Annotated in this window: 61 protein-coding genes (2 of these 61 cut by a window edge); 38 read left to right on the top strand and 23 right to left on the bottom strand. The window is 68.2% G+C overall.

Going from position 1 to position 53,687, the window contains the following annotated elements; genetic code table 11:
- Positions 1-37, top strand: partial view of a sigma-54-dependent transcriptional regulator gene (locus tag AAW00_RS01635; protein ID WP_047002610.1) — the end only. It extends 1,382 nt beyond the left edge of the window; only the last 37 of its 1,419 coding nucleotides appear in the window; the start codon falls outside the window, past its left edge; its stop codon occupies positions 35-37.
- Positions 38-122: 85 nt separating this feature from the next.
- Complete coding sequence (locus AAW00_RS01630) at positions 123-743, top strand: hypothetical protein (RefSeq protein WP_156169892.1); 621 nt, start codon at positions 123-125, stop codon at positions 741-743.
- On the opposite strand, the gene folP is transcribed toward AAW00_RS01630, so the two are convergent.
- The gene (gene folP / locus AAW00_RS01625) at positions 740-1,852 is read right to left on the bottom strand and encodes a dihydropteroate synthase (RefSeq protein WP_047002608.1); all 1,113 of its coding nucleotides are present in this window, start codon (positions 1,850-1,852) and stop codon (positions 740-742) included. The genes AAW00_RS01630 and folP overlap by 4 nt on opposite strands.
- A gap of 7 nt (positions 1,853-1,859) precedes the next feature.
- Positions 1,860-3,011, bottom strand: a complete 1,152-nt coding sequence (locus AAW00_RS01620; protein WP_047002607.1) for a site-specific DNA-methyltransferase — start codon at positions 3,009-3,011, stop codon at positions 1,860-1,862.
- Between the two features lie 384 nt (positions 3,012-3,395).
- Here AAW00_RS01620 and AAW00_RS01615 point away from each other — a divergent pair, with 384 nt between their 5' ends.
- Positions 3,396-3,704, top strand: coding sequence for a hypothetical protein (locus AAW00_RS01615; RefSeq protein ID WP_047002606.1), 309 nt, complete (start codon positions 3,396-3,398; stop codon positions 3,702-3,704).
- 1 nt (position 3,705) lies between these two features.
- On the opposite strand, the gene AAW00_RS01610 is transcribed toward AAW00_RS01615, so the two are convergent.
- Both AAW00_RS01610 and AAW00_RS01605 read right to left on the bottom strand, forming a co-directional pair.
- Positions 3,706-4,620, bottom strand: a complete 915-nt coding sequence (locus tag AAW00_RS01610; RefSeq protein ID WP_047002605.1) for an oxidoreductase — start codon at positions 4,618-4,620, stop codon at positions 3,706-3,708.
- Entirely contained in the window at positions 4,617-5,255 is a 639-nt protein-coding gene (locus tag AAW00_RS01605; protein ID WP_047002604.1) for a ribonuclease HII, read from the bottom strand. Before AAW00_RS01605 ends, AAW00_RS01610 begins: the two co-directional genes overlap by 4 nt.
- 70 nt (positions 5,256-5,325) lie before the next feature.
- On the opposite strand from AAW00_RS01605, the gene AAW00_RS01600 reads away from it, so the two are divergent.
- The 6 genes from AAW00_RS01600 to AAW00_RS01575 all read left to right on the top strand — a co-directional run bounded on the left by AAW00_RS01600 (position 5,326) and on the right by AAW00_RS01575 (position 10,098).
- Positions 5,326-6,468, top strand: coding sequence for a PQQ-dependent sugar dehydrogenase (locus tag AAW00_RS01600; protein ID WP_241461604.1), 1,143 nt, complete (start codon positions 5,326-5,328; stop codon positions 6,466-6,468).
- A gap of 44 nt (positions 6,469-6,512) precedes the next feature.
- Positions 6,513-7,031, top strand: a complete 519-nt coding sequence (locus tag AAW00_RS01595) for a GNAT family N-acetyltransferase (protein ID WP_047002602.1) — start codon at positions 6,513-6,515, stop codon at positions 7,029-7,031.
- 26 nt (positions 7,032-7,057) lie between these two features.
- Positions 7,058-7,606 carry a DUF1285 domain-containing protein gene (locus tag AAW00_RS01590; protein ID WP_047002601.1) on the top strand — a complete coding sequence of 183 codons (549 nt, stop codon included), beginning with the start codon at positions 7,058-7,060 and terminating at the stop codon, positions 7,604-7,606.
- Positions 7,603-8,205, top strand: a complete 603-nt coding sequence (locus tag AAW00_RS01585) for a CoA pyrophosphatase (protein WP_047002600.1) — start codon at positions 7,603-7,605, stop codon at positions 8,203-8,205. Before AAW00_RS01590 ends, AAW00_RS01585 begins: the two co-directional genes overlap by 4 nt.
- A 1-nt stretch (position 8,206) precedes the next feature.
- Positions 8,207-9,388 carry a CCA tRNA nucleotidyltransferase gene (locus tag AAW00_RS01580; protein ID WP_156169968.1) on the top strand — a complete coding sequence of 394 codons (1,182 nt, stop codon included), beginning with the start codon at positions 8,207-8,209 and terminating at the stop codon, positions 9,386-9,388.
- Positions 9,389-9,600: 212 nt separating this feature from the next.
- Positions 9,601-10,098, top strand: a complete 498-nt coding sequence (locus AAW00_RS01575; RefSeq protein WP_156169891.1) for a hypothetical protein — start codon at positions 9,601-9,603, stop codon at positions 10,096-10,098.
- Between the two features lie 64 nt (positions 10,099-10,162).
- Here AAW00_RS01575 and parC read toward each other — a convergent pair whose 3' ends face one another.
- Entirely contained in the window at positions 10,163-12,460 is a 2,298-nt protein-coding gene (gene parC, locus AAW00_RS01570; protein WP_047002597.1) for a DNA topoisomerase IV subunit A, read from the bottom strand.
- 104 nt (positions 12,461-12,564) lie between these two features.
- Here parC and AAW00_RS01565 point away from each other — a divergent pair, with 104 nt between their 5' ends.
- The gene (locus AAW00_RS01565) at positions 12,565-13,107 is read left to right on the top strand and encodes a type 1 glutamine amidotransferase domain-containing protein (protein ID WP_047002596.1); all 543 of its coding nucleotides are present in this window, start codon (positions 12,565-12,567) and stop codon (positions 13,105-13,107) included.
- 225 nt (positions 13,108-13,332) lie between these two features.
- Positions 13,333-14,175, top strand: a complete 843-nt coding sequence (locus AAW00_RS01560; protein WP_052761714.1) for a DUF4349 domain-containing protein — start codon at positions 13,333-13,335, stop codon at positions 14,173-14,175.
- Here the strand turns inward: AAW00_RS01560 and AAW00_RS01555 are convergent.
- From AAW00_RS01555 to AAW00_RS01545, 3 genes are all read right to left on the bottom strand, one after another.
- On the bottom strand, positions 14,172-14,501 hold the full coding sequence (locus AAW00_RS01555) for a 2Fe-2S iron-sulfur cluster-binding protein (protein ID WP_047002594.1): 330 nt from the start codon (positions 14,499-14,501) through the stop codon (positions 14,172-14,174). The two genes, AAW00_RS01560 and AAW00_RS01555, sit on opposite strands and share 4 nt — an antisense overlap.
- A complete protein-coding gene (locus AAW00_RS01550; RefSeq protein WP_047002593.1) occupies positions 14,498-15,568 on the bottom strand; it encodes a cysteine desulfurase family protein in 1,071 nt (356 codons plus the stop codon). The genes AAW00_RS01555 and AAW00_RS01550 overlap by 4 nt, the downstream gene beginning before the upstream one ends.
- Positions 15,569-15,752: 184 nt before the next feature.
- Positions 15,753-16,799, bottom strand: coding sequence for a cysteine desulfurase family protein (locus AAW00_RS01545; protein ID WP_047002592.1), 1,047 nt, complete (start codon positions 16,797-16,799; stop codon positions 15,753-15,755).
- A 113-nt stretch (positions 16,800-16,912) separates the two neighbouring features.
- On the opposite strand from AAW00_RS01545, the gene AAW00_RS01540 reads away from it, so the two are divergent.
- On the top strand, positions 16,913-17,569 hold the full coding sequence (locus AAW00_RS01540; RefSeq protein WP_047002591.1) for an alpha/beta hydrolase: 657 nt from the start codon (positions 16,913-16,915) through the stop codon (positions 17,567-17,569).
- Positions 17,570-17,696: 127 nt separating this feature from the next.
- Entirely contained in the window at positions 17,697-18,389 is a 693-nt protein-coding gene (locus tag AAW00_RS15490) for an energy transducer TonB (RefSeq protein WP_047002590.1), read from the top strand.
- 70 nt (positions 18,390-18,459) lie between these two features.
- Here the strand turns inward: AAW00_RS15490 and AAW00_RS01530 are convergent, their stop codons facing one another.
- Positions 18,460-18,663, bottom strand: a complete 204-nt coding sequence (locus AAW00_RS01530) for a hypothetical protein (RefSeq protein WP_047002589.1) — start codon at positions 18,661-18,663, stop codon at positions 18,460-18,462.
- A 62-nt stretch (positions 18,664-18,725) separates the two neighbouring features.
- On the opposite strand from AAW00_RS01530, the gene AAW00_RS01525 reads away from it, so the two are divergent.
- Together AAW00_RS01525 and AAW00_RS01520 are read left to right on the top strand one after the other, a co-directional pair.
- Positions 18,726-20,567, top strand: coding sequence for a DUF885 domain-containing protein (locus AAW00_RS01525; protein ID WP_047002588.1), 1,842 nt, complete (start codon positions 18,726-18,728; stop codon positions 20,565-20,567).
- Between the two features lie 61 nt (positions 20,568-20,628).
- A complete protein-coding gene (locus AAW00_RS01520; RefSeq protein ID WP_063359787.1) occupies positions 20,629-21,699 on the top strand; it encodes a polysaccharide deacetylase family protein in 1,071 nt (356 codons plus the stop codon).
- On the opposite strand, the gene AAW00_RS01515 is transcribed toward AAW00_RS01520, so the two are convergent.
- From AAW00_RS01515 to AAW00_RS01500, 4 genes are all read right to left on the bottom strand, one after another.
- Positions 21,638-22,399 (bottom strand): class I SAM-dependent methyltransferase, encoded by a 762-nt coding sequence (locus AAW00_RS01515; RefSeq protein ID WP_047002587.1) that lies wholly within the window; start codon positions 22,397-22,399, stop codon positions 21,638-21,640. The two genes, AAW00_RS01520 and AAW00_RS01515, sit on opposite strands and share 62 nt — an antisense overlap.
- A 40-nt stretch (positions 22,400-22,439) precedes the next feature.
- Entirely contained in the window at positions 22,440-23,267 is an 828-nt protein-coding gene (locus AAW00_RS01510) for a glutaminyl-peptide cyclotransferase (RefSeq protein WP_082124874.1), read from the bottom strand.
- A 49-nt stretch (positions 23,268-23,316) separates the two neighbouring features.
- A complete protein-coding gene (locus tag AAW00_RS01505) occupies positions 23,317-23,847 on the bottom strand; it encodes a DUF937 domain-containing protein (protein ID WP_047002586.1) in 531 nt (176 codons plus the stop codon).
- Positions 23,848-23,967: 120 nt separating this feature from the next.
- Positions 23,968-25,584 (bottom strand): phosphoenolpyruvate carboxykinase, encoded by a 1,617-nt coding sequence (locus tag AAW00_RS01500; protein WP_156169890.1) that lies wholly within the window; start codon positions 25,582-25,584, stop codon positions 23,968-23,970.
- A 244-nt stretch (positions 25,585-25,828) separates the two neighbouring features.
- Between AAW00_RS01500 and AAW00_RS01495 the strand changes: the two genes are divergently transcribed.
- The 8 genes from AAW00_RS01495 to AAW00_RS01460 are packed head-to-tail and all read left to right on the top strand — an operon-like array spanning position 25,829 to position 31,543.
- Entirely contained in the window at positions 25,829-26,596 is a 768-nt protein-coding gene (locus tag AAW00_RS01495) for a response regulator transcription factor (protein WP_063265975.1), read from the top strand.
- Positions 26,589-28,148 (top strand): ATP-binding protein, encoded by a 1,560-nt coding sequence (locus tag AAW00_RS01490; protein ID WP_047002584.1) that lies wholly within the window; start codon positions 26,589-26,591, stop codon positions 28,146-28,148. Before AAW00_RS01495 ends, AAW00_RS01490 begins: the two co-directional genes overlap by 8 nt.
- Before the next feature lie 20 nt (positions 28,149-28,168).
- Positions 28,169-28,576: an HPr kinase/phosphorylase gene (locus AAW00_RS01485; RefSeq protein WP_047003431.1), complete on the top strand. Its 408-nt coding sequence runs from the start codon at positions 28,169-28,171 to the stop codon at positions 28,574-28,576.
- Positions 28,577-28,622: 46 nt separating this feature from the next.
- On the top strand, positions 28,623-29,528 hold the full coding sequence (rapZ, locus tag AAW00_RS01480; RefSeq protein WP_047002583.1) for an RNase adapter RapZ: 906 nt from the start codon (positions 28,623-28,625) through the stop codon (positions 29,526-29,528).
- A 55-nt stretch (positions 29,529-29,583) separates the two neighbouring features.
- Positions 29,584-29,988: a PTS sugar transporter subunit IIA gene (locus AAW00_RS01475; protein WP_047002582.1), complete on the top strand. Its 405-nt coding sequence runs from the start codon at positions 29,584-29,586 to the stop codon at positions 29,986-29,988.
- Positions 29,989-30,004: 16 nt separating this feature from the next.
- A complete protein-coding gene (locus AAW00_RS01470) occupies positions 30,005-30,280 on the top strand; it encodes an HPr family phosphocarrier protein (protein ID WP_047002581.1) in 276 nt (91 codons plus the stop codon).
- Complete coding sequence (locus tag AAW00_RS01465) at positions 30,277-31,104, top strand: TrmH family RNA methyltransferase (protein ID WP_047002580.1); 828 nt, start codon at positions 30,277-30,279, stop codon at positions 31,102-31,104. The genes AAW00_RS01470 and AAW00_RS01465 overlap by 4 nt, the downstream gene beginning before the upstream one ends.
- Positions 31,097-31,543: a hydrogenase gene (locus AAW00_RS01460; RefSeq protein WP_156169889.1), complete on the top strand. Its 447-nt coding sequence runs from the start codon at positions 31,097-31,099 to the stop codon at positions 31,541-31,543. The genes AAW00_RS01465 and AAW00_RS01460 overlap by 8 nt, the downstream gene beginning before the upstream one ends.
- A gap of 7 nt (positions 31,544-31,550) precedes the next feature.
- On the opposite strand, the gene AAW00_RS01455 is transcribed toward AAW00_RS01460, so the two are convergent.
- Positions 31,551-32,273 carry a hypothetical protein gene (locus AAW00_RS01455; RefSeq protein WP_052761713.1) on the bottom strand — a complete coding sequence of 241 codons (723 nt, stop codon included), beginning with the start codon at positions 32,271-32,273 and terminating at the stop codon, positions 31,551-31,553.
- Positions 32,270-33,652, bottom strand: coding sequence for a DNA recombination protein RmuC (locus AAW00_RS01445; RefSeq protein ID WP_047002576.1), 1,383 nt, complete (start codon positions 33,650-33,652; stop codon positions 32,270-32,272). Before AAW00_RS01445 ends, AAW00_RS01455 begins: the two co-directional genes overlap by 4 nt.
- Positions 33,653-33,836: 184 nt before the next feature.
- Here AAW00_RS01445 and AAW00_RS01440 point away from each other — a divergent pair, with 184 nt between their 5' ends.
- Both AAW00_RS01440 and AAW00_RS14795 read left to right on the top strand, forming a co-directional pair.
- A complete protein-coding gene (locus tag AAW00_RS01440; RefSeq protein ID WP_047002575.1) occupies positions 33,837-35,498 on the top strand; it encodes a formate--tetrahydrofolate ligase in 1,662 nt (553 codons plus the stop codon).
- A 40-nt stretch (positions 35,499-35,538) separates the two neighbouring features.
- Positions 35,539-35,778, top strand: coding sequence for a hypothetical protein (locus tag AAW00_RS14795; protein WP_047002574.1), 240 nt, complete (start codon positions 35,539-35,541; stop codon positions 35,776-35,778).
- Here the strand turns inward: AAW00_RS14795 and AAW00_RS01430 are convergent.
- Complete coding sequence (locus AAW00_RS01430) at positions 35,775-36,194, bottom strand: DUF1622 domain-containing protein (protein ID WP_241461603.1); 420 nt, start codon at positions 36,192-36,194, stop codon at positions 35,775-35,777. The genes AAW00_RS14795 and AAW00_RS01430 overlap by 4 nt on opposite strands.
- A 66-nt stretch (positions 36,195-36,260) precedes the next feature.
- On the opposite strand from AAW00_RS01430, the gene AAW00_RS01425 reads away from it, so the two are divergent.
- The gene (locus tag AAW00_RS01425; RefSeq protein ID WP_047002573.1) at positions 36,261-36,659 is read left to right on the top strand and encodes a four-helix bundle copper-binding protein; all 399 of its coding nucleotides are present in this window, start codon (positions 36,261-36,263) and stop codon (positions 36,657-36,659) included.
- Positions 36,660-36,707: 48 nt separating this feature from the next.
- On the opposite strand, the gene def is transcribed toward AAW00_RS01425, so the two are convergent.
- Together def and recR are read right to left on the bottom strand one after the other, a co-directional pair.
- Complete coding sequence (def, locus tag AAW00_RS01420) at positions 36,708-37,274, bottom strand: peptide deformylase (protein ID WP_047002572.1); 567 nt, start codon at positions 37,272-37,274, stop codon at positions 36,708-36,710.
- A 47-nt stretch (positions 37,275-37,321) separates the two neighbouring features.
- Positions 37,322-37,918, bottom strand: a complete 597-nt coding sequence (gene recR, locus AAW00_RS01415; protein WP_047002571.1) for a recombination mediator RecR — start codon at positions 37,916-37,918, stop codon at positions 37,322-37,324.
- A gap of 127 nt (positions 37,919-38,045) precedes the next feature.
- Between recR and fmt the strand changes: the two genes are divergently transcribed.
- The 3 genes from fmt to AAW00_RS01400 all read left to right on the top strand — a co-directional run bounded on the left by fmt (position 38,046) and on the right by AAW00_RS01400 (position 40,943).
- Positions 38,046-38,951 (top strand): methionyl-tRNA formyltransferase, encoded by a 906-nt coding sequence (gene fmt, locus AAW00_RS01410; protein WP_047002570.1) that lies wholly within the window; start codon positions 38,046-38,048, stop codon positions 38,949-38,951.
- A 124-nt stretch (positions 38,952-39,075) separates the two neighbouring features.
- Positions 39,076-39,840 (top strand): tRNA pseudouridine(38-40) synthase TruA, encoded by a 765-nt coding sequence (truA, locus tag AAW00_RS01405; RefSeq protein WP_047002569.1) that lies wholly within the window; start codon positions 39,076-39,078, stop codon positions 39,838-39,840.
- Positions 39,837-40,943, top strand: a complete 1,107-nt coding sequence (locus AAW00_RS01400; protein ID WP_047002568.1) for an alcohol dehydrogenase catalytic domain-containing protein — start codon at positions 39,837-39,839, stop codon at positions 40,941-40,943. The genes truA and AAW00_RS01400 overlap by 4 nt, the downstream gene beginning before the upstream one ends.
- 12 nt (positions 40,944-40,955) lie before the next feature.
- Here AAW00_RS01400 and AAW00_RS01395 read toward each other — a convergent pair whose 3' ends face one another.
- From AAW00_RS01395 to AAW00_RS01375, 5 genes are all read right to left on the bottom strand, one after another.
- The gene (locus tag AAW00_RS01395) at positions 40,956-43,268 is read right to left on the bottom strand and encodes a transglycosylase domain-containing protein (protein WP_082124873.1); all 2,313 of its coding nucleotides are present in this window, start codon (positions 43,266-43,268) and stop codon (positions 40,956-40,958) included.
- Between the two features lie 177 nt (positions 43,269-43,445).
- The gene (locus AAW00_RS01390) at positions 43,446-45,086 is read right to left on the bottom strand and encodes a M28 family peptidase (RefSeq protein ID WP_047002567.1); all 1,641 of its coding nucleotides are present in this window, start codon (positions 45,084-45,086) and stop codon (positions 43,446-43,448) included.
- 37 nt (positions 45,087-45,123) lie between these two features.
- Positions 45,124-46,728: a M28 family peptidase gene (locus AAW00_RS01385; protein WP_047002566.1), complete on the bottom strand. Its 1,605-nt coding sequence runs from the start codon at positions 46,726-46,728 to the stop codon at positions 45,124-45,126.
- 92 nt (positions 46,729-46,820) lie between these two features.
- Positions 46,821-47,804 (bottom strand): AAA family ATPase, encoded by a 984-nt coding sequence (locus tag AAW00_RS01380; RefSeq protein WP_047002565.1) that lies wholly within the window; start codon positions 47,802-47,804, stop codon positions 46,821-46,823.
- A 52-nt stretch (positions 47,805-47,856) separates the two neighbouring features.
- The gene (locus AAW00_RS01375; RefSeq protein ID WP_047002564.1) at positions 47,857-48,528 is read right to left on the bottom strand and encodes a winged helix-turn-helix transcriptional regulator; all 672 of its coding nucleotides are present in this window, start codon (positions 48,526-48,528) and stop codon (positions 47,857-47,859) included.
- Positions 48,529-48,593: 65 nt separating this feature from the next.
- On the opposite strand from AAW00_RS01375, the gene AAW00_RS01370 reads away from it, so the two are divergent.
- The 9 genes in view from AAW00_RS01370 to AAW00_RS01330 are tightly spaced (at most 32 nt apart) and all read left to right on the top strand, a layout consistent with a single transcriptional unit that may run on beyond the window.
- Positions 48,594-49,049 (top strand): VOC family protein, encoded by a 456-nt coding sequence (locus tag AAW00_RS01370; protein WP_047002563.1) that lies wholly within the window; start codon positions 48,594-48,596, stop codon positions 49,047-49,049.
- On the top strand, positions 49,046-49,711 hold the full coding sequence (locus AAW00_RS01365) for a glutathione S-transferase family protein (RefSeq protein ID WP_047002562.1): 666 nt from the start codon (positions 49,046-49,048) through the stop codon (positions 49,709-49,711). The genes AAW00_RS01370 and AAW00_RS01365 overlap by 4 nt, the downstream gene beginning before the upstream one ends.
- Positions 49,712-49,715: 4 nt before the next feature.
- On the top strand, positions 49,716-50,075 hold the full coding sequence (locus tag AAW00_RS01360; RefSeq protein WP_047002561.1) for a DUF1428 domain-containing protein: 360 nt from the start codon (positions 49,716-49,718) through the stop codon (positions 50,073-50,075).
- Positions 50,075-50,896: a VOC family protein gene (locus tag AAW00_RS01355; RefSeq protein WP_047002560.1), complete on the top strand. Its 822-nt coding sequence runs from the start codon at positions 50,075-50,077 to the stop codon at positions 50,894-50,896. The genes AAW00_RS01360 and AAW00_RS01355 overlap by 1 nt, the downstream gene beginning before the upstream one ends.
- Entirely contained in the window at positions 50,893-51,372 is a 480-nt protein-coding gene (locus AAW00_RS01350) for a VOC family protein (protein ID WP_047002559.1), read from the top strand. The genes AAW00_RS01355 and AAW00_RS01350 overlap by 4 nt, the downstream gene beginning before the upstream one ends.
- A gap of 2 nt (positions 51,373-51,374) precedes the next feature.
- Positions 51,375-52,100, top strand: a complete 726-nt coding sequence (locus tag AAW00_RS01345; protein WP_047002558.1) for a dihydrofolate reductase family protein — start codon at positions 51,375-51,377, stop codon at positions 52,098-52,100.
- Positions 52,101-52,110: 10 nt separating this feature from the next.
- Positions 52,111-52,818, top strand: a complete 708-nt coding sequence (locus tag AAW00_RS01340) for a DUF899 family protein (RefSeq protein ID WP_047002557.1) — start codon at positions 52,111-52,113, stop codon at positions 52,816-52,818.
- Positions 52,819-52,837: 19 nt separating this feature from the next.
- Positions 52,838-53,455 carry a glutathione S-transferase family protein gene (locus AAW00_RS01335; RefSeq protein ID WP_047002556.1) on the top strand — a complete coding sequence of 206 codons (618 nt, stop codon included), beginning with the start codon at positions 52,838-52,840 and terminating at the stop codon, positions 53,453-53,455.
- 32 nt (positions 53,456-53,487) lie between these two features.
- Positions 53,488-53,687, top strand: partial view of an oxygenase MpaB family protein gene (locus AAW00_RS01330; RefSeq protein WP_047002555.1) — the beginning only. Its footprint extends 679 nt past the window's final position; only the first 200 of its 879 coding nucleotides appear in the window; the start codon lies at positions 53,488-53,490; its stop codon lies off the right edge, out of view.

Genomic DNA, 53,687 nt, shown 5'->3' with positions numbered 1-53,687 from the left:
CAAGCTGTCGGACCTGGGTATCGACAACGCTGCGTAAAGACCGTGAGGCGACGCGGAAAAAGCTTGCATCGCCTCGTCGCAAAACCCGGAACTTAAGAGCGGGTTCGTGCGATTTTACTAACATGCGTCAAGCGTGGAAACTGGCGGCCGGTGCGATTGCCGCGATCATGATGGTCGCCTGCGATCCGGGTGGTGTGGAGGCAGACCAGGCCTCGACACTTGCCGTGGAAGGTCCTGACGAAGTGCACTTGCGCACAGCGCGCCTTGGCCCGGTCCTCTACAGCTTCGACGATTCCCGGCTGGTCCCTACCGAGGTGAAGCTGGCCATCCCGCCGACGTTCGACGATACCGCCTTCGCCTCCAAACTCATCCCTGTTGCCCGGGCCGACCGGCTCGGCGCCGCGCAATGCCGCTATGACGAGGACGACCAACCCGACCCTTGCGATGCCGCACAGGAAAGCGGCCTCTCGCTGGCCCTGCTCGAACGCCCGCTAGCGGAATATCGCGCTGCTTTTGCGCGGGGCGACATCGAGCCGCTCGACGATGCGATGATGGATGGCTCCGAAGGGTTTTCGGTGGTGGTGAACGAGGGAGCGCGCGAAGCGGAGTACAGTTTCGCCGGCGTCGGCGACCGGACCCTGCTGGTGGTGCAACAGTCCGATGACGACGACCCGGCTCTGGACGAGGAACTGGCAAGAGTGCTTGCAACGATCCACGCCGCCGATCCCGCGGCGAGAAGCTAGCTCACCAGCCCCGCAAAATCGGTAAGCGCCGCGTCGCGCAGTCCGCGCCACACGTTCCTTGCCTGCACCGTCTCGAACACATCGTGCACCCGCAGCAGTTGCACGCCCGCGTCCATCCCGAGCTGCGCCAGCGCCAGGCTGCCGCCGGTGCGCCTGTGCGCGGGCACCTCGTTGCTGAGCGCGCCGATCATCCGCTTGCGGCTCGCGCCGAGCAGCAGCGGGCAGCCGAGCGCATGATACATGGCGAGATGGTTGAGAACGGCGAGGTTGTCAGCCAGCGACTTGCCGAAGCCCACACCGGGGTCGAGCACGATGCGATCCTGCGCAATCCCGCCGGCGACCGCCCGGTCGCGCGCGTCCTTAAGGAAATCAAACACGTCGAAGGCCACGGCCTCGTAGTCGGGCTCGGCGTGCAGGTCCTCCCCGTTGCCGGACGCGTGCATCAGCACCACGGGCTTGCCGCTCGCCGCCGCGAATTCGAGGCTGCGCGGGTCGTAGCGCAGGGCCGAGACGTCGTTGATGATTGCCGCGCCCGCCACGACCGCCGCCTCCATCACCGCGGGACGGCGCGTGTCGATACTTACGGCCGCGCCCATCGCCACACAGTGCTCGATGGCGGGAACGACGCGCTGCGCCTCCTCGCCTTCCCAGACGGCCTTGGCGCCGGGCCGCGTGCTTTCCCCGCCGATGTCGATGATGGCCGCGCCGGCCTCGTGCATGGCGGCGGCGTGGGCACGCATTTCCTCGGGATCGTCCATGAAGCGGCCACCGTCGGAAAAGCTGTCGGGCGTGACGTTGAGAATGCCCATGACCTGCGGCTGGTCGAGCCGCACCGTGCGGCTCCCCAGCTGCATCGGCGGGTGGGCGGTCCTGAGGCCCGACCACTGCCGCTCGCCCTCGGGGCCTAGTTCGTCCGGCAACCGCGCGAGGGCCGAGTCGATGCCCGACGGGGTGACCACCTCGCGGCTGATCGTCTTCCCGTCGCGCCGCACGATCACAGCGAATTCGCGCGCATAGACCATGCCGCCGGCCAGTCGCACCGCGTCGCCCTCCACGGCCTGCGGGCCGGAAACGGCGGTGAGCGGGTGGATGTACAGGCGGGCAGTCATGAGCGGGTCAGTCCTCGCTCGCCAGCAGGTAGAGTCCGCGCGCCGCGTCGATGGGTCTCATCTCGCCGCCGCATTCGTAATGCCAGAAGGTCCAGCCGTTGCAGCTCGGCGCGCCCTGCAAATCCTTGCCTACGCCGTGGATGGAGCCGACCTGCTTGCCGCATTCGATGGAGCCGTCGGCGCGCACGGTGGCGGTCCAGCGGCGCTGCTTGTCGAACACCTGCGTGCCGGGCTTGAGCAGTCCCGCTTCCACCACCGCACCGAAGGCGACGCGCGGCTGGCTCTTGCGGCTCTGCATCGTGGCGAGCGCGCTTTCGTCCAATGGCAGCTCCTTCTCGATCCGGGCGCGCGCGACCTTGCGATAGGTCTCCTCGCGCTCGCAGCCGATCCACTCGCGGCCCAGCCGCTTGGCCACCGCGCCGGTGGTGCCGGTGCCGAAGAACGGGTCGAGCACCACGTCGCCCGGCTCGGTCGTCGCCAGCAGCACGCGGTAGAGCAGCGCCTCGGGCTTCTGCGTCGGGTGCGCCTTGTGACCGTCCGCGTCCTTCAGCCGCTCACCGCCCGAGCAGATCGGAAAGGTCCAGTCGCTGCGCATCTGCAGCTCGTCGTTGAGTGTCTTCATCGCGCGATAGTTGAAGTGGTATTTCGCCTTCTCGCCCTGGCTCGCCCACAGCAGCGTCTCGTGCGCATTGGTGAAGCGGGTGCCGCGGAAGTTGGGCATGGGATTGGTCTTGCGCCAGACGATGTCGTTGAGGAGCCAGAACCCGAGGTCCTGCAGGATCGCGCCGACGCGGTAGATGTTGTGATAGCTGCCGATCACCCACAGCGCCCCGTCGGACTTCAGAACCCGTCTGCACTCCGTCAGCCAGTCCCGTGTGAAATTGTCGTAAACCGTGAAGCTGTCGAACTGGTCCCAGTGGTCGGTCACGGCATCGACATGGCTGCCGTCGGGTCGGTTGAGGTCGCCGCCGAGCTGAAGGTTGTAGGGCGGGTCGGCGAAGACGAGATCGACGCTCGCATCGGGCAGGCGGCGCATCGCCTCCACGCAGTCGCCGGAGAGGATCCGCCCCAGCGGCAGGTCCTCTTTCGCGACGGCGACAGCTTTCGGACGGCGCGTGGCCGCGCGGATTTTCGTCAGGTTTCCCACCAAGACCCCCATGAGTTATCCACAGGGTGTGGCCCGCCCGAACTCTGCCGGTCAAGCGGCAAATTTCAGGGCAGGCCCCAGCTCTTGCGCGGAACGAAGCGAGTCCGGCACAAGATGTTGAGGCCGGCACAGTGAAGTAGGCTCGCTATCTTGTGGTGTGGCGCGAAGGACTCGCTGATGCGATGGATGGAACCTGCGATTGGGTGGCCGCGTACCGCTGGTATGAAAACAGCAGCAAGTCTCATCCCCATCGTCATGCTCTCCGCCTGCGTCACGTCCGGGCCCCCGGCTCCTGCGGGCCCATCAACCGGACCCGGGCCCTATGCGGCGGTCCAGCGCCCGCTCCCCGCCGACGAGAATCGCATTTACCTCCTTGCCGCGAGCGGGGGTCGCATAGTGGTCCGCAACGATTGTGTGCTGTTTGCCCGCCTGAATGGCAGCGTCGTGCTGCCGGTGTTCGAGGACGGCGTCGTCACCGGCCGGGATGCGCGGGGGCCCTGGCTCTACGATCCGGCGAGCGAGGAATATTTCCGCGACGGCACCAAGGTGCGGGTCGGCGGCGGCGGACCGGGCGAGAGCATAGCGGCCCTGTCGGCGCGGGTCTCTCTCGCCCAGCCCGTGCCGGCGCGCTGCTTGGATGGCATGACGCAGGACGAGACCCACGTGCTCAACCCCGGCATCCGCTACTGGAATTTCGACGAATAGCTCAGACCGCGAGCGTAACGCCCGTCATCTCTTCCGAAACGGTCCACAGCCGCGCCGCCAGTGCCTCGTCGTGGGCGCGGGGCATGGCGTGGGCGCGGGCCGACGTGTTGCCGCTGATCTCGCGAAAACCGTAGGGGCCGTAGTAGTCGCCGCCCTCGGCGTTCGGGTCGGTCGCGGCCTGGAGCGCGGGCAGCGCGCCCTGCTCCGACGTGTTGAGCGCAAAGGCCATCAACGGCTTGAGCAAGGCGCCGCCGGGCAGGTGCCGCGTCAATTCCGATGCCGCAACACCCGGGTGGCAGGCGATGGCGGCCACCGGCGAGCTGGCGGCGCGCAGACGGCGGTCGAGCTCCAGCGCGAACAACAGGTTGGCGAGCTTGCTCTGGCCGTAGAACTTGCTCCGACCATAACCTTGCGACGCATCGAGGTTGTCGAAATCGATGTCGGCCCGGCGGTGGGCTATGCTCGACTGCACGACGACGCGCGGGGCCTGTCCCTCGGCCAGCTTGGCGATCAACGGCAGGGTAAGTGCGAAATGGCCGAGGTGATTGACCGCGAACTGCAGCTCGGCACCCGCCGTGGCGTGGGAGAGCGGCGGCATCATCACGCCCGCGTTGTTGACGAGCAGGTCTAGCCGCGGCTCTGACTTCGCCTGCTCCACCGCGCCCGCCACGCTGGCGAGGCCGGCAAGGTCGAGCGGAACGAAGTCGAGGTCCGCCGAGGCGTGCTCGCTGCGGATTTTCGCCATCGCCGCTTCGGCGCGCGATCTCTCGCGGCAGGCCAGCAGCACCCGCGCGCCCTTCATGGCGAGGTGGCGGGCGATTTCCGACCCGATGCCGGTGTTGGCGCCCGTCACCATCGCGGTGCGGCCGGTCTGGTCGGGAATGTCGGCAAAGGCGAAAGACTGTGCGGGCGTCATGCAAATAGCTCCATCTGGGCCACCGGCGCGAAGCTGCGGCGGTGCAGCGGGCTCGGCCCGTGGCGACGCAACGCCTCGAGGTGGCTCTGCGATCCGTAGCCCTTGTTGCTGTCCCAGCCGTATTGCGGATGGCGGCGCGCGGCCTGCACCATCAGCCGGTCGCGGTATTCCTTGGCGAGAATGCTGGCGGCACCGATGCACGCCTCGCGCGCGTCACCGCCGACGATCGGCGTCGCCTCCCACCGCCAGCGCGGGTTGCGGCCCGCAGGCGTCAGGTTACCGTCCACCAGCGCGGCGATCTGGTGGCGACCGGCCGCATTGCACAGTTGCTCCATCGCAAGGCACATGGCGAGCATCGTCGCGCCGAAGATGTTGAGCCTGTCGATGGTGGCGACGTCGACCACGCCGATGCCGAAGGCGCAGCGCCGGCGGATGCGCGCCTCCGCCTCGGCCCGGGCCTTGGCGCTCAGCTTCTTGGAATCGCCCAGCCCGGCGGGTGCGGGCTTGCATAGCAGGACGGCGGCGGCCACCACGGGTCCGGCAAGGGGCCCGCGCCCCGCCTCGTCCACGCCCGCGACCAGTGGTCCGTGGCCGAGACCGGCACAAAATCCAGGCGAAGGGGTTCCCGAAAGCATGCGACACTCAATCCTGACCACCGCCCTATTCCCCGCCGCGCTCGCTCTCGCAAGCTGTCAGGGAGGCGAAATGGGGGAAACCACGCCGTCTTCGACGCCGACGATAGCTGCCGCCGATGGCGTGGTGGCGGGTCAGCGCGTGTCGCTCGCCTCGGATTCGCCCTTCGCCGCCGCCAGCCACGGCACCTTTGCCGAGCCCTGGGCGCTCGCGTTCGAGCCGGGCACCGGGCGCGTGTTCGTTACCGAGAAGCGCGGCGCCGCCAAGCTCTACGATCCGGCCACGGGCACGGTGCGCGAAGTCGGCGGGATGCCGCAAGTGGCCTACGGCGGACAGGGCGGCCTCGGCGACGTGGCCTTTGCGCCCGACTACGCCACCAGCCGCACGATCTACTTGAGCTGGGTGAAGGCCGACCAGGGCGATGCCCGGCGTGCCGTGGTGGGCCGCGGCACGCTCGCCTGCGACGCCGCCGCCTGCCGGGTCGAGAACCTGCAGCAGATCTGGCAACAGAGTGTCGCCATCGAGAGCCCCGGCCACTTCAGCCACAAGATGGCCTTCAGCCCCGACGGTCGCTACCTCTTCGTCACCAGCGGCGAGCGGATGCAGCAGGCCCCGGCGCAGGACTTGTCCAACAACCTCGGCACCGTCGTGCGCCTGACGCCCAACGGCCGCGCCGCGCCGGGCAATCCCTTCGCCGATCGCGCCCAAGCAACCAATGCCACGGCGGAGATCTGGACCTACGGCCAGCGCAACCTGCTCGGCATCGCCTTCGATCCGCAGGGCCAGCTGTGGGAAATCGAGCACGGCCCCGCCGGCGGTGACGAGCTCAACCGCGTGGATCGGGGAGCCAACTACGGCTGGCCCGTCCGCTCGAACGGCGATCAGTACAACGGCGACACCATCCCCGATCACACCGCCGACGACGGGTTTGCCCACCCGGCCATCAGCTGGAACCCGGTCATCGCCCCGGGCGACATGATCTTCTACACCGGCGGTATGTTCGCAGACTGGCGCGGACAGGTGCTGGTGGCGAACCTCAAGACCAAGTCGATCAGCCGCGTCGTCACCAACGCCGCCGGCAACAGCGCGAGCGAAGCGGCGCGTTACGACTTCCCCAATCGCCTGCGCGACATCGCCCAGGCGCCCGACGGGGCAGTGTGGGTGATCGAGGACGGCGACAACGGCCGGCTGCTGCGCCTGACACCGCGTAGCTAATTCCCGTTGCGCGGGGAGGCGCCCGGCCCTATCGGCGCGCGCCCATGGATGTAGCCGCCGCCACCCTGATCCCGCTCGAGGCGGTCGAACCCGCGATGATCGAGGCGCTGCTCGACCGCGCCTTCGGGCCGGACCGGCGCGCGCGCACGTCATACAAGGTTCGCGAGAGCGTGGACTGGCTGCCCGCGCTGAGTTTCGCGGTGCTCGATGAGGGCGACATGCTAGCGGGCACCATCCAGGTCTGGCCGGTGGCGCTGACCGACGCCGAGGGCCGCCGCCACCCCATGCTGATGGTCGGACCCGTCGCCGTCGTGCCCGAACGGCAGGGCGAAGGCTTCGGCCATGCGCTGATGGCGGCGATGCAATCGGCGATCGATAAAAGCGCCGCGCTGCCGCAGGTCCTAGTCGGCGATCCGGAGTATTACGCCCGCTTCGGCTTCACCGCCGCACCCACGCAGGGCTGGCAGCTTCCCGGTCCGTTCGAGCGGCACCGGCTGATGGTTCGCTGCGACAATCCGGGCGTTCTGCCGGACGAGGGCATGCTCGGCCCTTGGATTGGCTGACGCGCCGTGCCATCGGGTCTTGACCGATGGCCTATGACGTTCCCCCCGACCTTGCCGGCCTGAGCCTCGCCGAGATCGCCGAGCTCGTCGCCGCGCGCAAGTTGCCGCCGGTGGACCAGTGGAACCCCGAGGCGACCAGCGACAGCCGGATGCGGATCGCCGAGGGCGGCACCTGGTATCATGACGGCAGCCCGATCACCCGCCCGGGCATGGTGCGCGCCTTCGCGAGCCTGCTGCGCCGCGACGCGGACGGCTCCCATTGGCTCGTCACCCCGCATTATCGCCAGTCGATCGAAGTCGAGGACGCGGCCTTCATGGCGGTGGACATGAAGGCGGAAGGCGGCGCGCTGACCTTTCGCCTGAACACCGACGAGTTCGTGGTCGCCGGTCCGGACCATCCCTTGCGCGCCGCGGGCGACCCGGACGCGCCCGCCATCTACCTCGCCGTGCGCCACGGCAGCGAGGCGCGGCTCGACCGCTCGACCTGGCTGCAACTGGCCGAGCACGCGCTGGCCGAGGGCGACGGGCTGGAAGTGACCAGCCAGGGCGCGACCTTTTCGCTCGCCCCCGCATGAGCGCGCTGTTCGACCGCCTCGCCCGCCTGTTCGAGGCGACCCACCACATCGGCATCGAGGGCCTGCGCGACGACAGCGACATCGCGGGCGAGACGCTGCGCGATGCGGCCGTCCTCATCGCCGTCACCGACCGCCCGGAGCCGGGCCTGCTGCTCACCCACCGCCCCGAGACCATGGCGGCCCATCCCGGCCAGGTCGCCTTTCCCGGCGGCAAACTGGAGCCCGGCGAGGATGCCGTGGCCGCCGCCCTGCGCGAGGCGGAGGAGGAACTGGCCATCCAGCCTTCGCAGGTGCGCGTCGTAGGCGCGGCGCAGCCCTTCGTCACCGGATCGGGCTTCATGCTGACCCCGGTGCTCGGGCTCGTGCCCCCGGACCTGCCCATCCGACCGGACCCGCGCGAGGTCGCCGGCTGGTTCGAGGCGCCGCTGCGCTTCGTGCTCGATCCCGCCAACCATGTCGGCAAGACCGGCCTCTTCAAAGGGCACGAGCGCGCCTACACCGAGATCGACTGGCAGGGCCATCGCATCTGGGGCATCACCGCAGGGATCATCGTCAACCTGTCGCACCGGCTGGCTTGGAAGGAACTGGTCGATGGCTGAGATTGCGCGCAAACTCCCCGCGGCAGAATGGTGCAGCCGCGATGACCTCATGCGCCTCGTCGAGGTGCTGGGCGCGGATAATATGCGCTGGGTCGGCGGCGCGGTGCGCGATACGCTGCTCGGCAGCGGCGCGCACGATATCGACGCCGCGACGACGCACCAGCCCGCCGAGGTCATCCGCCGGCTGGACGAGGCGGGCATCCGCTCGGTGCCCACCGGCATCGCCCACGGCACCGTCACCGCCGTGCTCGAAGGCGGCCATGTCGAGATCACCACGCTGCGCTACGACACGGCCACCGACGGCCGCCATGCCGAGGTCGCCTTTACCGCCGATTGGCGCGAGGACGCGGCGCGGCGCGATTTCACCATCAACGCGCTCTACGCCCACCCCATGACGCTTGAGGTGTTCGACTGGTTCGGCGGGCTCGAGGATCTCGCCGCCAGCCGCGTGCGCTTCATCGGCGACGCGCGCGAGCGCATCCGAGAGGATCACCTGCGCATTCTGCGCTATTACCGTTTCCAGGCGCGCTTCGGCAGCGAGCTGGACGCAGACGCGGAGGAAGCCTGCGCCGAACTCGCACCCACGCTCAAGGGCCTCAGCCGCGAGCGGGTGGGCTGGGAATTGCAGAACCTGCTGACCGTCACCGATCCCGTCGCCACCGTGCGGCGCATGGCGGAGAGGGGCGTCCTCGGCGTCGTCCTGCCCGAAGCCGGCGAGGCTGAACTCGACGCATTCGAGGCGCTGGTCCAAGCCGAAGCCGAGGCGGGCCTGCCGCCCTCGCCCATCCGCCGCCTCGCCGCGCTGCTTCCCGCCGATCCGCGCGTGGCCGAGACGCTCGCCGCCCGGCTGCGCCTCTCCACTGCCATGCGAAAGCGCCTCGTCACCGCCGCCAAGCGCGACGGCGCACCTGGCGATCCGCGCGCCCTCGCCTTCCGGCTAGGCCGCGAGGAAGCCTTCGATCGACTGCTGCTGGCGGGCGAGAGCACCGCGCCCATCGAGGGCTGGGAAATCCCGCAGTTCCCGCTGAAGGGCGGGCAGGTGGTGGAGCGCGGCGTGAAGGCCGGACCCGAGGTCGCCCGGGTGCTGAACACCGTGCAGGATCGCTGGATCGACGAAGGCTTCCCCGATGCCGAGCGCGTCCACGCAATGCTCGACGAATTGCTTGCCGCCGAGCGCACCTGACCCGCAGCCCTTGAATTTGCCTGCAAATCCGGTGCAGGAGGGGTTCAGGCGGCCCTGCTACAAGGGTTTTCGACGGGATGGGGCCCGACAAGGCCCCTAGTGTCTGCCGCAATCGGCTTGCCGCCCGTCCGCCAGTTTTCCGGCCATCGTCGGAACCCATATACTCTCGCCCCTGCACCATGCCCGGGGGCGACAAGACAGGAAATTATCGCATGACCAGATTCGCTCTCACCGCCGCCGCTACGCTTGCCGCCCTCGTCGCCGCGCCCGCCGCCGCGCAGGAAGTCGGCACCACGATCGTCGGCAACGACGGCGTGGCCATCGGCACCGTGCTTGCCAACGACGGCACCGGCGTGGTGGTGGATACCGGCACGCATCAGGTTCCGCTGGGCGTGGAGGCCTTTGCCGAGCGTGACGGCGCGTGGACGCTGAACACCACGCAGGCCGAGCTCGACACCGCCTACGGTGCGATGTTGGCCGAGCAGGAAGCCGCGCTTGCCGCCGCGCTGACCGTTGGCGCAAGCGTCGTCACCGCCGATGCGCAGGCGCTCGGCCCGGTGACCGAGATCAACGGCGAGACCGTCGTGGTCACGCACATGGACACCCCGCTCGCCCTGCCGCGCGAGGCCTTCGGCGTCGATGCCGAGGGCACGCTGATGGTGCGCGCCGACATGGCCGCGATCATGGCCGCGATGAACGGCGCGGGCTGAGGCCAGGCCATACACGACCCGAGGGGCCGGCGGAGCGATCCGCCGGCCCTTCTTTTTTGAAAGCTCAGAACCTGTTGTCCTTCGGAAAGCCCTGAGGCGGCAGGCGGCCGGCCGCGCCGCGCGCCACTTTCCACATCCCGATCTCGTTCTCGGTCCGCGTGCGCCCGGTCTCACCGCCCATGGTCCAGCTGAGGCCGTCCGCAAGCGTGAAGGTGGTCGCATCCGCGAGGCCGCCGTCGCGGTAGCGTTGCAGGGTGACGCCCTGCCCGCGGCTCATCACCGGCATCTCCTCCAGCGCGAAGACCACGAGCTTGCGGTTGTCGCCGACCACCGCGACGTGATCGTGCGCGGGCGCGACGGTGCGGGCGACCAGCAGCTTCGCATCGCCTTTGAGGTTCACCACCTGCCGGCCCTTGCGCGTCTCGGCGAGCAATTCGTCGGTCACGGCGACGAAGCCCTTGCCCACGGTGCTGGCGAGCAGCAACTGCTTGCCCTTCTCGTGCACGATCAGCGCCACGATTCGCGCGCCCGCATCGATGTCGAGCGTATTACGCACCGGTTCGCCGAAGCCGCGTGCGCCGGGCAGCTTGTCCGCGCCCAGCGTGAAGAAGCGGCCGTCGTCCCCGGCGATCAGCAGCTTGTCGGTGGTCTGGCAGTGGACGGCAAAAGCCGGGCCGTCGCCTTCCTTGTACTTGAAATCGCCTGCACCGTCCTTGCCCAGTTCGACATGGCCCTTGGCAGCGCGCACCCAGCCCTTCTGGCTGAGGATAACGGTGACGGGTTCCTTCTCGATCATCGCGTCGGGATTGAACTCGACCGTTGGCGCGGCCTCGGCGATGGTCGTGCGGCGGGCGCCAAGGGCGGTGTCCTCGGCGTATTCCTTGCGCAGCGCCGCCATGTCCTTCTTCAATCGCGTGCGCTGGCGGGCGGGACTGGCGAGCAGGGCCTCGAGGTCGGCCTGCTCCTTCAGCAGGTCGTCCTTTTCCTGCCGCAGCTGCATTTCTTCCAGCTTGCGCAAACTGCGCAGGCGCATGTTGAGGATTGCTTCGGCCTGCCGGTCGGTCAGGCCGAACTCGGCCATCATCACCGGCTTGGGCTCGTCCTCGGTGCGGATGATTGCGATCACCCGGTCGAGGTTGAGGAAGGCGATGATGTAGCCCTCGACCAGCTCCAGCCGGTCGGCGATCTTTGCAAGGCGATGCTGGCTGCGACGCTGCAGGATCTCGATCTGGTGCGCCACCCAGTGGGTCAGCAGCTCCTTGAGCCCCATGACCATCGGCGTGCGCGTGTGGTCGAGCACGTTGAGGTTGAGGCTGAAGCGCGTCTCGAGATCGGTGAGCTTGTAGACGCTCTCCTTCAGCAGCTCCGGATCGACGTTGCGGCTGCGCGGCACGAGGACGATGCGGATGTTCTCGTCGCTCTCGTCGCGCACGTCCTCCAGGATCGGCAGCTTGCGGTCGCCGATGAGCGCGGCGATCTGCTCGATCAGCTTGCCCTTGGGCACCTGGTAGGGGATCTCGCTGATGACAAGCTGCCAGCCGCCGCCCTTGGCCCTCTCGATGCCGGCCGCGCGATCCGCCTCGTTATCGGCCTCGGGCGCATGGAACTTGCCGCGCACGCGGAAGCTGCCGCGCCCGGTCTCGTAGGCGTGGGAAATGGCCTCGGCGCTGTCCACCACCAGTCCGCCGGTGGCAAAGTCGGGACCCTGGAACACCGCCATCAGCTCGGCGTGGGTGACGTCCTTGTTGAACAGCACCAGCTCGGCCGCGTCGAGCACTTCGGCGACGTTGTGGCTGGGGATGCTTGTCGCCATGCCCACCGCGATCCCGCTCGACCCGTTGGCGAGCAGGTTGGGGAACAGGCCGGGGAAGAGGACGGGTTCCTCCTCCTCGTTGTTGTAGGTCGGCACGAAGTCGACCGTGCCCTCGTCCAGCCCGGCCATCAGCTGCATGGCGGTGCGCGTCAGGCGGCACTCGGTATACCGTTCTGCCGCCGCGCCGTCGCCGTCGATGTTGCCGAAGTTGCCCTGCCCCTCGACCAGCGGGTAGCGCAGGCTGAACGGCTGGGCGAGACGGACCATGGCATCGTAGAGCGCCACGTTGCCGTGCGGGTGGAACTTACCCATCACGTCGCCGACCACGCGGCTCGACTTCTTGAAGGCGCTGTCGGGTGAAAGGCGCAGGCCGCGCATGCCCCAGAGGATGCGGCGGTGGACCGGCTTCAGCCCGTCGCGCAGGTCGGGCAGCGAGCGGGCGGTGATCGTGGACAGCGCATAGACCAGGTAACGCTCTGCAAGGGCGCTTTCAAACGGTTCGCGCTCGATGCCTTCCTCGGCAGTCGTTTCGTCGGGAGGGGATGCCATGCGGTTCGCCCTATCACCGCCTCCTTTCGGCGGACAGCGCGGAAACCGTCACTTTCCCCATCCGTTGGACGGGCAAGCACAATCAAACAGGAAAGACCCCAACCATGGCCAAACGTATCATGATCCTCGCCACCAACGGTTTCGAGCAGTCGGAGCTCGAGCAACCCAAGGCCACGCTGGAAAAGGAAGGCTACGAATGCGTCGTGGTCAGCCCGGAAGAAGGCGAGATCAAGGGCTGGGACCAGAAGGACTGGGGCGACAGCGTGAAGGTCGACATGGCCTTGGCCGAGGCTGATGAAGGCGATTTCGACGCACTGCTGCTGCCCGGCGGTCAGATGAACCCCGATATCCTGCGTATGGAGGAAAAGGCCGTCGAACTCGTCCGCGCCTTCGACGAAGCAGGCAAGCCTATCGCGGCAATCTGCCACGGGCCGTGGCTGCTGGTCGAGGCGGACATCGTCGACGGTCGCCGTGTAACGAGCTGGCCCTCGGTTCGCACCGACCTCGAGAATGCCGGGGCCGACGTCGTCGACGAAAAGGCCGTGGTCGATGGCAACCTCGTCACCAGCCGTAACCCGGACGACATCCCGGCCTTCTGCGAAGCCTTCATCGAGCTTCTCGAAACCGAGGAAATGGAAGCCGCCTGATCCAGCGTTTTAGCCGCCCGATATCGGGCTGACCAAAGGCCCCGTCGCTCACCCGAGCGACGGGGCTTTTTGTATCTGGCGCAGCCCGTGTCCAAATGTGGCGAAAATGTGGCTTGCCTTCGCACGGCCCTCGTGAGATTGTGGCGACAATAAGGCGGAACAACCGCGGTCGCGACGGGAAATGTGTCACGAGAGGATCATGCCATGTGTAGGAAAGTGAAATTGATGCTCGCCGCTTCGCTCGGCCCGCTGGTGCTGACGGCCTGCGACCAGGCGGGCGGCCCGCGCCGCGAAAGTGCCGAGCAGATCGAGGCGGCCACGACCGATATGGCGGCCGAGTCTGTCGAGGACGGGTCTTCGGACTTCTCCACATCGCTTCCGCAGCTCGCCTACGAGTACGGCTTCACCTTTGCCCTTCCCGGCGAGGACCTGCGCCGCTTGCAGCGCCAGCATGCCACCCTGTGCGAACAGCAGGGACCGCAAAGCTGCGTCATCTCGGGCCTGAGCACCCACGGCTCCATCGACGACAACGACGTCACCGGCGAACTGCAGATGCTCGTCGCCACACGCCACGCCCGCGCCTTCGGGGCGCTGCTGGAGGAAGAGGCCGAGGGCATGGGCGCCGAGCAGCTCTCCGCCGATATCTCCACCGACGAGGTCTCCCGCCAGCTGACCGACAGTGAAGCCTACCTCGCCAGCCGCATCGAATTGCGCGACCGACTGCGCGAAGTGCGCCGCACCCGGAGCGGCAGCGTCGAGGAACTGGTCCAGGCCGAGCGCGAACTGGCCGCGGTCCAGCAGGAGATCGACGCCGCGCGCTCCACCCTGTCGCAGACGCAGGGGCGGGTCGCCATGAGCCGGATGACCGTCAGCTACGAAAGCACCGCGCCGGTCGGCGGCGACTTCCTTGCGCCCGTGCGCGGGGCCATGGGCTCGGTCGGCACGATCCTGGGCACGCTGCTCGCCATCGCCATCCTGCTCGCCGCGGTGGGCCTGCCGCTGCTGGGCGCGGCGCTCGGCCTGCGCTGGGCGAAGCGCCGGCTGCAGGGCGCTCCCGCCGAGGCCTAGAACCCCTGCGCGTCGTTGCTGTCGGCAGGGATGCGCACCGAGATGCCGTCCAGCCCATTGTCCAGCACGATCTGGCACGAGAGGCGGCTGGTGGCATGAACGTCGGCGGCGAGGTCGAGCATGTCCTCTTCCTCCTCGCTGGCGGCGGGCAGCTTGCCGAACCACTCGCTGCCCACGATGACGTGGCAGGTGGAGCAGGCCATCTGCCCCTCGCAGGTGCCCTCCAGCGGCATCCCGGCGGCCTGCCCGACCGCCAGCAGCACCTCGCCCGGCGCGGCCTCGGCGGTCACCCGTTCGCCCTTGCGCGTGGTGAAATGGACCTTCACTGGCTGTTCGCCGCGTCGAGGATCGTCTGCACGCCCTGCTCCAGTTGCTCCATCGTGGTGTAGCGGCCCCAACCCACGCGGATCGAGTTCTTCGCCTGCTCGTCGTTCAGGCCTATGGCCTTCAGCACGTGGCTGGTCTTGCCCGATCCGCTGGCGCAGGCGCTCCCGGCGGAGAACATGACGTCGCGACACTCGCTCATCAGCCGCGCCACGTCGAGGCCCTTGCGGCGCACGTTGAGGTTAGCGTGGAGGCGCGTATCCTCGTCACCATTGAGGGTCCAGTTGTCGGCGAACATCTCGCGCGCGCGGGTCCACAGCTTCTCGGCGTGGGCGGCGTCGTCCTCCATCCGCTCCTTCGCCGCCGCCGCCGCCGCGCCGAACCCGGTGACGAGCGCGGTGCTGAGCGTGCCCGAGCGCAAGCCCTCCTGCCGCCCGCCGGTGATGAAGGGATCGAGCTCCAGCCCGTGGCGCACCCACAGCGCGCCGATGCCCTTGGGGCCGTAGATCTTGTGCGCGGAAATGGCGATCATGTCCGCGCCCGTCACCTCCATCTTGCCGTAGCTCTGCACCGCGTCGCACAGGAACAGCGCGTTTTCCTCCTTGGCCTTGCGATGCCATTCGACGGTCGGCTGGATGGTGCCGATCTCGTTGTTGACCTGCATCACGCAGACCAGCCGGGTGCCCTGTGGCAGCGACTGGTTGGTGTTGCACTGGCCGTTGGCGGCGACGTTCAGCAGGTGCCGGTGGCCGAGCGCCTCGGCCGTCTCGTAGACCGCGGCGTGCTCGATGGCGGAAACGCTGATCGGGCCGTCGCCCGGCAGACCGCGCATGGCGATGTTGATCGCCTCGCAGGCGCTGCCGGTGAAATGCACGGTGCCCCCCGGCGGCAGCAGCGCGGCGACCTGCTCGCGCGCGAAGTCGATGGCAGCGCCGGCCTGTCGGCCCATTCGGTGCGGGCTGTGCGGGTTGGCGAACCCGGTGCCGTCCGCGGTATCGAGCCAGCGCAGCATGGCATCGCGCGCCTCGGGGGCGAGCGGGGTGGTGGCCTGGTTATCGAGGTAGATCATGCGCGCTCGTCCCCGCTGAGCGAAATTGACAGTGTCAAGCGATGCGCCGCAAGAAACCTCTCAAAAGCAAGCGTTTGCTGCATTTCCAAAGTTGACACTTCGCGTGGTGGCGGGGAAAATCGCAGGCTTATCATTGGCGACCCATAGGCCTTTGCACTCGGTGTAGGAAAGGGCGAGGGTCCAATCACGAGAGCGAAGTCCACGCCTTTGCAAAGGCGTCCAGCTCCTCCGCCGTGGTATTCCAGCCGAGCGAGACGCGGATCGTTCGGCGCGCGGTGTCGTCGTCCAGCCCGAAGGCCTTCAGCACGCGGCTCGGCTTCAATGAACCGGACGAGCATGCGCTCCCTGCCGAGACCGCGAAGCCCATCGCGTCGAGCCGGATCAGCAACGCCTGCGCGCTGAGCGAGGGGTGGGTCAGGGCGAGGATGTAGTCGCACTGGTAGCCCGGCTCCACGATCGCGCCGCTTTCGCGCAGGACCGCGCGGAAGGCGAACTGCGGCTCGGCGTCGGCGCGCCATTTGTCATGCGCGGCGGCTTCGAGCGCGGCGGCCATGCCGAGCGCGGCGGGCAGGTTCTCCGTGCCCTGCCGATAGCCGCGCTCGTGCCCGCCGACCGGCTCGAGCATGGCGAAATCGCGCACCAGCAAGGCGCCTACGCCCACGGGCCCGCCGAACTTGTGCGCGGCCAGTGCGGCCATGTCGGCGTCGGGCAGCGGCAGCTTGCCCGCGCTCTGCGAGCAGTCCGCCAGCAGCAGTCCGCCCGCCGCGCGGACCTGCTCGGCCAGCGGATTGCCCGCGCGCGGCAGCAGCACCGTGCCGGTCTCGGAATTGACGTGCTGGACGGCGAGGAGTGGCTTGCTTCCCGCTTCCAGCAGAGCGCCCAGCGCATCGCCATCGACCGCGCCGCCCGCGACCGGCACCACTTCGGCATCCGGCGCAGCGCGGAACACCGCGTCGTGCTCCACCGCGCTGGCGATCCGGCGATCCGCCTTCGCGCGCTGCAGGGCGATGGCGAGCGCCTCGCTCGCGCCACTCGTGAAGATCAGCTCGCCCTGCCAGCCCAGCGCCGCCTTGCAGCGTTCGCGCGCGTCCTCCAGCGCGGCGCGCGCCGCGCGGCCCTCGGCGTGGGGCGAACTGGGGTTGGCCCAGACCCGGAAGCCCTCCTCCATGGCCGCAAGCGCCTCGGGCCGGAGCGGCGCGGTGGCGGCGTGATCGAGGTAAATCCGGCTCATCTCGGAATGATTGCGAAAATCGGCACCGTGCCTATATAGCCGCCACCTTCCGCCGCGCCAGTCGATCCCGGCTGCGCTGGCGGGCCACCATTCCAGCAAGGCCGAACCCGCCCATGCCGCACGTCATCTTTCCCGGTCCCGAGGGCCGTCTCGAAGGTCGTTTCAGTCCCGGACCGCGTCCGCGCGCGCCCGTCGCCATGATCCTGCATCCGCATTCGCAGGGCGGCGGCACGATGAACGACCGCATCGTGCAGCGGCTGTACAAGACCTTCGTCAACCGCGGTTTCGCCACCCTGCGCTTCAATTTCCGCGGCGTGGGCCGCAGCCAGGGCAGCTTCGACAACGGCATCGGCGAACTCAGCGACGCGGCATCCGCGCTCGACTGGGTGCAGCAGATCCATCCGGAAGCGCAGGTGACCTGGGTCGCGGGCGTCAGCTTCGGCGCGCTGATCGGGATGCAGCTGCTGATGCGCCGCCCGGAAATCCGCGGCTTCATTTCCATCGCCCCGCCCGCCAACATGTACGACTTCAGCTTCCTCGCGCCCTGCCCGGCGAGCGGCATCTTCGTGCAGGGCACGGCCGATACCGTGGTGCAACCGCAGGCGGTTTCCAAGCTGGTCGACAAGCTGCGCACGCAAAAGCACATCACCATCCACCACGACGAAATCCCGCGCGCGAATCACTTCTTCGAGAACGAGATCGACGAGCTGATGACCTCGGTGGACAATTACCTCGACTTCCGCCTCGACCCGAGCTGCCCGATCACCTGATCGCAAGGCATTCCGCGCGGTCCCGCGCCAAAAGAGGCCCGGCAGCAGGCGCTGTCCGGGCCTCTCTTGCATAGCGTGATGTGATGATGTATCGTGATATTATAACATCACTGAGAGGAGCCTTGTCATGTCCTATGCCAACGCCGTTGCCACCCCGGCCGACCGCGCGAAGGCGGCGGCCTCGGTCGTCGCCATCCACGCGGGCATCGGCGCCCTGCTCGTCACCGGGCTGGCCGTCACAGGCATCATCGAAAAGGAAGACGACGGCATCATCGGCATCGACCTGAAGGATCCGCTGCCCCCGCCTCCCCCGCCGCCGGAGCCGATCGACCAGCTGCCGCCCACACCCACGAGCCCGCCCGTCGCCGCGCCGCTGCCGCCGATCCCGCTCAACCGGCCTAACCCTACCTTCGTCGAGCTCCCGCGTTTCGACCCGGGCCCGACCGTACCGCTCGCCAATCCGCCCGGACCGCCGATCGTGGTGCCGCCCGCCCCGCCCGCGCCTCCGCCCACCCCGGCCTTCACGCCGACGCTCGCCAGCCCGCGAAACGGGCCGACCGGGTGGATCACCAACGACGACTACCCGCGCCGCGACCTTGCACGCGAGAACGAGGGTTCGGCGCGCTATCGCCTGGTGGTGGGCAGCAACGGCCGGGTCGACGCCTGCGAGATCACCAGCAGCACCGGGCACGACGGGCTCGATGCCGCCACCTGCCGCCTGATCCAGAGCCGCGCCCGCTTCGATGCGGCGACCAATGCGCAGGGCGAGCGGGTGGTGGGCACCTACACCGGCAGCGTCACCTGGCGCATTCCCGAATAGGCGCTCCCCGACCCACGGGGCCTATTCGGAGCGGGCGGCGGCATCCGCGAGGGTGTCGCCGCCAATGTCCTCACTCGGAGCGGGCGGCGACATCCGCGAGGGTGTCGCCGTCCGCAGTGGGTGCGACCCAGATGACGACGTTCGCCGCCATGATGGCGACCAGCAGCGCCATCAGGCCCGCCTGCTTCCTCGCCCCGCGACGCCACAGCGTCACGGCACCCAGCAGCAGCGCGATCGCAGCCAGCACGACGAGCGAGAGGACGAGGTCGGTCATGCGCGAAACAGTGGCGCGGCCTTTCGCTTGACGCAAGCGGTTGCTTGCGCAACCAATCGCCCATGCAAAACACTCCCAGGATCTCGCTCTCCCGTCGCCAGCTGATTGGCGCGATGGGTGCCACCACCGCGCTCACCGTCTTGCCCGGCTGCGTCACCACGCCCGCCGTGCCCGCCATGAGCGGCGAGGAACTCTTGAGCGACGTCGCCTGGAACCTGCTGCGGCACGAGCCGACCCGCGCCACCGGCCTCGGCGTCGACACCGGAGAACACGCGTATTTGCGCGGCCGACTCGCCGATGCCTCGCAGGCCGGCCAAGATGCTTACGCCGCCACCCTGCGCGCCGATCTCGAACGCGTTCGCGCCTATCCCAAGGCCGGACTTGACCCGGCCACGCGCACCAGCTTCGCCGTCGTGGAAAGCGCCTATGCCACCGCGGTCGAGGGCTTTGCCCTGCCCTACGGCGACATCCCCGTCGGCAGCTGGCGCACCGCGCCCTATGCCGTCATCCAGAACGTGGGCGCCTATATCGACCTGCCGCGCTTCCTCGATTCCGACCACCCCATCGCCACGCGCGAGGATGCCGAGGCCTATGTCGCCCGGCTGGAGGCGATGCCCGCCACGCTCGAAGGCGAGCTGGCGCGCATCCAGGCGGCGCGCGGCATGGGCGTGGTTCCGCCCGATTTCCTGCTCGACAAGGCCATCACCCAGATGACCACGCAGCTGGCCGACGTTTCGTCCGGCGGATCGATGGTCGAATCGCTGGTGCGGCGCACCACCGAGGCGAACATTCCGGGCAACTGGCAGGCGCGCGCCGAGGCGATCGTCACCGGCCGGATCGCTCCGGCCATGGCCAGTCAGCTCGCCGAGCTGCGCACCCAGCGAGGGCTCGCCGACAGCGATCCGGGGATGTGGTCGCAGCCTGGCGGCGACGAGTGGTATCGCTGGGCGCTCAAGAGCAGCACCACCACCACCCGCACGCCCGACGAGATCCACGAACTCGGCCTCGCCACTCTGGAGACGATCCACGCCGAGATGGACCCGATCCTGCGTTCGGTCGGCTACACCCAAGGCAGCGTGGGCGCGCGCATGGCGGCGCTGGCCGAGGATCCGCGCTACAAGTTTGCCGAGGGCGATCCCGGCCGCGCCGAGATCATGAGCTTCATCCAGGAACGGATCGGCTGGATACGCGACCAGATGCCCCGCGCCTTCCGCCGGGTGATGCCGGGCAATCTCGAAGTTCGCCGCCTGCCCCTCGCGGAGGAGCCGGGCGCGCCGACGGCATACGGCGGGGCGGGCAGCGTCGATGGCACGGTGCCGGGCAAGATGTGGATCAACCTGCGCACCACCGACCTGCACCGGCGCTATTCGATCCCCACCCTCGTCCACCACGAAACCATCCCCGGCCACGTGTGGGAGGGAGAGTATTCAAACTCGCTGCCGCTCATCCGCTCGATCCTCGCGTTCAACGCCTTTTCCGAAGGCTGGGCTCTCTATGCCGAGCAGCTGGCATCCGAACTGGGCGCCTACGACGACAACCCGGTGTGGAAGCTGGGCTACCTGCAGGACGCCGCCTTCCGCGCGTGCCGCATGGTGGTGGACACGGGCCTGCACTCCAAGCGCTGGAGCCGGGCCGAGGCGGTCAACTTCTTCGTCGAGCGCAACGGCGACAACCCCGACGACATCTCCAGCGAGGTTGACCGTTATTGCAGCTGGCCGGGGCAGGCTTGCGGCTACATGATGGGCAAGCTGGAAATCCTGCGCCAACGCGAGCGGGCAATGACGGCGCTCGGCGGCCGCTACGACCTCAGGGACTTCGACCAGGCCGTGGTCGACGGCGGCAATGCCCCGCTCGACGTGCTGGCCGCGAACGTTGGCAGGTACATCGCCCGAACCGAAGCTTAACCCCTTGCCGCTATGACCTTCGTCGCCGGCGCGCGGATGCCGGCGCAACGGAGCGTTCCTCGTGGTCAAGGTCTACCTGACCATCGATACCGAGTACGAGTTCGGCTTCACCGCGAAGCACGGACACGCCAGCCGCGCGGCCAATTTCGACCGCTCGATCCGCGGGCGCACGCCCGATGGCGACGCGGGCATCTTCCACCAGATGGACGTGATGGACGCGCATGGCCTGAAGGGCGTGTTCTTCGTCGATCCGCTGCCCGGCCTCTACTGGGGCAAGCGCGCGGTGGCGGACGTGACCGAGCCGATCCTGAAGCGCGGGCACGGCGTGCAATTGCACCTTCATACCGAATGGCTGGCCCTGCTGGGCAATCGCAACCCGTTGGGAAAGCGCACCGGCACCCACATGAAGGACTTCACTCGCGAGGAACAGCGCACGCTGATCGAGACCGGGATCGACCTGCTGATGCAGGCCGGAGCGCCGCGCCCGGTCGCCTTTCGCGCAGGGAATTACGCCGCCAACGACGATACGCTCCACGCGCTGGCGGATGCGGGCGTCACCTATGACAGCAGCCACGCGCCGGCTCTGGTGGGTAGCGGCGATTGCGAGATCGGACTCGGGTCCGAACATCGCCGCCCGCTTGAGCGGCACGGCGTGATCGAGGTGCCCGCGGGCTGCATCGGCGATGCCTTCGGCGGCCTGCGCCACGCGCAGATCACCGCCCTCTCCTACCGCGAGATCGTGGCCGCACTGCGCCATGCGCGGGGCAACGCCATCGCCGACTTCACCCTCGTCTCGCACAGTTTCGAACTGCTCTGTCGCAAGCGCGAGCGCATCAACCGCATCGTCCAGGAACGCTTCGCCCGCGTGTGCGAGGCCATCGCGGCGATGGAGGGCGTGGAGACCGCGACCTACGTCAGCCACCCGCCACAGGTCGCCCGCCGCCAGGTCGATGCGCCGGTGCTGCCGGGCGCGGTGCTGCTCAACGGCGAACGCATGATCGAGCAGGTCGTCGGCAACCTCCTCTACGGCCGCGAAAGCGTTCCCCATGCCGAGCAGGACGAGAAGAACCCTAGCAGCGGCGCAACAGCAGCTCGATATTGGGAGATAGCCAACCAGGCGCGAGTCCGCTGATCCGCCCCGCCCCGGCTACCAGCCGCATGGGCAGCGAGACACGGCCGTGCACGGCGCGACGGGCGGTAAGCCAGCTCCCGGGCGCGTCGACCGTGAACCGGCCCCTCAGTGCGCGCGACAGGGCCACTGGCGAGAGGCCGCGCTGCCACTCTTTCCCGGCCATGCGATCGAAAGCGCGCGGCAGGTAATTCACCAGCCAGCGCCGCGAATGCACCTCGCGCGGGGCGAGCCTGCTGGCGGTGCCGAGCACCAGCAGCTGGCCGCCGGGCTTCGTCACGCGGTGGATTTCAGCCATCACCGCGTCGAGCTGGCTTGGCGCCACGTATTCGAGCACGCTATTAGCGACCACGAGGTCGAACGCCGCGTCGGCGAAGGGCATGGTGCGCGTGTCGGGCACGTGCAGCGCCTTCGCCCGCTCCTCCACGCCGTGAAGCGCGATGTTGGCATTGGCGAGGCGCACGTTGCTCGCCTCCACGTCCACCCCCGTCACCCGCGCGCCAAGCCGCGCCATGACGATACCCGATGCGCCGAAATTGCACCCGAACTCCAGCACCTCGCGCCCCTGCGGCGCGATGCCGTAGGCCGCGAGGACCGGACGCAGGTGTTCCCATTCGTAATCGACGTAGCCGCCCACCCACTTGTCGTCGGGGTCTATCCCGAGCTCGCTGGCGACGGCACGAAAGGTTGCTTCGGCGGACATGGCCCCGCCCTAGCAAACAAGGGTTGCGATCGGGTTGCCCTCAGCGGGCGACGACCTCCGCGCCCTCGCGCTCCTCAAGCTGGATCTCGTAGAGCCGCGGCCACAGCTTGCCGGTGACGAACAGCCGCCCGCCCTCGGCATCCCAGGCCACCCCGTTCAGCACCGCATCGGGATCGTCGCCGAGGTTGGCCTCGACCAGCGGGCGCAGGTCGGCCAGCTGGCGCACCGCGCCGCTGGCGGGATCGATGAACAGCAGGAAGCCGGTGTGCCACACGTTGGCGACGATCAGCCCGTCCACGTACTCGAGCTCGTTCAGCTGGTCGACCGCGCGCCCGTTCAGCGTAACCTCCAACTCGCGCGCAACCTCGAGCGTCTCTGGATCGAGGAAGCGCAGCGTGGACGAGCCGTCCGAGGCGATGAGGTGCGTGCCGTCCCCGGTCAGGCCCCAACCCTCGAAGGGAAAGTCCTGCGTGCCGAGCGGCGCGAGGGTGGCGAGGTCCCAGCGGTGGACGACCTTGTCCAGCCACGTCAGGCTGACGAGCGTATCGCCCCACAGCGTCATGCCTTCGCCGAATTGCTCGGCGGGCAAGGCGCTGCTCGCCTCCACCGCCCCGGTGTCCAGCGTCACCCGCCGCACCTGCGACTGGCCTTCGCGCCCAGTGCTCTCGTACAGAGCGCCATCGTGCCACAGCAGGCCTTGGGTGAAAGCCTCGCTATCGTGCGGATAGGTGGCGACCACGATGGGGTCGACCACCACGACGGGCGGCGCTTCGGCCTCGGCAGCGGCAGGCGGCGCGGCGTGCTGCGCGAGGCAGGCGACGGGCGCAGCCAGCAAGGCGAAAGGCGCGAGGAAGGCGGCGAGTTTCATCGTGCGTGCTTGTGCGCCGCGCCACCTTGCCCGTCAATGAAGCGGCAGGTCAGCGCCGCCCGGCAAGCCCGCCGACGATGGAGCCGAGAATGCCGCCGAGGTCGGGCCCGGCGGGAGCCGCCGCGCCGCCGCCGCCGGCGGTGCCTGCGCGTCCGCGCTGGGCAAGATAGCCGAGCGCCGCCATGGCGAGGATGGGCAGCATCCGCTTCAGGAGGTCCTGGCTGATGCCCGTGCTCTGCGCGGCTTCGCTCGTCACCGATCGGCTGACGTCCTTGTTGCCGAAAATCTCGCCGAGGATGTCGTTGCCCTGATTGACCGGCGTCGGGCTGCCGCCGAGCACCGCCTCGAGCAGGCCGCCGCCCATGCCGCCGCCCAGCGCGCCGCCGAGGATCGAGCCGAGCCCGCCGAGCGGATCGGCCGCCCCGCCGCCCATGCCGCCCGCGGAGCTGCGCCCCATGCCCGCGACAATGGCCGGCAGCAGCGCGTTCGCGCCCATGCGCGCGGTATTCTGGTCGACGCCGAGTTCACGCGCCATCGCGTCGATGGCACCCGATTGCTGCAGGGCTTGGGCAAGGCTCATGGCGAAATCTCCGGTTGCTGGATGGGTCAGCCTTTCCAACGCACAAGACCCGGGAATAGGCCCCGCTCCGGCCGAAACCGGGCGGGGCTCTCCTCTCCAACCGGGAATTTCGCCTGCGCGTCAGGCAGCCTGCGGAGCGGCCTGGCGCACGCCTTCGTCGACGTGCTCGGCAAACTGGCGGAAGTTCTCGACGAACAGTTCCACCAGCTTGTGCGCGGTGGCATCGTATTCGTCCTTGTCCGTCCAGGTGCTGCGCGGGTCGAGGATAGTCTGGTCGATGCCCTGCGCTTCCAGCGCCGGAACGCTGACGGGCACGTCGAAGCCGAAGTTCGGATCCTTGCGGAACTCGACGCCGTCGAGATCGCCGTCGAGCGCGGCGTTGAGCAGCGCGCGGGTCGCCTTGATCGGCATCCGCTTGCCCACGCCGTACTTGCCGCCCGTCCAGCCAGTGTTCACCAGCCAGCAGGTCGCCCCGCCCTCGGCGATGCGCTTCTTGAGCAGATTGCCGTAGACGCTGGGATGGCGCGGCATGAAGGCAGCGCCGAAGCAGGTGCTGAACGTGGCGGTCGGCTCGGTCACGCCGATCTCGGTGCCCGCCACCTTGGCGGTGTAGCCCGAGAGGAAGTGATACATCGCCTGGTCGGGCGTCAGCCGCGCGATCGGGGGCAGCACGCCGAAGGCATCGGCGGTGAGGAAGATCACGTTCGACGGCGGCGGGCCGAGGTTCTTCTCGCTGGTGTTCGGGATGAACTCGATGGGATAGGCGCCGCGGGTGTTCTCGGTCTTGCTGTCGTCGGTGAAGTCGAGCTCGCGCGTATCCTCGTCCATCGTCACGTTCTCGAGGATCGTGCCGAACATCCTGGTCGTCGCGTAGATCTCCGGCTCGCCCTCGGCCGAGAGGTTGATCATCTTGGCGTAGCAGCCGCCTTCGAAGTTGAAGATCGCCTGGTCCGACCAGCCGTGCTCATCGTCGCCGATCAGCGTGCGGCTGGCGTCGGCGGAGAGCGTCGTCTTGCCGGTGCCCGAGAGGCCGAAGAAGATCGCGCTCTTGCCGTCCGGCCCGATGTTCGCCGAGCAGTGCATCGGCATCACGCCTTCCGCCGGCAACAGGTAGTTGAGCAGGCCGAACACGCCCTTCTTCATCTCGCCGGAGTATTCGGTGTTGCCGATCAGGATCAGCTTCTCGGTCAGGTTGACCGCGATCACCGTGTCGCTGCGGCAGCCGTGCCGCTCGGGGTCGGCCTTGAAGCTGGGCAGGTTGATGATCGTGTATTCGGGCTCGAAGCTGTCCAGCTCCTCGGCCGTCGGACGGACGAGCAGGGTGCGGATGAACAGGTTGTGCCAGGCGAGCTGGTTCACCACGCGAACGTTGACGCGGTATTCGGGCTGGCTGCCGCCGAACAGGTCGGCAACGAACAGCTCGTCCTTGCCTTTCAGCTCGGCGAGGAAGTCGGCCTTCAGCACCTGCCAGTGCTCGGGCGTCATCGGCTGGTTGATCGCGCCCCAGTTGATGGTGTCCTCGGTCGTGGCGTCGCGCACCACGAACTTGTCCTTCACGCTGCGGCCGGTGAACTTGCCGGTGTCCACCAGCAGCGCGCCGTCCTTCGTCAGGCGGCCCTCGCCGCGCTGGACGGCTTCCTCCACCAGAGCGGCGGTGCCGAGGTTGGGGTGAATGGTGGCGGCGGTCTCGAAGCCCTGCGCGGACAGCGAGACGGAAAGATCGTGCGGCAAGATCATGCTCCTCATAGATCTTGAAATGTCGGAGAAAGGGGCTCTCCTCAGCGCCCTTTCCGGCCCGCGCATAGGAGGCTGTTTCGCCTGCGTCAAACGGCACAAGGGCAGGCGGCGACCCTTCAAGCCATTGTGATCGTTCACATCGCCCGGCAGCCGCTTTTATGCGGCAGGTGGCACGGCAAAGTTGCCCATGCGCCTGCGAAAAGTTAGGGCCGTGGCAACACGAAAGGCGGCGACGGCAGATACGATGACAGGGGACAGCGACATTTCCGCCACCGGCGATTCGCCGGCGGGCGACAGCCAGCGGGTCATCGCGCTGGTCGACGACGACCGCAACATCCTGACCACCCTCTCCATCGCGCTGCAGGCCGAAGGCTATGCCACGCGCGTCTATTCCGACGGCGAGGCGGCGCTCGCCGCGCTGCGGCAGAACCCGCCCGACCTCGCCGTGTTCGACATCAAGATGCCGCGCATGGACGGGCTGGAGCTGCTACGCAAGCTGCGGGAAACCTCTGATCTGCCGGTCATTTTCCTCACCAGCAAGGACCAGGAGGCGGACGAGGAAGTGGGCCTGGCGATGGGGGCGGACGATTACATCGCCAAGCCGTTCAGCCAGCGCCTGCTGCTCGCCCGCATCCGCGCGATCCTGCGCCGCGCCGCGCCGCTGGAGGCGAACGAGGACGCCGCCCCGCCCCAGCCCGGCTCGGCCAGCGCCGCGCTCAATCGCGGGCGGCTCGCGATGGACCCGGCGCGGCACAAGGTGACCTGGGACGGCCAGCCCGTCAGCCTCACGGTGACAGAATTCCTGCTGCTCGAGGCGCTTGCCCAACGCCCCGGCGTGATCAAGAGCCGCAACCAGCTGATGGACGCGGCCTACCCCGACGACGTGTTCGTGGACGATCGCACCGTCGATTCGCACATCAAGCGCCTGCGCCGCAAGTTCCGCTCGGTCGACCCGGAGTTCGGCGCCATCGAAACGCTCTACGGCGCCGGCTACAGCTTCTCCGATGGCTGAGGAGGCGGCGAGCGCCAGTCGCCTCGAACGGCTGGCCTTTCCCATCGGAACCTCGCTCACGAAGCGGATCCTGGCGGTCAACCTGATCCCGCTGCTGGTGCTGGCGGGCAGCCTGTTCTTCCTCGATTCCTACCGCCGCCAGCTGCTCGACGAGCGCTTCAAGCTGGCGCGGATCGAGGCGCAGATCACTGCCGAGGCGCTGGCGGGCGCGACGCCGGAGCGGCAGAACGCGCTGCTGGTGCAGATCGGCAAGGAACAGCGGATGCGCCTCAGGATGTACGATGCGACCGGCGCCCTGGCCGCCGACAGCTTCGTGCTCGACCAGCCCAGCTTCGTGTTCGACGATCCGGTGGCCGAACCCTTCATCGAGGACGTCGCCCGCTGGACCGACAGCGCAGTGAACGCCGTCGTCGGCGCGCCCTCCCCCCCGCCCTACGAGGAACCGGCCGGCACCGAGGCCGACCTGTGGCCGGAACTGGCGCGCGTACGCCAGCAGGGCCTCAGCCAGATCGAGCTGCGCCGCGCGCCCGACGGCACCCCGGTCATCAACGCCGCCGCGCCCGTGGGCGTGAACGGCGCCAGCCTGCTGACGACGCGCAACGCCGCCGACATCACCGCTGCCGTGCGCGCGGCGCGGTCCAGCCTGATGACGATCATCCTGCTCGCGCTGCTCGTCTCGACCATCCTCTCGCTCTATCTCGCCAGCACGATCATCGAGCCGCTGCGGCGGCTGGTCAGCGCCACCCAGCGCGTGCGGCAGGGGCGTGAGCGCGAGGTCGAGGTGCCGCGCATGGACACGCGCGGCGACGAGATCGGCCTGCTGGCGCGCGCGGTTTCCGACATGACGGCGACCTTGCGACACCGCATCGACGCGGTCGAGACCTTTGCCGCCGATGTGGCGCACGAGATCAAGAACCCGCTCGCGTCCCTGCGCAGCGCGACCGAATCGCTGGCCAAGGTCACCGATCCGGACCTTCGCGCGCAGCTGGTTGACGTCGCCGCCCACGACGTGCGCCGGATCGACCGGCTGGTGAGCGAAATCTCCGAGGCCAGCCGCATCGACGCCGAGCTGAGCCGCGCCACCTTCGAGCGCGTCGACCTTGCCGACCTGTTTTCCAACGTCGTCGCGCGCAAGGAAAGCCGCGGAGAAACGCGCGGCTGCCGCATCGAGGTCGTGCGCGGGGCCGGCCCTGCCGCGGTCATGGGTGTGCCGATCCGGCTGGAACGGGTGGCCGAGAACCTGCTCGACAACGCCGTATCCTTTTCGCCCGAGGGCGGACGCATCGTGGTCGACATCGTCCGCGTCGACGGGCGCGTACAGGCGAGCGTCAACGACGAGGGGCCCGGCATCCCGCCCGACGAGCGCGAAAAGGTCTTCCGCCGCTTCCACTCGCACCGGCCGGAGGGCGAGGATTTCGGCAACCACTCCGGCCTCGGCCTCGCCATCGGCCGCACCATCGCCGAGGCGCACGAGGGCGCGCTGTTCGTCGCCGACGATGCGGCCTGCGATCTGGGCGGTGCGTGCCTGGTGCTGGACCTGCCCGCGGCATGAGCGACGAGGAGAGAACCCCGATGGCGAACGTCAGCTGCGTGGCGATGCGCGGGCGCGGCGTGCTGATCACCGGCGAGCCGGGCAGCGGCAAGTCCAGCCTCGCGCTTGCCCTCCTCGATCGCGGCGGCGAGCTTGTGGGCGATGATGGGGTCGCGCTCGAACTCGTCGACGGCCGCGTGATCGCGCACCCGCCCGAGCATACCGCTGGCCTCATCGAGATCCGCAACGTCGGCCTGCTCGAGGTGCCGGTGACCAGCGCCCCCGTCGCCATCGTCATCGCGCTTACCCCCGATGCCGAACGCCTGCCGCTGGGTGCCGGGCAGGCCATGCTGCTGGGCCAGGCCGTGCCGCAGGTCGCGCTCTATCCCGACAGCCCGGTCCTGGCGCTGCGGGCCGAGGCCGCGCTCGAAATCCACGGGCTGGGCTGATGCGGGCTCTTCACTTTTGTTAGCGAAGCGCGCAGACCCGCCGGCGATGGGAGAGGATCGACCCGATACCCGCCAGCGCCTGCTGCTGGTCACCGGCATGCTCGGCGCGGGCAAGAGCACGGCGCTGCGCGAGCTGGAGGACCTGGGCTGGGAAGCCATCGACAACTTCCCCGTCCGCCTGCTCGACCGGATGGTGAACCAGGACGATGGCTATTCGCTCGCCATCGGCTTCGACTGCCGCACCCGCGGCTTCCTGCCGGGCGAGGTGATCGAGCAGGTCCGCCGCTGGTCCGACGATCGCAATCTGTCGGTCACCACGCTGTTCCTCGACTGCGCCGGGCACGAGCTGGAGCGCCGCTTCAACGAGACCCGACGGCGGCATTTCCTGGCGCAGGACCTGCCCGTATCGAGCGGCATCGCCGCCGAGCGCGAGCTGCTGAGCCCGCTCAGGCGCTGGGCCGACGTGCTGATCGACACCACCGATTTCAGCGTCAACGACCTTAAGCAGACCATCCGCGACCAGTTCGCCCAGGACGCGCCGAAGGAGATGACGGTCACCGTCTCCAGCTTCGGCTTTTCCCGCGGCACGCCGCCGGGTGCCGACCTGGTTTTCGACATGCGTTTCCTCGACAACCCGCACTGGGAGCCGGGCTTGAAGGAGCAGACCGGGCTCGACGAGGCCGTGGGCGACTTCATCGAGCGCAGCGCCGTCTTCGCCAGCAGCTTCGACAAGATCCGCGCCCTGCTGCTCGAACTGCTCCCGCGCTACGCCGAGCAGGGCAAGACCTACGTCAACATCGCGTTCGGCTGTACCGGCGGCAGGCATCGCAGCGTCTATACCGCCGAGAAGATGGCGAAGGCCTTGCGCGAAGGCGGCTTTTCGCCCACGGTCCTGCACCGCAATCTGGGATCGCGCGCGGCGGAACTGGTCGAAGGCACGCAGCATCCGTGACGAGAAACCCGCATTCCGGTCCATCCAAAGGGCGCATCAAGAGTTCACTTCGCACATGATCGGACTGATCCTCGTCACCCACGGTCGCCTGGCCGAGGAATTCGTCGCCGCGATGGAGCACGTGGTCGGCCCCCAGGCCGCCATCGCCACCATCTGCATCGGCCCCAACGACGACATGGAGCGCCGCCGCAAGGACATCGCCGATGCCATCGCCAAGGTCGACGGCGGCCGCGGCGCGATCATGCTGACCGACCTTTTCGGTGGCACGCCTTCCAACCTCGCGATCTCGCTGCTGCAGCCGGGCCGTACCGAGGTGATCGCCGGCATCAACCTGCCGATGCTGATCCGCCTTGCCGGCGCGCGCAAGGACATGACGCTCGACCGCGCCGCGCAGGCTGCGCGCGAGGCGGGGCGCAACTACATCACCGTCGCGTCCGAATTCCTCGGGCAGACGGCCTGACGTTCGGGGGAAAGCCATGGGGGCGGTGAGCAAGGACGTGACGATCGTCAACAAGCGCGGGCTCCACGCCCGGGCCAGCGCGAAATTCGTGGGCACCGTCGCCGAGATGGACGGCTGCCGCGTCACCGTGACCAAGGACGGCACCTGTGCCGGTGGCGGCTCCATCCTCGGGCTGATGATGCTGGGCGCGGCCAAGGGCGACACCGTGACCCTGTCGTGCGAGGGCGAGGCGCAGGAGGCGCGGCTGGCCGAACTGGTGGAGCTGGTGGAGACCGGCTTCGGCGAAGAGTGACCTTGCCTACCGCCCGGCGGGAAATCACCGGCTTCTCCAACCCCACCGTAAAGTTCCTGAAAAGCCTGCGCGACAAGAAGCATCGCAAGCGCGAGGGCAAGTTCCTGGCCGAGGGCCTGCGGCTGCTGACCGACGCGCTGGAGAGCGGGCGCGTGCCGGAGATGCTGGTGATGGCGAGCACACGCGATCCGCACCCGCTGCTGGGGGCGCTGGTGTCGGCGGTCGAGCATGCGGGCGGCGAGGTGGTGGAAACCACCCCCGACATCCTTTCCAAGATCACCGGCAAGGACAATCCGCAGGCCGTGGCGGGCGTGTTCGCCGAGTTCGACACCTCGCTCGCCGCGCTGGATCGCACTGCGGCGCCAATCTGGCTGGTGGCTCAGGCCCTGCGCGATCCGGGCAACCTCGGCACCATGCTGCGCACGGGCGACGCCATCGGCGCGGGTGGGCTGATCCTGATCGACGACTGCGCCGATCCCTTCTCGGTCGAGGCGGTGCGCGCCAGCATGGGCGCGGTGTTCACGCAGGGCATAGCGCGCGCATCGTGGGACGAGTTCCTGCCGTGGTTGCGCGGCGGGCCCGATGAAGAACGGGGCCAGCTGGTGGCGGCATCCTTGCGCGAAGCCGTGCCCTATCGCGGCGCGCCCTACGCGGCCCCGTGCTTCGTCATGGTCGGCAACGAATCGCGCGGCCTGCCCGAGAATTACGAGGCGGCCTGCGACCTGCGCGTGACAATGCCGATGAAGGGGCGCGCCGACAGCCTAAACGCCGCGGTCGCCGCGGCCGTGCTGGGCTACGAGGTGCTGGCGAGCCTCGATGGCTGAGAGCGCGCTGCCGCCCCACGGAATGGACAAGGCGCTGCTCGTCGCCGGTGCCGCGCTGTTTCTCGTCGGCTTGGTCCAGGGTGCAGTCGTGCAGGAATTCGCCAACCCGCGCATGGCGCTCTCCGCTCACCTGACGGCCGCGCAGAGCGGGACCGCGTTGATGGTGGCGGGCGGCGTGTGGCGGGCGGTCAGCCTGCATCGCCATTTGCTCCGAGCGACACGCTGGAGCCTGGTTGGCGGAATGGTCGGCCTGTGGCTGGGCCTCACCCTCGCCGCCGTGACCGGCGCGAGCAGGATGCTGCCGATAGCGGGACGGGGCTTCTCGGCCAGCGCGTCCGAAGAACTGGCGGTCTCGATCATCGTGGTCGGCTCGGGCGCGCTGACGATCAAGGGCTGGGCCCTGCTGCTGGTCGGCCTATTGCGCCGGCGCGCGGACTAGCGGACGATCAGTCCCCGGCGATGAAGCTGGTCAGCCGCCAGCGGTCGTTCCGGCGCGCCGCCTCGATACGGTAATCGACGATGGAGCGCAGTTCGGACTGGCGAATGAAGCCGGTCCTGTCCTCGTCCGCTTCGGGATCGTCCCAGCGGATCGCCGCCCACTCGGCCTCGGGATTGTAGGCGCCCGTCCGCGTCACCTCGTTCCACGACAGCACGCCCACGCGCGGCGATGCGCCGTCGGGCGCGGCGTGGACGGCGACGTTCTCGCCGGTGACGATGGCGCCCTCGAAGGCATCGACCTTGTAGGGCTGCGTCCAGTACCACGGCATAGAGAGCACTGCCCCGTCGGAGGCGCAGCCCATGGCGAGCACTTCCTCAAGCTCGCCCCACAGGTCGTATTGCGGATCGCCCAAGCGCTCGGCCAGCAGGGCGCGGCCCGCGCCGCCGCCAAAATCGAGCTGGATGTCCTCCGCCGAGAGCGCCGCCAGCGCATCGGCATCGCGCGCTTCAACCGCTGCGCGCAATTCGGCGAGGAAGGCCGATGCGCCCGGCTGGCTGGAGCATTCGTCGCGCGGGGCGAAGGGGCCCTGCGGCTCTGTCGCGGCAGGTGCGGGATCGGCCTCGGTCACCAGTTCCTCGGCGGCGCGCTCGATCTTCTCGACCGGCGGGTCGCTGCGGTCGCAGGCCGCCAGCAGGGAAAGGGCAGCCAGGCCCGTCAGCAGGCGTTTCATCGGGCGGCTTCCTCCTCCGTGTCGCTTCCCGCTTCAATGAGCGCTGTCGAATCCGGTTCCGGCGCATCGTCCATGCCATAGCGCGGTGCGCCTTCCACCAGCGGCACCTCGTCGATTTCCTTGCCGATCTCCAGCCCCTTGTCGGCCATGCGGCGGCCAGACGTCAGCACGTTGCGCTCGAAGCTGCCAACAAAACTGTTGTAATTCTTGACCGCCGACTCCAGCCCGCCGCCCATACGCTTGAGATGCTGGGCAGCCGTCGCCAGTCGATCATGCAATTCAACGCCCATACGGCCGATTTCTCGAGCTTCGGACGCGAGCTGATCCTGCCGCCAGACCTGCGCCACGGTTCGGGCGATGGCGACGAGGTTCGTGGGCGTCGCCAGCAGCACGCCGTTGTGGAAGGCGAAGTCCCACAGCTCGGGATCGGCTTCGAGCGCGGCGGCGACGAAGTGTTCGCCGGGCACGAACATCACGACATAGTCGGGCGCTTCCTCGAACTGGCTCTGGTAGCTCTTGGCGCCCAGCGTCTGCACGTGGTTGCGCATGGATCGGGCGTGGGCCTTCAACTGGTCGCGCCGCACGTCGTCGTCCTCCGCCTCGTAGGCGGCCTGGTAGGCGTTCAATGAGACCTTGGCGTCGATCACCAGCTTCTTCTGTCCCGGCACGTGGACGATGGCATCGGGCCGCAGCCGCCCGCCTTCGGTCTCGACCGAGTGCTCCATGATGAAATCGGTGTGCTGCGACAGGCCGCACTGTTCGAGCACGTTCTGCAATGCCCGCTCGCCCCAGCGCCCGCGCGCTTTGGGAGCGTTAGTCAGCGAATTGCCGAGCCGCTGCGCCTCGCGGCGCACCTCCTCCTGCCCCCGCCGCAGGTTCTCGATCACGCCGTGGAGCTTGCCGAAGGCGTCGACGCGCTGCTTTTCCAGCGCACCGACCTGCTCCTCGTAACTCTTCAGGCGCTTGTCGACCGGCTCGAGCAGCGCCTTCAGCTTTTCCTCGCTCGCCCGCTCGGCATGGCCGAACCGCTCGCCCGCGGCCCTGAGGAAGTCCTCCTGCGCCTTGCCCAGCACTTCCGACCCGGTGGCGCGGAACTGCGTTACCAGTTCCTCTCGCGCCTCCTTCAGGGAAGCGATCTGCTTGTCGAAGTTCTCGGCATTGGCGCGCAGGGTCGCCAGCTCGACCTGCGCCGTGCCCAACTCCGCCACGGCACGCTTGAAGTCCGTTTCCAGCGTCGCGGCGCGGTCCTGCAAGACGCCGCGCTCCGCCAGCAAGTCGGCCGCAGGCCGCCCACCGAGCCAGTAGCCCAGGCCCAGCGCGAGCAGGACGCCGACGACGATTGCGATGACTACGATCGGTTCCACCGACAACTCCCGCATTTGGAACGAAAAGCGAACCTAGTCCGCGTCTAGCCGTCCCGCAACCACGAGGAGGGAGCCATCCCCAAGTCTCGCTAATTGGCCTTGAGGCAGGACACACGACGCTCTAGTGGTGATACTAATTCGGATTTGCGAATTTTCGCAATCGTGAAAAGATGCACCAGCAGCCAGAGAGGATTCGCCCATGCCCACCGACATCGAGATCGCCCGCCAGGCAACGCTCATCCCCATTACCGATGTGGCGAAGAATGCCGGCGTGCCGGACGAGGCGCTGATCCCGTACGGCAAGTACAAGGCCAAGGTCGATACCTCGCACCTGCCGGATCGTCCGGCGGGCAAGCTGATCCTCGTCACCGCGATCAACCCGACCCCGGCAGGCGAAGGCAAGACGACGACCTCGGTCGGCCTCTCCGACGCGCTCCACCGCATCGGCAAGAAGACCATGCTGTGCCTGCGCGAACCCAGCCTCGGCCCGTGCTTCGGCATGAAGGGCGGCGGCGCGGGCGGCGGCAAGTCGCAGGTGATGCCAATGGACGAGATCAACCTCCATTTCACCGGCGATTTCCACGCCATCACCAGCGCGCACAACCTGCTCGCGGCGATGATCGACAACCAGATCTACTGGGGCAATCCCAACGACATCGACATCCGCCGCGTCGTGTGGAAGCGCGTGCTCGACATGAACGACCGCGCTTTGCGGCAGATCGTCGGCCCGCTGGGCGGTGTTGCCAACGGCTTCCCGCGCGAGAGCGGCTTCGACATCACCGTCGCCTCGGAGATCATGGCCATCCTGTGCCTCGCCAGCGACCTCGCCGACCTGCAAAAGCGGCTGGGCGACATCATCATCGGCTACAACCGCAAGCGCGAGCCCGTCTATTGCCGCGACATCAAGGCCGACAGCGCCATGACCGTGCTGCTGAAGGACGCGATCCTGCCCAACCTGGTGCAGACGCTGGAGAACAACCCGGCCTTCCTGCACGGCGGCCCCTTCGCCAACATCGCCCACGGCTGCAACTCCGTGATCGCGACCAACACGGCGATGAAGATGGCCGACTACACCGTGACCGAGGCCGGCTTCGGCGCGGACTTGGGCGCGGAAAAGTTCATGGACATCAAGTGCCGCCTCGCGGGGCTCAAGCCCGATGCCATCGTGATCGTCGCCACCGTGCGCGCGCTCAAGATGAATGGCGGCGTGGCCAAGAACGATCTCGGCACGCCCAATGCCGATGCGGTGCGCGCGGGTGCCGTGAACCTCAAGCGGCACATCGAGAATCTCAAGAAATTCGGCGTGACGCCCACGGTCGCCATCAACCACTTCCATCTCGACACCGACGAGGAGATCGCGGTGATTCAGGAGATGGCCGCCGAGTTCGGCACCGATGCCGTCATTTGTAAGCACTGGGCCGACGGCAGCGCCGGGGCCGAGGAGCTGGCGCGCATCGTCGCCGCCAAGGCCGATGCCGGGGCGCCGGAGTTCAACCAGCTCTATCCGGACGACATGTCGCTCGCCGACAAGATCCGCACGGTGGGCCGCGAAATCTACCGCGCCGACGAGGTCCACATCGCCGCGCCGCTGGTCAAGCAGCTCGAGCAGTGGGAGCAGATGGGCTACGGCAAGTTCCCCGTCTGCATGGCGAAGACGCAATATTCCTTCACCACCGATCCCGGCCGCCTCGGCGCGCCCACGGGCCACGAGGTGGAGGTGAACGAGGTGCGCCTTAGTGCCGGGGCAGGCTTCGTGGTGGCCGTGTGCGGCGGCATCATGACCATGCCGGGCCTGCCCAAGGTGCCGAGCGCGGAGAACATCTACCTCGACGAGAACGGCCAGATCGAGGGGCTGTTCTAGACCCCTTGACCTGCCGCGTGCGCCTGCCAGACTTGTCCGCATGATCGAGGGCAAGGTGACACTCGTGCGCGGCAAGGCCGCCACCTCGGAGGACTGGGGCCAACACCAGTTCCTCGCCCTGCCCTCGCCCGGCGACCGGCTGATGGTGGAGCGTGACGGCACCGAGCACTACGCTACTGTCCTCGCCATCCACCACGCGCCGCTGGCGGCAGGTGTCAAGGGCAAGCCGACGGTGGAGGTCGTGGCCAAGTGGACCGGCTCCGGCCCCAAGCTGCGCTAGTCTTCGCCGTCCTTCGCAGGCGCCCTGACCTTTTGCCACGGCCAGTGGCCCTCGATCTCCACCTCCAAGCTGAAGCTGAGAAAGGTGCGGATGATGACGATGAGGCCGAGGACCAGCACGCTCTCCATCGTCGGCTCCACCGCGACGGTGCGGATGATGTCGGCGGCGACCAGCAGTTCCAGCCCGGTGAGGATGGAGCGGCCCAGCGTCTTGCGGAAGGCGCTGACCAGGTCACGGTCGCCTGCCACCTCCTCGGTGCGGGTTACGCCCGTGACCGACAGCGCCAGCTTGCCGATGGCGAAGACGGTGCCGATGACGATCACGCCCATCCCGACGAGCTCGAACAGCTTGGCGACGGTGACCGCGATTTCGAGCATGAAGGCGTCGGAAAGCATGGCCCCCCAATCCGCGAGCACGTTTGCCAGTTCCTCGGAACGCTTGGGCCGCCTCGCGCGCTAGAGGGGGGAAGGAGACCGAACCCCATGTCGATCAAGGAAATGATCAAGGACCACCCGCAGGTCGGGTCCGACTACAACGAGGCGCTGGCCGAGGCGGTGAAGCACGCGATGTATTGCGCCGCCATCTGCAATTCCTGCGCGGACGCCTGCAGCGCCGAGCCGATGGACATGAGCGAGTGCATCCGCAAGTGCCTCGACTGCTCGGACATCTGTCAGGCCGTCAGCCGCGTCGCCGCTCGCCGCACGGCGAGCAACGTGCCGGTCATCAGGGCGCTGCTCCAAGCCTGCATCACCGCCTGCGAGATCTGCCACGCGGAATGCAGCCAGCACGACAACGATCACTGCCGCCGCTGCGCGCGCATGTGCCAGGAGTGCATGGACGATTGCCGCAAGGCGCTCGGCACGCTGGCCGAAGCCGCCTGAGATCACGCCGCCGCGCTTCCGCAGGGGAACGCGGCGGTCGCTATTGAGTCAGGCGGCCTGCCGTGCCTTGGCGAGCTTCTTGAGCGCCATGGAGCGCTTGAGGCGGCTGAGGTGATCGATGAACAGGATGCCGTTCAGGTGATCCATCTCGTGCTGGATGCACACCGCCAGCATTCCGCTCATCTCTTCCTCGTGGGTGTTGCCCTCGAGGTCCTGCCAGCGCACGCGGCACTGGGCCGGGCGCTCGACGTCGGCGTAGATGTCGGGCACCGAGAGGCAGCCTTCCTGGTAGCTCTTCAACTCGCCCGAGGGATCGAGGATCTCCGGGTTCACGAACACGCGCGGATCGTTGATGATCGGCTGGTGCGTGTGATGGTGGCCATCATGGTCGCAGGGCACGGGCTCTGCGTCCGGGTCCTCTTCCTGCAGGTCGATGACGAGCAGGCGCAGCGGCTCGCCCACTTGGATCGCCGCGAGGCCGATGCCGTGGGCGGCGTACATCGTCTCGAACATGTCGTCGACGAGGGTCTGCAAGCTGCCATCGAAGGTCTCGACGGGCTTGGAAATGGTCTTCAGCCGGGGATCCGGCGCTTCGAGGATTTCGCGTATGGCCATGGGCGCGCATATAGGCAGGCCGCGGTGAACCTGCAATTGCCGGTTGTTCAGCCCAGCGGTCGCCGTGCGCGAAGGGCCTGGGCCAAGGTGCCCTCGTCGAGATAGTCGAGCTCGCCGCCCACCGGCAGACCGTGCGCAAGCTGGGTGATGCGGACGGGAAATTGCTCCAGCCGCTCGGCGATGTAATGTGCTGTCGTCTGCCCCTCGAGCGTGGCGTTCATGGCGAGGACAACCTCGTCCACCCCGCCCGCCTCGACCCGGCCGAGCAGCGAATCGATGGCGAGGTCTTCCGGCCGCACGCCGTCGAGCGCGGACAGCTTGCCGCCCAGCACGTGATACTTGCCGGTGAACAGCCGCGCCCGGTCGAGCGCCCAGAGGTCGGCCACGTCCTCCACCACGCAGATCGCCTTGGTGTCGCGGCGCGGGTCGGCGCAGACGCTGCACGGGTTCTGCGTATCGACATTGCCGCAGATCTCGCATTCCACCAGCTTGTCGCGCACCGCGCCCAGCGCATCCAGCACCTGGTCGAGCGCGGTCTCGCGGTGCTTCACCAGCCACAGCACCGCCCGGCGCGCGCTGCGCGGGCCGAGGCCGGGAAGGCGGGCGAGCGCCTGGCTGAGAGTTTCGATTTCGCTGGAGGCCATACCAATCCCAATATCCGCTCATGCTGAGCTTGTCGAAGCATCGCTTTTTCTTCTACCGCCCGATGTAAGGAAGGACGACCCTTCGACAAGCTCAGGGTGAGCGGGGTTGGCGGGCACGGGCGGTCGTATGCGAATTGTCTTCATGGGAACGCCCGATTTCGCCGTGCCGGTGCTGGATGCGCTGGTGGAGGCGGGGCACGCGGTCGTCTGTGCCTATACCCAGCCGCCGCGCCCGGCGGGCCGGGGCAAGCAGGACCGGGCCAGCCCCGTGCACCTGCGCGCCGGGGCGGTGGGCATCGAGGTGCGCCATCCCGTCACGCTGAAGGACCTCGACGAGCAGGCCCGCTTCGCCGCGCTGGAGGCGGACGTGGCGGTGGTCGCCGCCTACGGCCTGCTGCTGCCGCAGGCGGTGCTGGATGCGCCCGCACGCGGCTGCCTCAACGTCCACGCCAGCCTGCTGCCGCGCTGGCGCGGCGCGGCGCCGATCCAGCGCTCAATCCTGGCGGGCGATACCGTCACCGGCGTAACCATCATGCAGATGGAGGCCGGGCTCGACACCGGCCCCATGCTCATGCGCGCGCGCACGCCCATCGAGGACAAGACCGCTGGCGAACTGCACGACGAGCTGGGCGAACTCGGCGCAAGGCTGATGGTCGAAACGCTGGAGCAGCTGGACCTGCTGCGCCCGGAAGCGCAGGACAACCTCGGCTCCACCCACGCGCCCAAGATCGACAAGTCCGAGGCGCGGCTCGATTTCGAAAAGCCCGCCGAACAGCTGGAGCGCGAGGTGCGCGCCTTTTCGCCCTTCCCCGGCAGCTGGTTCACGCTCGACGGCGAGCGGATCAAGGTGCTGCGTGCGCGAGTGATAGGCCACAACGGCCTTGCCGGCACGGTGCTCGACGAGGAGTTCACCATCGCCTGCGGCAACGCGGCCCTGCGCCCGCTGGTGCTGCAACGCGCGGGCAAACCGGCGATGGCGGCGGAGGATTTCCTGCGCGGGTTTGCGGTGAAGCCGGGGACAATCGTGCGGTGATTTACTCCCTCGTCATTGCGAGCGCAGCGAAGCAATCCATCACCTGCGGGCTCAACATGTGCAACGGCCGGAGATGGATTGCCGCGTCGCCTTCGGCTCCTCGCAATGACGAAGGTGCGGGAGAGTGACCCGCTTCGCCCTCACCATCGAATTCGACGGCGGCCCCTTCTTCGGCCTGCAACGGCAGGACAATGGCCCGAGCGTGCAGCAGGCCATCGAGGAAGCGGCCCGTGCCGTCACCGGGGAGAATGCCGTGCTGCACAGCGCCGGGCGGACGGACTCGGGCGTCCACGCGCTCGCCATGCGCAGCCACCTCGACATCGCCAAGCCGTTCGAGCCCTTCCGGCTGATGGAGGCGCTGAACGCGAAGCTGCGCCCCGCCCCCGTCGCCGTCATCGCCTGCGAGGAAAAACCGGAAGACTGGCACGCCCGCTTCTCCTGCACGGGCCGCGCCTACGAGTACCGCATCCGCAACCGCCGCGCGCCGCTGACGCTGGAGAAGGGCCGCGCCTGGCACATCGCCCGCCCGCTGGATGCCGACGCCATGCACCGCGCCGCGCAGGCGCTGGTCGGCCACCACGACTTCACCACCTTTCGCAGCGTGCATTGCCAGTCGGCGAGCCCGGTAAAGACGCTGGATGCCCTGACCGTCTCGCGCGAAGGCGATGCGGTGATCGTCCGGGCCGCGGCGCGCAGCTTCCTGCATCACCAGGTGCGCTCGATGGTGGGCTGCCTCGCGCTTGTGGGTCAGGGGCAGTGGCGCGAGGAACAGGTCGCTCACGCCCTCGCCGCGCGCGACCGGGCCGCCCTGGGCCTCAATGCGCCGCCCGAGGGTTTGTATTTCGTCGCCGCGCGCTATGAGGACGACAAACAGGAGAGAACCGCATGACCCATACCGGCCGCCAGCTCACGTCCACCCTCACCGCCGACGGCACGCAGGTGCTCGAGGTGCGCGAGCGAGACTTTCCCGCCCCCACCGGCAACCAGGTGCTCGTGCGGATGGAGGCGGCGCCGATCAACCCGTCCGACCTCGCGCTGATGACGGCGGCGGCCGATCTCACCACCGCGCAGTTCGAGCCGGGCAAAGTCACCATGCAGGTCCACCCCGCGTTCGCCGCCGGTCAGGCCGCGCGCCACGGCAAGGGGCAGAAGCTGGGCAACGAGGGCGCAGGCACCGTCGTCGCGGCGGGCGAAGGGGACATGGCGCAGGCGCTGATGGGTCAGCGCGTCGCCTGCGTTCCGGGTGCGGCCTATGCCGACTATGCCTATGCCGACGCCGCCATGTGCCTGCCGCTGGGCGACCATTCGGCGGAGGACGGCGCGGGCAGCTTCGTCAACCCGATGACCGCGCTGGGCTTCGTCGAGACGGCGAAGCGCGAAGGGCATGATGCCATCGTCCACGCCGCCGCCGCCAGCAACCTCGGCCAGATGCTCAACCGCATCTGCCAGGAGGACGGCATGGGCCTCGTCAACCTCGTGCGGCGCGAGGAGCAGGTGCGGCTGCTGAAGGACCAGGGCGCGGCGCACGTCGTCGACAGCTCGGCCGAGGGATATGAGGCGGCACTGGCCGAGGCGATCGGCGCGACCGGCGCTTTCCTCGGCTTCGACCCCATCGGCGGCGGGCGCACCACCGACACGATCCTGCGCGCCATGGAGCGCGTGGCCGCCGCGCGCATGACCGAGTTCAGCCGCTACGGCTCCGATCAGCCGAAGAAGATGTACATCTACGGCCGGCTCGACCCTTCGCCCACTACGCTGACGCCGACCTACGGCTTCGGCTGGACGGTCTCGGGCTGGCTGCTCACGCCCTTCCTCGCCAATGCCGGCCTGCCGACGGTGATGGGGATGCGGAAGCGCGTGCTCGATGGCCTGAAGACCACCTTTGCCAGCAGCTACAAGACCCGCGTCGGGCTGGAGGAGATGCTGACGCAGGAGGCCATGACCGGCTATGCGCAGATGGCGACGGGCGAGAAATACCTCGTCACGCCGTAAACACGGGCGCGGCTACTGCTGCCCCTCGACGATCTCGGCCTGTTGGTCGAGATACTCCTCGTAGCGCGCCCGTTCCTCCAGCAGGCGTTCGCGCGCCGCCTCGCGTTCCTGCCGGGCGCGTTCGATGGCGCGGGCCCGGGCAGCTTCCTGGTCCACATCCACTCGCAGGCCATTCTCGCCGCCGACGCCCACCTCGACCTCGACACCGTCGATCGTTTCGACCAGCACGGCCTCGCCGTTGCGGATGACGATGCGGCGACCGTCGCCCAATGGAATGTCCTCCACCGCCGGCACGTCGAGCGGCTCCACCGGGCCGCGCGGATCGGGAGAGGGCGTGGGCTGCGGGGCGGCCCGTGCACCCAGCGCGCCGCGCATGAAGTCCGCCCAGATGCGCGCGGGCAGGCCGCCGCCGGTTATGCCGCGCAAGGGGGAGTTGTCGTCGTTGCCGATCCACACCCCCACCACCAGCCGGTCCGGCCCCTCGCCCGCGTAGCCGACGAACAGCGCGTCACGGTTGTCCTGCGTGGTGCCGGTCTTGCCGTAGTTGGCGATGGAAAGCGTCGCGGCGCGCCCAGTGCCGGTGTTGATGGCCTCGCGCAGCAGCAGTTCCATCTCGCCCAGATCGCGCGAGCCGAGACGGGATTGCCCGTCAGTCAGCCATTCGAGCCAGCCCGGCTCCGCCACCGGAAAGGCGCGCGGCTCGACAGGAAAGGCGTTGGCGGCAATGCCGGCATAGGCGCTGGTCAGCTCCAGCAGCGTCATGGACGAGGTGCCCAGCGCCATGCTCGGATCGCCCTCGGGCAAGGGTGATGTCACGCCGAGGTCGCGCGCGGTCTCGATCACCGCCGCGCTGCCCACCTGCTGCAACAGCCGCACGGCGGCGACGTTGGAGGACTGGGCGAAAGCCTCGCGCAGGGTCAGGCTGTCGGAATAGCGACCGTTGTGATTGCTCGGGCGGTAGCTGCCGGAAGTGAACTCGCGGTTGGAGATGCGATCGTCCGGGCTCCAGCCGTTCCTGAGGGCGGCGAGGTAGACGAACAGCTTGAAGGTGGAGCCCGGCTGGCGACGGGCCTGCGTGGCGCGGTTGAAGGCGCTTTGCCCGTAATCCTTGCCGCCGATCATGGCGACGACCTCGCCGTTGGGCCGCATCGCCACCAGCGCCACCTGCGCGGATCCGAGCGGCGCGCGCTCGACCGCGCGGCGCGCGAGGTTCTGCAGGCGGGAATCGAGCGTCGTGGTGATGGTCTGGCGGGAATAGCCGACCTCGCTCAGCTTGCGCGCCTCGGGCAGCGCCCAGTCGGCGAAATAGGTGCCCGTCGGCAGCGCGTCGCGCTCGCGCACGTCGGTCGCGGGCACACGCATCGCATCGGCCTCCGCCTGGGTGATGTAGCCCGCCGCGACCATGGCGTTCTTGACCAGGCCATAGCGGCGCGCGGCGAGCTCCGGGTTCTGCGTCGGCGCGAGGCGACTGGGCGCCTGCAGCAGGCCCGCCAGCATCGCCGCCTGCTCCGGCCGCAGGTTTTCGGGCTTGCGGTAGAAGTAGTGCATGCTGGCGGCGCGCAGGCCGTACATGTTGTCGCCGAAATAGGCGTTGGATAGGTAGCGCTCGAGGATCTCGTCCTTGGTCAGCCAGGCCTCCAGCCACAGCGCGATCAGCGCCTCGCGCGCCTTGCGGGTCAGCGTCTGTTCGGGCGTGAGAAAGGTGAACTTGGCGAGCTGCTGGGTGATGGTCGAGCCGCCGCCCACGCCCCTGAAGGCCGCGCGCGCCAGCCCGCGCGGATCGATGCCCCAGTGGCTGTAGAAACGCCGGTCCTCTATGGCGAGAAAGGGCTCGATCACGTGCGGGGGCAGGTCGGCCACGCGGACCGGCTCGTCCACCACGGCGCCGTTGCGCGCGATCGGCGTGCCGTCCGCGGCCAGAAGCGTGATCTGCGGCGGCACGATGGGTTGCAGCGACTTGTTGAGCGGCGCGGTCACCGCCAGCCAGGCGACGAGCAGGATGAAGACGAGCAGGCAGGCGGCGATCCACCGGCTGGCCCACCACAGGCGGCTGCGATTGCGGGCGCGTTGCGGCACGAAGCGGCGCCATCCGCGCCGGTAGCGGTCGACCGGCTCCCAGCCGCCCGGCTGGACCACGCCCGGCGCTTGGCGATGGCTCGTGTAATGGCGGTCACCGGCAAAGGCGAAATCGTCGTCGTCGGGATCGGCAAGCGGATCCCACGGCGCATTTTCCAGCGCCAGGTCGCGCTCGGCCCAGCGCTCCGCCCAGCGTTCCGCCGGGTCACCGCGATCGTCGCGCCGCGCCGAAGTGGAAAAGGGCCACATAACCTTCACCCTGCTGTGTTAGCGCAGCAATACAGTGATTGCGAGTGAAATTGGACCATCGACCTCGTCGCCCTGTCCTCGATTGCGAACCCGCCGCGCCATGCCCGGCCCTGCCTGAATATCAGGTGATAGAGCCCCGTGCCAGAACCGGCAGGGCCGGCACTGGCGGCCGCGAAGTCAGGGTGCGTCCGCGATCGGGCCACCGAACAGCGGTCCGAACACGTCGCCCGCATTCCACGCCGGTCGCGCATCCATGTCCGCCACCCCGCGCGTCACGTCGTAGGCAACGTCGGCGAAGCGCTGGAGCTGGTCGAAATCGACGCCCGATACCTCGTCCGAAGGTTGGTGATAGTTCGCGGAAAGAAAGGCCTGTTGCGCCACGTCGCCGCCGTTGCCGAAGCCGACGTCGAGATAGACCGCGGGAACGCCGCGCTGGACGTAGGAATACTGGTCGGAGCGGAAAAAGAACCCCTCGTCCGGGTTGGGATCGGGCACCAGCTTCAGCCCGTGCCCGGCCGCCGCCGCGGCCACGGTGCCGTAGATGTTCGACCGGTCCGCCCCGAAGGCCACCAGGTCGCTGAACGGCCAGGTGAGGATGGGCATGTCGACGTTGACGTTGACCGCGACCGTCCCGCCTTCGAGGTCCGGATGGGCGGCGTGGTAGGAACTGCCGAGCAGGCCCAGTTCCTCCGCCCCCAGCGCCACGAACAGCATCGGGCGGCGCGGCGGATTGGCGGCCATCAGCCGCGCCGTCTCCAGCAACATGGCGACGCCCACGGCATTGTCCATCGCGCCGTTAAAAAGCAGGTCGCCCTCGCGCCCGTTGCCGGCCCGAACGCCGACATGGTCGAGGTGCGCGGTCATCACCACGTACTGGTCGGCGAGCGCGGGATCGGTGCCGGGCAACATCCCCACCACGTTGCCGGTGTCGAGCCGGTGCTCTACCTCGACCGCGTAATCCACGCGCGCCTTCAGCCCGGTATCGAAGGCGGGCAGCGCACTCGTGCCGGCGAATTGCGCGGCGGCAAGCGCGTCCAGATCGAGCGGCTGGCCTTCGAGCAGGCGGCGCGAGAGTTGGGGCGAAGCGACCAGCTGGAACTGCATGCCCGCGCCCGGATCGTAGGGCGTGCCGTCGGGTGCCAGCCAGGTCGTCCCGCTCGACCCGGCGAGGAAATTGCGCGCCTGCATCCACCCGAAGCGCTCGCTGAGCGCGGGGGTCCATAGCATGATCGAACCTACCGCTCCACGCGCGGCGAAGCGGTCGCCGCCAGTCTGCAGCAGGTGCGCGGCAAGCAGCGGGTCGCTCGCCTCGAGGTCGCTCGGTACCCACAGCGCGATCTTGCCGGTCAGGTCGACGCCGTCGAGGTCGTCGTATCCGAGCGCCGGCAGGTCGAGCCCATAGCCGACGAAGACGATCTCCGCCTCGGCCCGCCCCTCGCCCGCGCCCGCCAGCCCGCCGCCGACGAAATCCAGGCCGTAATCGAGCTTCTCGCCCCGCCCGCCGTCGGCACCGACAATCGCCATGCGCGTGTCGCGCGCGGGGCCGTAGCGCACGAGCGAGAAATCCTGCACCCAGTCGCGGTCCGTGTCGTCACGGTCGCCGCCCTGCTGCAGCCCGATATCGGCCATGCGCCGCGACACGTAGTCGACCGCCCGCTGGTAGCCAGGAGTCCCCGCCGCGCGCCCTTCCATCGCATCGTCCGCCAGTACGCGCACGTCATGCTCCAGCGTAGCGCGGTCGGTTTCCCCGGCGGCCGAGACCGCGGGCGATACGAGAACGGCGATGGCGAGCGTCGCCGCGACAAGGCGTTGTTTCATGGCGACGAATGTAAACCCGCCGCGCGTGAACGCCAGCCTAATTCGGTGTGCGCGCGGCGTAAGTTTCGCCGAAGAAATCGCCCGGGTTCCACGCGGGCCGCTCCGCCATGGTCGCCACGTTGCGGGCGATGAGGTAGTTGACCCCGGCGAACTTGCCGATCGCGGGGAAGCTGACGAGACCGACCTGGTCGCTCGCCTGGTGATAGTGCGCTTCGAAGACCGCCATCTGCGCCTCCATGCCGCCATCGGCGAAACCGGGAGAGACGGCCACGGCGGGCACCCCTTCCCTCACGTAGCTGAACTGGTCGGATCGGGCGAAAAAACCCTGCTCCGGCGTGGGGTCCGGGCTGAGGGTGAGACCGTATTCCCGCGCGGCCGCGTCGATGGCCGCGTTCAGCGTCGAATGCTCGGCCCCGCGCGCGACGACGTCGGTGAAATCGTAGGTGGCGATGGGCATGTCGAGGTTGACGTTGGCCACGATCGCATCGCGCGGGACGGTGGGATGGGTCGCATTGTAGCTCGACCCGATCAGCCCCTTCTCCTCGGCGGTGACGGCGATCACCAGCACCGAACGGCGCGGCGGATCGGCGGCGAGCAGGCGCGCAACCTCCAGCAGCGATGCGACGCCCACGGCATTGTCGAGCGCGCCGTTGTAGATCTCGTCGTCGCCCTCCTCCTCGGTTGGGATGATGCCGACGTGGTCGAGGTGCGCGGTGAGCACCACGTATTCGCCTGCCAGCGCGGGGTCGCTGCCGCGAATCATGCCGACGACGTTGGGCGAATCGATCCGCTCGTAGGTGCTGGCGACCTCGACCGTGGCCGTGCGGCCGAGCGCGAAGCTGGGCATCCTGCCCTCGGGCGTGGCCTCGGCGGCGGCGATATCGTCGAAATCGAAGTCCTGCCCGGCGAACAGGCGACGCGCGGCATCCTCCGAGAGCATCCCGCCGACGCGGAAGTTGGGGCTCTGCGTGCGGCCCGTGCCGTCCGCCTCGACCCAGGTCATGACGCGCTCCGCCGCGTAACCTCGGGTGGCCATCTCCCACGGATACCTCGCCGTCATTTCCGGCGTGGCCAGCATGAGCATGCCCACCGCCCCGCGATCGGAAACGCGCTTGCCGGCGGTGTAGTTGAGGTAGGCCGCTTCCTCGGGATTTATGCCGTCGGGCAGGCCGCCCACGCGCACCGCAATGGCGCCGTTGAGGTCCACGCCCTCGAAATCGTTGCGCCCCGGCATATCCAGCCCGTAACCCACGAACACCAGCGGCGCGGTGAAATTGGCGGTCTGATAGCGAGGTCCGCCGCTCGAGACGTAGTCCTGCGCAAAGATCAGCGGGTCCATCCCCTCGATGGCGAGCGAATTGCCGGTCTCGGCCAACCGGTAGCTCAGCAGCGGCACCCTTTGGAAATAGGTGCCGTCATCGCCTGCGGGCTCCAGCCCCATGGCAGCCATGCGCCCGGCAACATAGCCCGCCGCGCGCTCGTGCCCGCGCGTGCCGGCCTCGCGGCCCTCCATGTCGTCGGCGGAGAGGATGGTGACGTCGCGCTCCAGCATGGCGGTATCGACGTCCACCTGCGCGGCGGCAGGTGCAGCGAGGGCGAGCGGCAGAGAAGTGGAGAGCAGCAGGCAAGCAAAGCGAATCATGACACAATTCCCCCTACAAGTGGTGTGGGGGAATTAAGGCCGCCCGCAGCCGCCTAATTGCAAAAATGCGACGCGCCCGCAGGCCCGCGCAATCAGGCCTTGGAAACGACGCTTTCGGGGAGGTCTACGCCGAACACGCGCTGGTAGTATTCGGCCACCAGCGTGCGCTCCGCCTCGTCGCACTTGTTGAGGAAGCTGAGGCGGAAAGCGAAGCCCGGGTCGCCGAAGATCTCGGTGTTCTGCGCCCAGGTGATGACCGTGCGCGGGCTCATCACGGTGGAGATGTCGCCGTTCATGAAGCCCTGGCGCGAAAGGTCGGCGACGCGGATCATGTCGGCCACCAGCTTGGCATCGAGAGTGGTCTTGGCGCCGACGATCTCGCGCTCGGTCTCTGCGGGGAGGTAGTTGAGGCCGACGACGATGTTCCAGCGGTCCATCTGCCCCTGGTTGATCGCCTGCGTGCCGTGGTAGAGCCCGCTCGTATCGCCCAGGCCCACGGTGTTGGCCGTGGCGAACAGGCGGAAGTGCGGATTCGGGCGGATCACGCGGTTCTGGTCGAGCAGGGTCAGCTTGCCCGCCTGCTCCAGCACGCGCTGGATCACGAACATCACGTCCGGCCGCCCGGCGTCGTACTCGTCGAACACCAGCGCCACCGGGTGCTGCAGCGCCCAGGGCAGCAGGCCTTCGCGGAACTCGGTCACCTGCAACCCGTCGCGCAACACGATGGCATCGCGCCCAATCAGGTCGATGCGGCTGATGTGCGCGTCGAGGTTGATGCGAACCGTAGGCCAGTTGAGGCGCGCGGCGACCTGCTCGATATGGGTCGACTTGCCGGTGCCGTGATAGCCCTGCACCATCACGCGCCGATCGTGCTCGAAGCCGGCGAGGATCGCGAGCGTCGTATCCGGGTCGAATACGTAGTTGGGGTCGGTATCGGGCACGCGTTCGTCGCCGTGCTCGAAGCCGCGCACGACAAGATCGGTGTCGATCCCGAACACCTCGCGCACGCTGACCTCCCTGGTCGGCTCGGCAAGGGCGAAATCTTCGTAGGCTATTCTGTTTTCGAACTGGTCCATCGCGGGCGGTGCCTAGACGCGGCCTCCCCGCGCTGCAACACGGGATAAGGCCTCAGGCCATCTTTTCGGGCAACCATACACAGGCGACGAAGCGCGCCATCAGCGCCGCATCGCCCTCCACCTCCACCGGCAATTCACCGAGCGGAACGTCGCCGTAGACGTGGGCGGCGATGGGCATGGCGGCGGGCGCGCGCATCACAGCCTGCGCCCCATCGGCAGGCCCGCGCACGATCGCGAGCGCACCGCCCTTCACGCCCGCGCGAAAGCTCTGCCCGGCGACGACGAAGGCGAGATCGGCGTCGAGGCCTGCGGCGGCTTCACGGTCGATCATCGTGCGAAACGACATCATCAGCGAGGCGGGCGAGAGCGGCAGCGTCGGATCGTGGCGAGAGGAGAGCGCAGCCCAGCGGCCGAGCTCCATTATCGCCGCGTCCGCCGCCCGGCCCCACTTGGTCAGCTCGTAAACCTGCACCGCGGCGGGTGGCGCCAGCTTGCGACGGGCGACAATGCCCGCGCCCTCCAGCCCGGCAAGCCGCTCGGTCAACACCTTGGCCGAAATGGCGGGCAGTCCGGCGCGAAGGTCGGAAAACCTGAGCGGCCCGAACATAAGCTCCCTGACGATCAGCAGCGACCAGCGCTCGCCCACCAATTCCATGGCGAAGGCCGTGCCGCAGGCGTCGTCATACCACTTGCCGTGCGCGCTGGTTTCTTCTCGTAACTTCATGGTTGCTTTTTGTAACCTCTACCCGCATGATTTGCAAGTACCGAGTCGGCGACAGGAGAGATGCGATGGCAAAGATGATTTTCGTGAACCTGCCGGTGGCCGACCTCAAACGCTCGATGGCGTTCTACGAGGCGCTGGGCTTCACCAACAATCCGCAGTTCACCAACGATCAGGCCGCGGCGATGATGTGGTCGGACGAAATCTACGTCATGCTGCTGACGCATGATTTCTGGAAAACTTTCACCGCGAAGGAGATTCCGGATGCCAAGAAGAGCGCGCAGCTGATGCTGGCGATTAGCTTGGACAGCCGGGAGGAGGTCGACCGCATCACCGAGCTTGCCGGGCAGCACGGCGGCGTGGCGGACTGCAATCCGCTGCAGGACCACGGCTTCATGTACGGCCGCGACTTCGAGGACCCGGACGGCCACATCTGGGAGCCGAACTGGATGGATTTGAGCCAGGTGCCCGAAGACCTCGCCCAGCAGGACCAGCAGCGCCAGCAACAAGGTGCAACGCCATGAGCGAGCGCCCCCTCATCAGCGCCTTCGGCTGGGTGCCGGACTTCGCCAAGGGCCGCGTGCGCGACTTGCGGGTGCGCTGGGCCTTCGAGGAACTGGGCCTCGCCTACGACACGAAGCTACTCGATGCGTCCACACCGCGAGGGGAAGACTACGTCAGCTGGCAGCCGTTCGACCAGGTCCCGGCCTACCGGGACGACGAGGTCGAGCTGTTCGAGAGCGGCGCGATCCTTCTCTATCTCGCGGAGAAGCACGGCAAGCTGCTGCCCGCCGATCCGCAGGGCCGCTGGACCGCTATCGCCTGGTGCTTCGCCGCGCTGAACAGCGTGGAGCCGCAGATCTTCCGCCCTACCATGATGCGTGTGTTCCATGCCGGAGAGGACTGGTCGCAGGCCGCCAGCGAGGCGAGCAAGCCGCTTGCCCGCAAGCGCTATCAGCGTCTCGCCGACGCTCTGGGCGGCAAGGACTGGCTGGCGGGCGAATTCTCCATCGCCGACATCCTGATTACCACGGCTTTCAAGACCGAGGACGAGGGCCTGATCGACGAATTCCCCGCTCTCGTCGACTACCGTGACCGCGCCTATGCCCGCCCCGCCTACCAGCGCGCGCTGGACGCCCAGTGCGCCGATTTCGCCCCAACTCCCGACCAGATCAGAGGAGAGTAAAGCCATGTACGTACAGGGATTTCTCATCGCCGTTCCCGAGGACAAGAAGGACGCCTACGTCGCCATGGCCCGGTCCGCGGCGGACAAGTTCGCCGAATACGGCGTCACCGAGATCGTCGAGACCTGGGAAGAGGACGTGACCGACGGCAAGCACACCGACTTCCGCATGGCGACCAAGGCCGAGCCGGGCGAGAAGATCGTCTTCTCCTGGATGGTCTGGCCCGACAAGGCGACCTGCGACGCGGCGCACGCCAAGATGATGGAAGATCCGTTCTGGGAGCAGCTCGGCGACATGCCGTTCGACGGCAAGCGCATGATCTGGGGCGGCTTCGCGCCGGTCTTCACCATGGGAAGGAACGACTGATGGCCGACGAAACCGATCGCGGTGCCTTCATCTGGTACGAGCTGATGACCCCCGATCCGGGCGGCGCGAAGGCGTTCTACGACGCGGTGGTGGGCTGGGACGTCCAGTCCGACGGACAGGCCATGCCGAACGGTAGCGAATACCGCATGATCGGCCGCTCCGACGGCGGCAACGCGGGCGGCGTGCTGACGCTCACCGAGGCCATGCAGGCGGGCGGCGCGCGGCCCGGCTGGATCGGCTACATCTGTCATCCCGATGTCGATGGCGCGGCCAAGACCGTCACCGATGCGGGCGGCACGGTCCACATGCCGCCGATGGATATGCCCGGCGTGGGGCGCATGGCCATGGTCGCGGACCCCTGGGGCGCGACCTTCTACGTGATGGACCCGGTGCCGCCCGAAGGCGATTCGAATGCCAAGAGCGACGTCCACGATCCCGATAGAGCGCAGCACATGCGCTGGCACGATGTCTGGACCGGCGAGGACAGCGATGCAGCCGCAGCCCTCTACGCCGACCTGTTCGGCTGGCGCACGGAAGGCGGGATGCCGATGGGCGACGGGCGCGAATACCGCTTCCTCACCCGCAGCGATCGCGCATTCGGCGGCATGGCTCCCGCCCTGACCGACGGCCCCGGTCCGCGCATGGCATTCTATATCGGGGTCGACGACATCGACCGCGCCGTGGCGGCGGTGAAGGACGGTGGCGGCGAGCTGTTCGGCGAGCCCCAGTCCGTCCCCGGCGGCGACTATTCCGTCCACATCCGCGATCCGCAGGGGGCCAGCGTCGGCCTCGTCGGCCCGCGCGAGGAGCAGCCGGCATGACAAACGAGATGATCACCGTCCTGTGGTTCGACGGCACGGCGGAGGAAGCCGCCGACTTCTACGCCGCCACATTTCCGGACAGCCGCAAGGGCCGCGTCATGGGGGCACCCACGGACTTTCCCGGCGGCAAGGCGGGCGATGCGCTGACGGTCGACTTCACCGTGCTCGGACGGCCTTTTCAAGGCCTCAACGGCGGGCCGGATTTCAAGCCCAACGAGAGCGTCAGCTTCATGGTCGTTACCGAGGACCAGGCCGAGACCGACCGCTACTGGAACGCCATCGTCGAGGGCGGCGGGCAGGAAAGCGCCTGCGGCTGGTGCAAGGACAAGTGGGGCTTCAACTGGCAGATCACCCCGCGCACCCTGCTCGAAGCGCTGGAAGCCGGCGGCGACGAGGCCGCGCGCGCATTCCAGGCGATGATGCCGATGCGAAAGATCGACGTCGCAACGATCGACGCGGCGCGGAAAGGAAGCTGACGATGGCGCGCAGGATCAGGGGTTCCCTGTTTACCTCGCTCGACGGCGTCATGCAGGCCCCCGGCGGGCCGAGCGAGGACCCGACCGGCGGCTTCGAGCACGGCGGCTGGCTGCCGCAATTCTTCGACGAGGGCGTGGGCGAGGCCATCGACCGTTTCTTCGGCACCGACTACGCGCTGCTGCTGGGCCGACGCGCATACGATATCTTTGCCGCCTACTGGCCCTACGTCGGCGGCGAGGCGACTGGCATCGGCGAGGTCTTCGACAAGACCGGCAAGGACGAGGGCGAGGTTGCCGCCATCGAGATGGGCGAGGCCTTCACCCGCGCCGACAAGTTCGTGATGACGCGCGGCCAGCCCGACCTTTCGTGGTCGAACAGCCACCGCGTCGACAGCATGGATGCCCTGCGCGCGATCAAGGAGGGCGACGGGCCGGACCTGCTGATCCAGGGCAGCAGCACGCTCTATCCGCAGCTCCTCGCCGAGGGGCTGCTGGACGAGGTGACCGTGATGACCTTCCCGGTCGTACTCGGCCAGGGCAAGCGAGCGTTCGGCGATGGCACCCCGGCGCGCGGGCTTAAGGTCGTCGATCACAAGGTTACGCCGACTGGCATCGTCATCGCCACCTACGCTCCCGCCGGTCTCGTCGAGCAGGGCTGGGCCGGCCCACAGAGCAATAGCGCGCGGGAACGCGCCCGCGTGGAAGCCATTGCAAACGGTAGCTGGTAAGGGAAACTCGATGGCCGAATCCGCACTGAAGCCCGCCACCGAACTCGCCGAACTGCGCTCGCGCAAGCTGCCCGGCGAGAGCGAGGCCTACACGCAGGCGCGCAAGGCGCTGCTGGCCGAGGAGATCGAAGTGCGCCGTCATCTCACCCGCCTCGCCGAGCAGCGACAGGCACTGCCTGAGGGGCCAGTGGTGGAGAAGGACTACCACTTCAAGGATGCCAACGGCGAGGAAGTGGGTCTCGCCGACCTGTTCGGCGATCACGATACCCTCGTCACCTATTTCTGGATGTACGGCCCCGACCGCGAACGGCCCTGTCCGATGTGCACGAACTTTCTCGGCGGCGCGAACGGCAATGCCGCCGACATGAAGCAGCGTGCCGCCTTCAAGGTGCTCGGCCGCAGCACGGTGGAGCGGCAGAAGGCCTTTGCCGAGGAACGCGGCTGGAAGGATCTCGACTTCGTGCAGACCGTCGGCGACGACTACGCGCTCGACCACGGCGGGCTCGATCCGGAAACGGGCTGGGAATACCCGGCTTTCACGGTCTTCCGAAAGGACGGCGACAAGGTCCGCTATTTCTACGCCGCCGAGATGCCCGCCGAGGCCGCTGACCCCGGGCAGGACCCGCGCGGCCCTGTCGACATCGCGCCTCTGTGGAATATCCTCGACATGACGCCCGAGGGGCGCGGGACAGACTGGTATCCCAAGCTCGAATACTGACCTGCCGGAGAGCCGAGCCATGAGCGACTACACCCTGTTCTTCGATCCGATGAGCCGCGCGGTCATCGCCCAGTGGGCCTTTGCCGAGGTCGGCGTCGAGCCCGAACTGGTTCAGGTCGACTGGGAAGCCAAGCCCGGCGCGCTGTACGACGCCAACAGCATGGGCAAGGTCCCCACGATCATCCACCATCACAGGGGCCACGACCACGTGGTGACCGAGGCGGCGGCGATCTGCCATTATCTCGCCGAGTTCGAAGCACCTGCGCTGCTGCCCAGCCCGGAGGAGCGGGCGAACTACTTCCGCTGGCTGTTCTTCACCGCCGGGCCGCTGGAGGCGGCGATCACCAACACCAGCATGGGCTGGACGCCGCAGGACGCGCGGCAGGAGGCGACCGTCGGCTTTGGCACGCTCGAACGCGCGGCAGATGCGCTCGATAAGCACCTGCAACGCCACGACTACGTCTGCGGCGACCGGTTCACCATGGCGGACGTTTACGTCGGCAGCCAGGTTGGCTGGGGTCTCTTCTTCGGGACGCTGCCCAAGCGCGACAGCTTCAAGGCCTATGCCGAGCGGATGGAAGGTCGCGAAGCCTATCAGAAAACCATGGGAGCCTTGGGCGGCCAAGAGGACGCATAGCTTTCGCGCGCCACCTGCGGCACAAGGCCCCGATGGCCGCACCGCCCTTCCCCGACCCGCTCGAACTGCTGCGCGCGCGCTTGGTCAAGACCGTGCGCGCCACCTTCAACGATGCCTCGAAGGGCGAGGCGCCGGTCGTCATCTCGGACGAAGCTCTTTTCGCCCGCGACACGCCCATCCGCATGGTCCACGCCGATATCGTCGGGATGCTGGTCGGCGGAATGGCCTCGCT

Origin of the sequence: Aurantiacibacter luteus (assembly GCF_001010945.1) — a bacterium.
GTDB classification, from domain to species: Bacteria; Pseudomonadota; Alphaproteobacteria; order Sphingomonadales; family Sphingomonadaceae; genus Alteraurantiacibacter; species Alteraurantiacibacter luteus.
Note: the sequence above shows the minus strand (reverse complement) of the source record. Positions and strands in the feature narration are given on the sequence as shown.

Excerpts from the sequence above, each read along its gene's own strand:
- AAW00_RS01510 (WP_082124874.1), bottom strand. The coding sequence starts at position 23,267 with ATGAAACTCGCCGCCTTCCTCGCGCCTTTCGCCTTGCTGGCTGCGCCC.
- AAW00_RS01335 (WP_047002556.1), top strand. The coding sequence starts at position 52,838 with ATGAGCGACTACACCCTGTTCTTCGATCCGATGAGCCGCGCGGTCATC.
- AAW00_RS01610 (WP_047002605.1), bottom strand. The coding sequence starts at position 4,620 with ATGACGCCCGCACAGTCTTTCGCCTTTGCCGACATTCCCGACCAGACC.
- AAW00_RS01385 (WP_047002566.1), bottom strand. The coding sequence starts at position 46,728 with ATGATTCGCTTTGCTTGCCTGCTGCTCTCCACTTCTCTGCCGCTCGCC.
- AAW00_RS01525 (WP_047002588.1), top strand. The coding sequence starts at position 18,726 with ATGCAAAACACTCCCAGGATCTCGCTCTCCCGTCGCCAGCTGATTGGC.
- AAW00_RS01490 (WP_047002584.1), top strand. The coding sequence starts at position 26,589 with ATGGCTGAGGAGGCGGCGAGCGCCAGTCGCCTCGAACGGCTGGCCTTT.
- AAW00_RS01355 (WP_047002560.1), top strand. The coding sequence starts at position 50,075 with ATGGCCGACGAAACCGATCGCGGTGCCTTCATCTGGTACGAGCTGATG.
- AAW00_RS01585 (WP_047002600.1), top strand. The coding sequence starts at position 7,603 with ATGAGCGCGCTGTTCGACCGCCTCGCCCGCCTGTTCGAGGCGACCCAC.
- AAW00_RS01475 (WP_047002582.1), top strand. The coding sequence starts at position 29,584 with ATGATCGGACTGATCCTCGTCACCCACGGTCGCCTGGCCGAGGAATTC.
- fmt (WP_047002570.1), top strand. The coding sequence starts at position 38,046 with ATGCGAATTGTCTTCATGGGAACGCCCGATTTCGCCGTGCCGGTGCTG.
- AAW00_RS01360 (WP_047002561.1), top strand. The coding sequence starts at position 49,716 with ATGTACGTACAGGGATTTCTCATCGCCGTTCCCGAGGACAAGAAGGAC.
- folP (WP_047002608.1), bottom strand. The coding sequence starts at position 1,852 with ATGACTGCCCGCCTGTACATCCACCCGCTCACCGCCGTTTCCGGCCCG.
- AAW00_RS01340 (WP_047002557.1), top strand. The coding sequence starts at position 52,111 with ATGGCCGAATCCGCACTGAAGCCCGCCACCGAACTCGCCGAACTGCGC.
- AAW00_RS01485 (WP_047003431.1), top strand. The coding sequence starts at position 28,169 with ATGGCGAACGTCAGCTGCGTGGCGATGCGCGGGCGCGGCGTGCTGATC.
- AAW00_RS01365 (WP_047002562.1), top strand. The coding sequence starts at position 49,046 with ATGAGCGAGCGCCCCCTCATCAGCGCCTTCGGCTGGGTGCCGGACTTC.
- AAW00_RS01595 (WP_047002602.1), top strand. The coding sequence starts at position 6,513 with ATGGATGTAGCCGCCGCCACCCTGATCCCGCTCGAGGCGGTCGAACCC.
- AAW00_RS01455 (WP_052761713.1), bottom strand. The coding sequence starts at position 32,273 with ATGAAACGCCTGCTGACGGGCCTGGCTGCCCTTTCCCTGCTGGCGGCC.
- AAW00_RS01565 (WP_047002596.1), top strand. The coding sequence starts at position 12,565 with ATGGCCAAACGTATCATGATCCTCGCCACCAACGGTTTCGAGCAGTCG.
- AAW00_RS01550 (WP_047002593.1), bottom strand. The coding sequence starts at position 15,568 with ATGATCTACCTCGATAACCAGGCCACCACCCCGCTCGCCCCCGAGGCG.
- AAW00_RS01515 (WP_047002587.1), bottom strand. The coding sequence starts at position 22,399 with ATGTCCGCCGAAGCAACCTTTCGTGCCGTCGCCAGCGAGCTCGGGATA.
- AAW00_RS01630 (WP_156169892.1), top strand. The coding sequence starts at position 123 with ATGCGTCAAGCGTGGAAACTGGCGGCCGGTGCGATTGCCGCGATCATG.
- AAW00_RS01470 (WP_047002581.1), top strand. The coding sequence starts at position 30,005 with ATGGGGGCGGTGAGCAAGGACGTGACGATCGTCAACAAGCGCGGGCTC.
- AAW00_RS01540 (WP_047002591.1), top strand. The coding sequence starts at position 16,913 with ATGCCGCACGTCATCTTTCCCGGTCCCGAGGGCCGTCTCGAAGGTCGT.
- AAW00_RS14795 (WP_047002574.1), top strand. The coding sequence starts at position 35,539 with ATGATCGAGGGCAAGGTGACACTCGTGCGCGGCAAGGCCGCCACCTCG.
- AAW00_RS15490 (WP_047002590.1), top strand. The coding sequence starts at position 17,697 with ATGTCCTATGCCAACGCCGTTGCCACCCCGGCCGACCGCGCGAAGGCG.
- AAW00_RS01345 (WP_047002558.1), top strand. The coding sequence starts at position 51,375 with ATGGCGCGCAGGATCAGGGGTTCCCTGTTTACCTCGCTCGACGGCGTC.
- AAW00_RS01605 (WP_047002604.1), bottom strand. The coding sequence starts at position 5,255 with ATGCTTTCGGGAACCCCTTCGCCTGGATTTTGTGCCGGTCTCGGCCAC.
- def (WP_047002572.1), bottom strand. The coding sequence starts at position 37,274 with ATGGCCATACGCGAAATCCTCGAAGCGCCGGATCCCCGGCTGAAGACC.
- AAW00_RS01445 (WP_047002576.1), bottom strand. The coding sequence starts at position 33,652 with ATGCGGGAGTTGTCGGTGGAACCGATCGTAGTCATCGCAATCGTCGTC.
- AAW00_RS01545 (WP_047002592.1), bottom strand. The coding sequence starts at position 16,799 with ATGAGCCGGATTTACCTCGATCACGCCGCCACCGCGCCGCTCCGGCCC.
- AAW00_RS01370 (WP_047002563.1), top strand. The coding sequence starts at position 48,594 with ATGGCAAAGATGATTTTCGTGAACCTGCCGGTGGCCGACCTCAAACGC.
- AAW00_RS01350 (WP_047002559.1), top strand. The coding sequence starts at position 50,893 with ATGACAAACGAGATGATCACCGTCCTGTGGTTCGACGGCACGGCGGAG.
- AAW00_RS01460 (WP_156169889.1), top strand. The coding sequence starts at position 31,097 with ATGGCTGAGAGCGCGCTGCCGCCCCACGGAATGGACAAGGCGCTGCTC.
- AAW00_RS01375 (WP_047002564.1), bottom strand. The coding sequence starts at position 48,528 with ATGAAGTTACGAGAAGAAACCAGCGCGCACGGCAAGTGGTATGACGAC.
- parC (WP_047002597.1), bottom strand. The coding sequence starts at position 12,460 with ATGGCATCCCCTCCCGACGAAACGACTGCCGAGGAAGGCATCGAGCGC.
- AAW00_RS01425 (WP_047002573.1), top strand. The coding sequence starts at position 36,261 with ATGTCGATCAAGGAAATGATCAAGGACCACCCGCAGGTCGGGTCCGAC.
- AAW00_RS01380 (WP_047002565.1), bottom strand. The coding sequence starts at position 47,804 with ATGGACCAGTTCGAAAACAGAATAGCCTACGAAGATTTCGCCCTTGCC.
- AAW00_RS01495 (WP_063265975.1), top strand. The coding sequence starts at position 25,829 with ATGACAGGGGACAGCGACATTTCCGCCACCGGCGATTCGCCGGCGGGC.
- AAW00_RS01400 (WP_047002568.1), top strand. The coding sequence starts at position 39,837 with ATGACCCATACCGGCCGCCAGCTCACGTCCACCCTCACCGCCGACGGC.
- AAW00_RS01530 (WP_047002589.1), bottom strand. The coding sequence starts at position 18,663 with ATGACCGACCTCGTCCTCTCGCTCGTCGTGCTGGCTGCGATCGCGCTG.
- AAW00_RS01575 (WP_156169891.1), top strand. The coding sequence starts at position 9,601 with ATGACCAGATTCGCTCTCACCGCCGCCGCTACGCTTGCCGCCCTCGTC.
- AAW00_RS01390 (WP_047002567.1), bottom strand. The coding sequence starts at position 45,086 with ATGAAACAACGCCTTGTCGCGGCGACGCTCGCCATCGCCGTTCTCGTA.
- AAW00_RS01500 (WP_156169890.1), bottom strand. The coding sequence starts at position 25,584 with ATGATCTTGCCGCACGATCTTTCCGTCTCGCTGTCCGCGCAGGGCTTC.
- AAW00_RS01395 (WP_082124873.1), bottom strand. The coding sequence starts at position 43,268 with ATGTGGCCCTTTTCCACTTCGGCGCGGCGCGACGATCGCGGTGACCCG.
- AAW00_RS01440 (WP_047002575.1), top strand. The coding sequence starts at position 33,837 with ATGCCCACCGACATCGAGATCGCCCGCCAGGCAACGCTCATCCCCATT.
- recR (WP_047002571.1), bottom strand. The coding sequence starts at position 37,918 with ATGGCCTCCAGCGAAATCGAAACTCTCAGCCAGGCGCTCGCCCGCCTT.
- AAW00_RS01590 (WP_047002601.1), top strand. The coding sequence starts at position 7,058 with ATGGCCTATGACGTTCCCCCCGACCTTGCCGGCCTGAGCCTCGCCGAG.
- AAW00_RS01505 (WP_047002586.1), bottom strand. The coding sequence starts at position 23,847 with ATGAGCCTTGCCCAAGCCCTGCAGCAATCGGGTGCCATCGACGCGATG.
- AAW00_RS01560 (WP_052761714.1), top strand. The coding sequence starts at position 13,333 with ATGCTCGCCGCTTCGCTCGGCCCGCTGGTGCTGACGGCCTGCGACCAG.
- rapZ (WP_047002583.1), top strand. The coding sequence starts at position 28,623 with ATGGGAGAGGATCGACCCGATACCCGCCAGCGCCTGCTGCTGGTCACC.
- AAW00_RS01620 (WP_047002607.1), bottom strand. The coding sequence starts at position 3,011 with ATGGGGGTCTTGGTGGGAAACCTGACGAAAATCCGCGCGGCCACGCGC.
- AAW00_RS01600 (WP_241461604.1), top strand. The coding sequence starts at position 5,326 with ATGGGGGAAACCACGCCGTCTTCGACGCCGACGATAGCTGCCGCCGAT.